Source organism: Providencia sp. PROV061, assembly GCF_011045655.1.
Classification (GTDB): Bacteria; Pseudomonadota; Gammaproteobacteria; order Enterobacterales; family Enterobacteriaceae; genus Providencia; species Providencia hangzhouensis.
On the sequence record NZ_CP042861.1, the window covers coordinates 2,998,918 to 3,056,588 of the forward strand.

Sequence of the window (57,671 nt, forward strand, 5' to 3'; positions counted from 1 at the left end):
TATTTATTTTTTATGTAAAATAGCAAAAAATTCATTTTTTTTAATAAAAAGATCAACCTACGCTAACCTATCACTTTTGTGTTAAGAGCAAAAAATGTAGGTTTCAATTAAGAACACTCCATTTTCCAAATGTTTTTTATATCATTTTTAAAATATTCAGTTGGTGCTCAAAATAAAAAGCACTAAAGGTATTATTAATTGTCTTCGTACTTATCATTTTTAGCCATTTTCACGTAACCATAATAATTTTAATAACTCAATGTTATAATAACAAATGATTACTATATACTTTTATTTTAACAAAACCCCCTAACCATCAAGTTACCTTAAGTAAAATTGCTTAATCAGATAATGAAAGATTAAAAAATAAATAACTTTTAGTTAAAATAATTCAGTGAGACATTTGCTTATAAAAGAAGCTAATTTATTAGGATTTTTATGGAAAAAAATATTTCTCAATTTGAGACAAACTTCACACTTGTTTTCTTTGTTTCTCAATAATTTCCGAATAAAGCGATTCTCACATTGCTGAATTTATGTTAGGAAAATCACATTAATTGTACTAACAACCCCCTCATAACAACATGTAGGACCAATAGATACAAAAATGAAGCAAGAAATGGCCACATAAGTTAATTGATAAGCTTGTTTTCCTCATGCTCCAGTGCAACACTGAGCACTCTGAAATATAATTTGAAGGAAAAATATGTTCAATTATCAGGCAACAATAGAATTTATTGAGGAAGAAAACGTATATGAAATCAATTTTAGTGATTTTCCTGGCCTTCAAGGAGTTAGCTATTGTAAAGAAGATGTTGAATTAGAAGCCCAAGAAATTTTGCTAGCCTCTTTTGCAGAACATATCGAACTCAGAAAACCAATTCCATTAGCAACACAACAAAAAAATGGTGAAGCATTTACGGTTTATTTACCCATAATCTGTTGCTTAAAAATTGCCTTGCATAACGCCATTCTCAACTCTGCAATGCAACGCGTCGATCTCGCTCGCAGATTGAATATCAATGCACAACAGATAGAACGCTTACTGGATATTCATTACACATCTAAAATTGACCTTTTAGAACAAGCCTTATACATATTGGGCGTCGAGCCTTCAATTACAGTGACTAAAAAAATATTTGATAACAATATAAGCTAATCATCATCCAAGGACTATATAATAAAGTTATCACTGAAATAGCCCTAAAATTCTTGATTTACTTCTTACTGATACTAAAAAGTATCATTAGATGCTTATGTAATAGCAGAGACTTGAGTTAAATTTAGCTCCCTAGCTTCTCATCCTCTGCTATTCAATTGTTTTCCCTGTACATTTCACGTGCTAAAAAACAACTGCGTTCTATTTCAAACATCCCTCCCCTAACTGGTTAAATTTCAATCAAATCATACTTTGCCCAATCAAAAATAACTCTGCTTTCAGTTACCTCTCATTTTTTAGTTCTTAGACCTAAAAGTTAGTGATTTTTATCTTGCCATTAAGTGATACAAAATTGTGCAATAAACTTATATTCAATTCCTAAATCATGTTCCCTCTTACAATAAGAATAAAATATTAACGGAAAAAGACTAATCAATATTAGACTTATTATCTCTCATTTCGTAATTACTAAAATAATTTCTTTTAAATTATAACCCCAATGAGGTACAATAAATCAATTTTTATATAGGGCATATATATGAAAAAAGAAAATCACTTAATCTTGAATATAAAAAACGTTGGCCAACCATATTGGCCAACGCTAAAATTAATATTAAGTTCATTAATTGTTTTTAATTTTTATTTAAATTTAGTTGATAAAAACAAATATTCGTTGCTTATTACTGCTTTTGACTTAACATTAATTCCTATGTTTGTATTTATAGTCGCATTTATAACAAAAAATACAACATGGAAAGAGTTAAAATCTCACCTTCTTCCTGCCCTTATAATTTATTTTACGTTTCAAACAATCGACATGGTTCCACTTTACTTCACCGGTGAGTTAACTTTAAAAAAATACTTGTTTTCTCCTCAGTACGGGGTTTGGTTCTTTTTAGCAACACCTATATGGCAAGCTGTTTTTTTATTATTACCAGAGAGCTTTAAATCAAACAAATTTAACCTATCTGCGATCTTAATCACATCACTAATAATATCCTTTATAACAAAGACTTACCTAATACCGATTTCTAGCTTTTTTTCAATTATTTTATATTTCCCATTTTTTGTCATTGCTTATTTTATTCATAATCAAAATATATTTTCGTTAAGGAAAAAGCCTATTATCACTATTTTTTGTATAGCATTTTTAGCGATTACCTTTCTTAATTATCGAAACGATTTTTATGAGATAATTTTCGGTGCAATCAAGACTAATTTAATTCTCAACTCATTCATTATCTATATTTTCGATTTTGTAATAAGCCTAATACTAGGTTCGATTATTATTTACTTTGCTTTATCAACTCAAAAATATGCAAAAATATCAAATAATGCTTTAGGTGTTTATTTAATCCATCCAATTATTTGTTTTGTAATATTACAAATATTAAGTTTTTTAGATATAGAACTAAATTTATTATTAATAATAGCATTTACTCTATCTACAATTACAATTGCACTTTTACTAGCATCAAACTCAATTATTCATTGGTTTATTGAACCAGTATTGAGATTTAATAAATTGAAAGAATAGCTTTATGAAGGATATGATAGCATAGCCTCTAAATATCAAATATATTATTGATATAAACAATGAGAACGGATGTAATGTATCAAACTTAATAACCGAACACGCCAAACAAATTGATACTGTTTTCAATGGCTGCGTCCCAAATACGTCCCATACAGTCAGTATAGGTTCCGCAGCATGCTCATAACTCATTGAAAACACTGGTGGGTTGTGTGGGGATCGAACCCACGACCGAGTGATTAAGAGTCACCTACTCTGCCAACTGAGCTAACAACCCGATACAAAATATTTAACGCCTAACAATTGCTACAGTCAATATGATTCTGCTATTTTTATTACCTAAGTTAATTTTAAGTTGCGAATGTAAAATTTAAGAAAACTAATGCTTGAATAAACATCACTTCGCTCCTAACAAGATAACTTTTCCTTACTCTAATTGAGATTTGTGTCACAATATTTCACGCAAACATAACCACAAAATTAAAAAAAAGACTGTGGCTAATTATCACAAACCACTACGGACATCTTTAGTATGGAAGAAAATGCGAATTCACTATCAACACAACCCAATGCTGATCGTAATCAGCTAAAACGCAGCCTTAGTAACCGCCATATACAACTTATTGCGATTGGTGGAGCAATTGGAACAGGCTTATTTATGGGGTCTGGCAAAACCATTTCACTCGCAGGCCCATCGATTATCTTTGTGTATATGATAATTGGTTTTGTGCTATTTTTTGTGATGCGCGCAATGGGTGAACTGCTACTTTCTAATCTGAACTACAAATCATTCAGTGATTTTTCTGCTGACCTTATCGGTCCATGGGCAGGTTTTTTTGTCGGTTGGACGTACTGGTTCTGCTGGGTTATCACCGGTATTGCCGATATCATTGCCATTACATCCTATGTGAGCTTTTGGGTGCCTGATTTTCCTGAATGGGTAACCTCATTTATTTGCGTGGTCACCTTATTAACGCTTAACCTAGTTTCTGTCAGGCTTTTCGGTGAGCTCGAATTTTGGTTCGCCATGATAAAAATTGTTGCCATTGTGGCTCTCATTGCAGTAGGTGGCACATTAATTGCCATGAATTTCCAATCCCCTACGGGTCACACGGCATCTTTAAGTAACATTTGGAATGATGGCGGAATGTTCCCTATGGGGATCAGTGGTTTCTTTGCTGGCTTTCAAATTGCTATTTTTGCGTTTGTGGGAATTGAATTGGTGGGTACGGCAGCAGCAGAAACACGCGATCCAGAAAAATCTTTGCCAAAAGCTATCAACGCGATCCCTATCCGGATTATTGCATTTTATGTCTTATCTTTAATTGTCATTATGGCTGTTACACCTTGGCGAACCATATTGGCCGATAAAAGCCCATTTGTAGAGATGTTTGTCTTGATAAGCCTACCCGCAGCGGCAAGCATTGTTAACTTTGTGGTGCTAACTTCCGCAGCCTCTTCCGCAAATAGTGGTGTATTTTCCACCAGTCGAATGCTTTTTGGGCTTTCAAAAGAAGGGGATGCGCCAAAGCAGTTCAGCCAATTATCGAAAAAAGCCGTGCCGGCTACTGGGCTAATTTTTACTTGTATCTGCCTCAGCTTTGGTATTGTTCTGATCTATTTTATTCCTGATATTATGCATGCATTTACGCTAGTCACCACCGTGTCTGCTATTCTCTTTATGTTTATTTGGAGCATGATTTTATATAGCTATTTAAATTTCCGTAAAAAACGCCCTGAAATGCACAAAACATCTCATTACAAAATGCCTGCTGGAATTGTGATGTCATGGTTAAGCCTCGCTTTTTTCGCTTTTATGGTCGTGCTATTGGCATTCCAGCACGATACAAGACAAGCCTTAATTGCCACACCAGTTTGGTTTATTTTACTATTCATTGGTTACCAGTTCGCTAAGCGCAGAAAGAACCAATAATGATGAATAATAAATAGCAAAAAGGCCGAATAACAGTATCGTTACTCGGCCTTTTTCGTTTATAAACTTGCTCGATTAGCTTGCTTTATATTCTGCCTCAGCCTCATCAAAACGAGCTTGAGCTGCTGCACTTGGTGCTTTAGTCATTAAACTCACAACAACAATAGCGATTGTTGCCAATAAGAAACCTGGGATGATTTCATACAAATCAAACCATTTGTATTTTATCCAAACTAATACTGTCACAGCACCGACTATCATTCCTGCAAGTGCACCTGTACGCGTCATTCGTTTCCACATTACAGAAATTAAAACAACAGGGCCAAATGCAGCGCCAAAGCCCGCCCATGCATTACTCACTAAAGCCAAAACTTTATTATTTGGGTCACGAGCAATGTAAATGGCAATTGCAGCGACTAATAACACCATAAAACGCCCCACCCAAACTAACTCTTTTTGGCTGGCACTTTTACGGATAAAAGGCTTATATAAATCTTCCGTTAGCGCACTCGCACAAACTAGTAATTGGCAACTTAGTGTACTCATTACCGCTGCTAATATAGCTGATAATAAAATACCGGCGATCCATGGGTTAAACAAAATTCCCGTTAGTTCCATGAATATACGCTCATTATTTTGCATTACCGAGTCCGCTAAAGCCGGGTTATTTTCAAAATAAGCGATACCAAAGAAACCAACCGCAATCGTTCCGCCTAAACATAACACCATCCATGTCATACTAATACGTCGAGCAGAACGAATAGTACGAGCAGAGTCCGCCGCCATAAAACGCGCTAAGATATGGGGTTGACCAAAATAGCCTAATCCCCAACCTAATAATGACAGAATTGCGATGATATTCATGTCTTTAAACATATCAAGATATTCAGGATTCTTAGCTTTGATCACTTCAATAGAGGTATCTATTCCCCCTAAAGAAAGGATTACAACAATAGGTGTAAGAATCAATGCGAAGATCATTAATGAAGCTTGAACAGTATCGGTCCAACTTACGGCTAAAAAGCCACCTAAAAAAGTGTAAGCAATAGTCGCTAATGCCCCTAACCACATCGCTTTCTCATAACTCATATTAAATGTGCTTTCAAATAACAAACCACCAGCGACCACACCTGATGCACAATAAATCGTAAAGAAAACTAAAATCACAACAGCAGAAATAATACGTAAAATCTTACTGTTATCTTCAAAACGGCTAGTAAAGTAGTCTGGCAATGTTAACGCATTATTATTTTTTTCTGTTTGGACACGTAAACGCCCAGCAACAAATAACCAGTTAAGATATGCACCGAGACTCAAACCGATAACAATCCAACTTTCAGAAATCCCGGCCAAGAAAATCGCACCTGGCAACCCCATGAGTAACCAACCGCTCATATCTGAAGCACCAGCAGACAATGCAGTTACAACACTGCCTAAACTTCTTCCACCCAGAATATAATCGTCAAAGTTTTTCGTTGAGCGATAGGCCATATAGCCAATTAATAACATGCCAGTAATGTATACGACGAACATAATGATCATCGGAGTGCTTACAGTCATCCTGTTTTCTCCATTGAGTAGCTTTAAAATTGTTAGTTATCTTTATAAGTTTCCGTTGATAACTTGTAACTTCATAGTGTTGCACTTTATTGCACATATTTAATTTATCTGTGCGAACACCAAATAGGTTGTGATTGTTTGTGTTGCACTAACTTAATATCTTAGCTGCCACATCCTAGACAGAGTCGTATTAAATTAACAAGAAATTAACTATTTTTTATTGCATAAATAGAATCCATATCACAAATGTTAAAATTTAAACTTAAATTCACAATCGAATGTTTAACTATTCCACCTAAAACAAAATAAATATAACTACATGTAAAATATAATAAATAAATCAAAAATGATTTACTTGAAAATATTAAAACTTAAAAAACCCGATATGTTTCACATTTTCTTCAGAAATCACGCTTAACAATGTTGCACAAAGTTGCAACATTAAGATAATGTGGTGTAACTTTTTGATTAAAATGACTCGTGACCTAGAGGAATTAAGATGAGTAGCACAACAACTATGGGTGTGAGACTTGATGAAGCAACTCGTGAACGCATTAAAAATGCCGCTCAGCGTCTTGACCGCACATCACACTGGCTTATCAAACAAGCTATTTATAATTACCTAGAACAACTCGATAATGGCCAAGCCTTTCCAGAGCTCGCACCGGGTATCGATGTAAAAGAAAATCAAACTTCTGATGAAGACACCACCGTTGAATCTAACTATCAACCATTCTTAGATTTCGCAGAGCACATTTTACCACAATCTGTAAAACGCTCTGCAATTACTTCTGCTTACCGAATTCCTGAAACACAAGCCGTGCCAATGTTGTTACAACAAGCACAGCTCCCTACAGAACAAGCTGAAGCTGCTCATAAGTTAGCTTATTCAATCGCTGAAAAACTGCGTAATCAAAAAAATGGCATCGGCCGGTCGGGTTTAGTTCAAGGCCTACTTCAAGAGTTTTCACTTTCATCTCAGGAAGGTGTCGCATTAATGTGTCTCGCAGAGGCCTTATTACGTATTCCTGATAAAGCAACTCGTGATGCACTTATCCGTGACAAAATCAGCAATGGAAACTGGCAATCACACCTCGGCCAAAGTAGCTCAATGTTTGTTAATGCTGCAACTTGGGGTCTGCTATTTACGGGGAAATTAGTTTCTACGCATAATGAAGCTAAACTCTCAACCTCACTTAATCGCATCATTAGTAAAAGTGGTGAACCACTGGTGCGTAAAGGTGTTGATATGGCGATGCGCCTTATGGGAGAGCAATTTGTTACTGGCGAAACTATCTCCCAAGCACTCGCTAACGCGCGAAAGCTCGAAGATAAAGGCTTCCGCTATTCCTACGACATGCTGGGCGAAGCCGCATTAACGGAAAAAGATGCACAAGATTACATGGTGTCTTACCAACAAGCTATCCACGCGATTGGTAAAGCATCAAATGGCCGCGGCATTTATGAAGGCCCTGGTATTTCAATTAAGCTATCTGCATTACATCCACGTTATAGTCGCGCACAATACTCTCGCGTGATGGAAGAACTTTATCCACGCCTATTATCCCTCGTATTACAAGCGCACCAATACGATGTAGGGATTAATATTGACGCAGAAGAAGCCGACCGCTTAGAAATCTCTTTAGATTTGCTAGAAAAACTCTGTTTTGAGCCACAACTCGCGGGTTGGAATGGGATTGGCTTTGTAATTCAGGCCTATCAAAAACGCTGCCCATTTGTGATTGACTCAATCATAAATTTAGCTGAACGCAGCCAACGTCGCTTAATGATCCGCCTAGTAAAAGGTGCTTATTGGGACAGTGAAATCAAGCGCGCACAAATGGATGGGCTAGAAGGTTATCCTGTTTATACGCGTAAGGTGTATACTGACGTTTCTTATATTGCCTGTGCACGAAAACTGTTGTCGGTTCCCAATTTAATTTACCCGCAGTTTGCAACACATAATGCACATACTCTCTCTGCTATCTACCAAATTGCAGGTAAAAACTACTATCCTGGTCAATACGAATTCCAATGCCTACATGGAATGGGTGAGCCACTTTATGAACAAGTGGTTGGTAAGGTTGCTGATGGCAAACTAAACCGCCCTTGCCGTATTTATGCACCAGTCGGTACTCACGAGACGCTACTTGCCTACTTGGTGCGTCGATTGTTAGAAAATGGCGCAAATACTTCATTTGTAAACCGTATCGCTGATGCCACTATTCCTCTAGATGAATTAGTTGCCGACCCAGTTAAAGATGTTTTAGAACTGTCTAAAACTGAAGGACAAATTGGCTTACCGCATCCAAAAATTCCGTTACCACGTGATTTATATGGGCAAGAGCGTGTGAATTCGATGGGGCTTGACCTATCAAACGAGCATCGACTGGCTTCGCTATCAAGTGCCCTACTGAGTGCGGCTATGCAGCAAAAAATGGCAGAACCACTGTTAGGGGGCGACTTCCAAGCTTCGCAAGCATTGCCCGATGCGACACCAATTATTAACCCTGCCTGCCACAAAGATATTGTCGGCCACGTTCGTGAAACAACAGAACAAGAAGCTGAACATGCATTAAATACCGCTAACAATGCAGGTACTATCTGGTTCGCAACGCCTCCTTCTGAACGAGCGGCCATCTTATTACGAGCCGCTGACCTCATGGAGCAACAGTTACAACCGCTGTTAGATATTTTAGTACGTGAAGCCGGTAAAACCTACAACAATGCGATTGCGGAAGTTAGGGAAGCGGTAGATTTTCTTAATTACTATGCAACCCAAGTCAAGAATGATTTTGATAACAACACACACCGTCCTTTAGGGCCTGTGGTCTGTATTAGTCCGTGGAACTTCCCGTTAGCAATATTTTCAGGCCAAATTGCTGCGGCTCTCGCAGCAGGTAACACCGTACTCGCGAAACCAGCTGAACAAACACCATTAATCGGCGCTATCGCGGTATCTATTTTGCATCAAGCGGGTATTCCTCGCGATGTACTGCAATTTTTACCGGGTAAAGGTGAAACCATTGGCGCTCAACTCGTTGGTGATACTCGTGTTCGCGGGGTCATGTTTACAGGGTCAACAGAAGTCGCAGGGTTACTTCAACGTAATATTGCAGGGCGCTTAGATGCACAAGGACGGCCTACCCCGCTGATTGCAGAAACCGGCGGATTAAATGCAATGATAGTTGATTCTTCTGCACTCACAGAACAGGTTGTCACTGATGTCGTCGCATCTGCTTTTGATAGTGCGGGTCAACGTTGTTCGGCCCTGCGCATTTTATGTATCCAAGAGGATGTCGCAGATAGAACGATTCGTATGTTAAAAGGCGCAATGGAAGAGTGCCGTATGGGGAACCCTGAGCATTTATCAACCGATATAGGCCCTGTGATTGACCATGAAGCAAAAGAGAATATCGATCAACATATTCAAAAAATGCGCAGCAAAGGGAAATCGGTCTTCCAAGCAGCATTTGAGAACCATGATGATCAGCAAGAGCAACAGGAAGGAACCTATGTTAAGCCAACATTAATAGAACTTGATGATGTTAGTGATCTGAAAAAAGAGATCTTTGGTCCTGTTCTGCACGTTGTACGTTTTAAACGAGATGAGTTAGAAGCACTTGTTGAACAAATTAATGCAGCCGGTTATGGACTGACACTTGGTGTTCACACTCGTATCGATGAAACTATCAACCAAGTTGTTTCAAAAGCTAAAGTTGGCAATCTGTACGTAAACCGCAATATGGTTGGTGCCGTTGTTGGGGTGCAACCTTTTGGTGGTGAAGGTTTATCTGGAACTGGGCCTAAAGCAGGTGGGCCATTATACCTTTACCGTTTATTAAGCGAACGTCCAGATAACGCAGTTTCAAATACCTTAGAGCGACAAGATAGCCATTTACCCATGGATGCCAGTGCTAAAACTGTTTTACTTGAACCATTTGAAGCACTTACACAATGGTCTGAAAAACAAAACTCGGTTATTTCGCCTTCCGTGATTGAGCTATTTACACGCCATAGTCAAACAGGAACCACCCGTGTATTACCGGGCCCAACAGGAGAAAGAAATACCTATACCTTGCGCCCGCGTGGTTTGATTTTATGCCTTAGCGATAATGAACAAGATTGCTTAACCCAGCTAACAGCTGTACTTTCTGCGGGTTGTCAGGTGTTATGGCCAGATAGTGAGCTCCATCAGAAGCTGTTTAAGTCACTACCTGAAAAAGTGAGAAAAACCATATCGATAACTAAAAACTGGATAGAATCGAAAGAGCCAATCGAAGGGGTTATTTATCATGGTGACAGCGATCAGTTAAAAGAAGTTTGCGCAGTGGTTGCACAACGTAAAGGGCCAATTATTTCAGTTCAAGGCTTTGAACGTGGTGAAACTAACCTGATGACTGAACGCCTACTTCATGAACGTTCATTGAGTGTCAATACCGCTGCAGCAGGTGGTAATGCTAGCTTAATGACTATTGGGTAATAAGTAAAAGGCCTGGCTTCGTTATCTACGAAGGCCAGGCCATACATGATTACATATTTATTTAAAAATACACTTATCTCATAAGAATAACCGTCAGTGTTCCTATCAGATAAGTGCTATCCCAAAGAGCTGCCCGCTAAAAACATAAAAGGTGCCCACGGGGACACCATTACTTAAAAACAACAAAGAAAATAGCAACGCTTATTTTCAATATGTTATTCTAATTATTGCATTTTTCTGATTCCCAGAATAAATATTGTTCATATTTACGTAATGCAATATTGTAATTACTAAATGCAGAATCTGTCATTTTTTCACTCAACTCTTCTTGAACTTTACTCGCAGTAAATTCTTTCATAGAAAAATTAGAGGAAGATAACAATTCATCTAAACGGCGTAAGCGAACAACATATTCACGAACCGTACTGTGGCTCATCTCAGTCTGTAAGAATAAATACTGTTTAAATGACATAATATCAAAATAATCAGTATTACTATTGCAATAAATTTCACTACAAAAACGACAAAGTGCAGTAAATTTATCTTGCAGCTCCCCCCAAGTGCCTTCATCAACCAATTCAGTCATGTCAGCGATAGCTTCTTTATTTAAGATGTCATCGTTGAAAACTAAAGAGATGCGATCAAGGGTTTTGTGACAGTGTGCACAATGAGTTTGGCTGTGTTTAAAATCTTTGATGTAACGACTCAGAGGCCGTTTCTTTACAATAGAAGCAGACATAATGGTAAAGCCCTGTGTGTAAGTCTAAATATAAAATTGTAACCAGATAAGTCAGGCTACATACATTGTATGCCCATAGCATTAATATAATATCTGCTATGTTGCATTGCGATATGGTGAACCCATATCATATATCCTTACTTTACCTTTAGAGAACTCATCATTCTAAAAATGTACAGTAAGAAAAGTTATCGCCCTTTGTTAAAAACATTCTAACCCGTCTCTCGCTCTTTGGCGAATTTCTACGGTGAGTCAATTTTGGTATGAATTTGAGTTAGCGTCAACAAAATTAACTTAATTGTCGTTAACCCTGTACACTTATCATTAACCATAAGTTAAGCGATATTTCTTCATTAGTTCGCTTAAAAACAAAGACTCTACCTGATAATTTCATCTTCGTACAAAGAAAATTTAATTTAAAAATCAAACTGGTACCTATACAAAGGTTTTATTCTTAAATTTGTGAACTAGCTCACCTTTCACATCTATAATTGCATCTTAAATGAACAGCCGTTAATTCTATAAATATTTCATAGTAAAAACTTATCATTCACCCGTAAACATTTTGTTACAAACAAACGATTTTTTAATATATTTAATCGCATATAAAAAAACGTTATAACGATATTAAAAAGGCTTATATAGGCATTTTTATAGGTAAATACACGTATGACGTATTATTCTATCTTGGTAGCTAAAACATAATTTTCGTCAAAAAATATATTTATTAAATTAACTAACCATTATCCCCTTACCCTAATAGCCCTCATACTTCTTTTATCTGCTTTCCATTTTTCTTCCACTTACCAATTACTCTAGACAAACATAGAATAGTTAAAGGAAATCTATAACATAATGATAAAAAACAACTTATTTATCTCCGTGAATTTATGTAACGGAAATGAGCTAAAACAAAATACGATAGCCCAATTAAATTGAAATTTAATTAATTAACCGATGTATTATTTTAGGATTTGTCACGTTTGATATTAAAAACATCTCTTATATACTCAATTCGCTATATAAATAATTTTAATAAGGTTGATTATGAAAAAGTTGATTTTAGCTTGTGGTATGGGTTTATTGGCACTGACAATCACTGCTTGTTCAGAAGAAGAGAAAAAAGGTGAAGTTGCTGGCGCAACTGAAACTTGTAACGCTTACTTCGCTGAAGTTGATAGCTTAATTGCTAAAGCTTCAGAAAACCCGCAAGCAAAAGCTCAGTTAGACGCAATGAAAGGTCAGCTGGAAGAGGGTAAAAAACAGGTTGCTGCACTACCTAAAGACCAGCAAGATAAAGCTTGCCAACAGGGTATTGATGCAATGAAACAGATGAAAACTGCTTTAGGCCTGCAATAAGCCCTATTCTTTTTATTCTGTAATCAAAAAGAGCCATTATTATTGTGGCTCTTTTTATTTTATGAATATTAATGAGTTACAATGAATATCAAATAACCCATACGATATAGCTACCCAAAGGTGCAAGACTCCTTTAGCCTCACACCTTTTAACATTATTTTATAACCACGTTCCAAAACGTTTAATATAAAATTGCTTCATTAGTTGAGCTACAACACAATAACTGACTAATGTGAGAGCGAGCCATGGGAAATATTCTATTGGTAACGGTTGTAACCCTATCATTTCACCAAATGAAGAAAATGGAATATATAAACCAAGAGCCATAATTAACCCTGTTGTTAACATAACAGGTAATGCGGCAGTGCTTTGTATAAACGGTATTTTTTGTGTTCTTAACATATGAACAACTAACGTCTGTGAAAGTAAACCTTCAACAAACCAACCTGATTGGAACAACGCTTCATGAGCGACACTATTCGCTTGGAATACATACCACATTAACGCAAAAGTTGTGATATCAAAGATAGATGAGGTTGGTCCAATCCAAATCATAAAGCGGCCAATATTTTTCGCATCCCATTTGCGAGGACGTTTTAAAAACTCTTTATCCATTTTATCCCAGGGTAATGCAAGCTGGGAAATATCATACAGTAAGTTTTGAACGAGCAAATGAATGGCTAGCATCGGTAAGAAGGGAATAAATGCACTGGCAATTAATACAGAAAATACGTTACCAAAGTTAGAGCTCGCGGTCATATTTAAGTATTTAATAATATTACCAAAAGTTTCACGCCCTTTAATTACCCCCTGCTCTAATACCATTAAGTCTTTTTCAAGTAGGATAATATCCGCAGATTCCTTAGCAATATCCGTCCCTGTGTCAACTGAAATTCCTACATCAGCATCACGTAATGCGGGCGCATCGTTGATCCCATCACCGAGAAAACCAACGGTATGTCCATTTGCTTGTAACCGCTTTAAAATACGGGATTTTTGCAATGGTGTTAATTTACAAAAAACTGAAACTTGCTCAACTTTCTGGCTTAACTCTTCGTCTGTCAGTTCTTCAACTTCTAAACCCGTCATGATTTCGCTGATGTTTAAGCCAACATCATGACAGATTTTTTCGGTAATAATGGCATTATCACCCGTCAACACCTTAACCGTAACGCCATTTTCACGTAGTGCTGCAATGGCTGAAATTGCGCTTTCTTTTGCTGGGTCAAGAAAAGTTAAAATGCCTTGTAGTTCTAACTGATACTCGGCTTGAGCAGAAAGCGGTAAGCTGGCTTCTGCATCATTCAAACGACGAGTTGCAAGTAACAATACACGAAATCCTTGTCTGTTGTAATCACTCACTAGCTCAGTAATTTTTACCCTTGCTTGGTCGTCAAGTAAATGCAGCTCACCATCTTGTTGGTAACTTTGGCAGACAGCTAACATTTCCTCCGCGGCACCTTTACAAATAAGTAGGGCTTCGCCTTTCGGTGTTCGTACTGTCACTGACAATTTGCGTCGAATAAAATCAAAGGGTAACTCATCAATTTTTTGGAATGCTTTTAGCTGCTCAACTTCACTGTTCCCTCTACCACGACGAATAATTGCCTGATCCATCATATTTTTAGCCCCACTTTGGTGGAAGCTGTTTAGCCAAGCTAGTTGCAAAATTTTACTATTTTTTTGCCCATTGCTGTCCAAATAATGTTCTAAAATAATACGATCTTGCGTCAATGTTCCCGTTTTATCCGTACACAGCACATCCATTGCGCCAAAGTTTTGGATAGCATTTAACCTTTTAACAATCACCTTGTGCTTTGACATGGCAATTGCACCTTTGGCTAAATTCGAGCTAACAATCATCGGTAACATTTCCGGTGTTAAACCCACGGCAACCGCCAGTGAAAATAGTGTTGCTTCGAACCAATCTCCTTTTGTAAACCCATTGATAAGTAAGACGATTGGTACCATGACTAACATAAAGCGAATCAATAACCAGCTTACGCTATTCACACCACGATCAAACGAAGTTTGCGCACGACTCCCCACAATAGATTTGGCCAACGAGCCTAGATAGGTTTTCCCGCCTGTTGCCACCACAATTCCACGCGCCGTCCCGCTGGTAACATTGGTTCCCATTAAACAAATATTTGAAATTTCTAACAATTCATTTTCAGTTGGCGATACCGGATCTAAATTTTTGGCTGAAACATCACCTAATGTGTCGTATTTTTCTACGGGTATTGATTCCCCTGTTAGAATGGCTTGGCTGATAAACAAATCTCTTGATTCGACTAGCTTTAAATCAGCAGGAACCATATCTCCAGCGGATAACAACACAATATCCCCAGGTACTAAGCATTTGATCGGTACCTCTTTTCTAACAGAACGCCCCGTTTTATTATCACGACGAAATACAGTAGCCGTCGTACGAACTAAGGATTTCAATGCTTCCGCAGCTTTATTGGTACGATACTCTTGCCAAAAACGTAAAAAACCACTCAATAAAACCATTGTGACAATAATAATCACGCCGGTTAAATCTGTTTCTTCGCCTTGGCGTTCAGGAATAACATAATCCGTAAAAAAGCTAACAACAGCTAATACAATCAGTACGAATATAAATGGATTTTTAAAAGAAGTGAGTAGTTGCTTCCATGCTGGAGGGGCTTTTTCATGAGCAACTTCATTTTCACCTTCAGTCACAAGACGGTCCATCGCCTCATTCTCTGATAAGCCTAATAGATTTGTTTGATATTCATTGAGCACTTGCTCAATATTTTTACTCGCTTGTTCGCCAACAATAAATTTTTGGCGTGCAGCGGCTTTGACGCTTTTGCGCGGTTGTCTTATTTCAGTCATAACGTTGTCTCGAATACAACACTCGTGATTTTAACGCTATCCAACTGAAATAAAATTATCTTATTATCAGTTAGATAGCTGCGATTTACTACTCCATGACGGAGGGTGGTCGTCCATTTCAGCTCCTATAGTGAGTTAATTTAAAGTCATCAAGCCGGTAGCTCTGATGCCACTTTCCAATTGATAGCACTAACACTTTGCTCAAGACTTATTCTGCATACCAATGCTTCAATTTCTTTTTGCTCGGCAGGTGTCGCAAGAAATTCAGCGCACACTTCTAGCTGCTCAGGCTTTAGTGTGTCTGCACTACTTAACGATTGCAGCCGAATATGCAGTCCATTAATTGCTTGTAAAATAAGAGTTCTTACTAAAATTTCATCCGTTTGATGGCACATCACGCGAATTTTATAACGTTGCTCTACATCGAGTGCTTGCTGTTGTGGTTGTTTATTAATTCGTGAAGCCGCTTCTCTTAATAAAATATTGGCGCATAAAATTAATAACGTTGCCATCAAGGCCAAAGAATACTGGCCTAATCCACATAAAACACCGATCCCCGCGGAACACCAAAGCGTTGCCGCAGTATTTAGGCCTCGGATGTTCATGCCTTCACGCATAATCACTCCCGCACCGAGAAAACCAATTCCTGACACCACTTGGGCAGCAATACGACCAGGACTATCAGGTGATGTTGTTACAGAACTTAAAATAAATACCGCCGCTCCGGTTGCAACCAGTGCATTAGTTCTCAAGCCCGCCATTCGTTGACGCCACTGGCGCTCAGCACCAATTAATGCACCAAAACACATAGCAGACAGCAAATTTAAAATATCAGGGGAAAAAAGCATGATAATCCCTCCAAAAATAACTTGGATAATGATTTATATGCTTAATAAAAAGCATATAGCCATATTTTGAGTAAAATAATTACTCAAAAACCATTAGCTATTGCCTGGAGGAAATAAAGAATAAATATAGACCAACATAATACACACTCAATACAGCTATAATACGCTATCTAATGAAATACAATTATAAGGGAGTAGTATGATGAGGAAACATCAGACACCGCCCGCCGTTGTGGCAAGCAGTGAAAAGAAAAGACGATTACTGGCTTGCCATTAAATTAAGTTTTTATTCCAACTCTGACTGTCCAAGTAATAATCTCCTAAGTAAAAGATGGAAGGAGTATAAGTGGGGAAAATTATTAAGTAAAGGACAAAGTGCCCATTAAATTGAACTTATCTTTCAATTGGCGTAACAAAAATCCCTTCATCGCCTTCTTTTTCATTAAAGAACCAAATACCTTCAGGGTAATCAGGTAATGCAATTAAATACATTACCCCTTCATTGAAGGGTTCAATAAGTAAAATAGTTCCTTCTCGACGCTCTTCTCCGTCTGTTTTTACATAAACACGGTCATTAATATTCATAACATTCTTTTCCAACAAAATATATTAACCATAAATGTAGCGCATACGAAAAAGCCCGTCATTAAAAATGACGGGCTTTAGAAAATCAGTTAAGCAATTAGCTTAGATAGCAGTTACGTTAGCAGCTGCTGGGCCTTTTGCACCGTTTTCAATGGTGAATTCAACTTGCTGACCTTCAGCCAGAGTTTTGAAACCATTGCCCTGAATGGCAGAAAAGTGGACGAAAACGTCTTTGCTACCATCAGCTGGAGTGATGAAACCGAAGCCTTTAGACTCGTTGAACCACTTAACTTGACCTTTCATTTTGTCGGACATTTGACTTTTCCTATATAACATCAAAAAAACTTGCCTTTTGGCATATACGGGCCAGAGTCAACTATTTAATCAGGGAAACACCAAGATGAAGCGTCACGGTCAAAGGCTATCTGTGATAACTTTCTTCTTTAGAACACACTAACTCAGTAATCATACATCAAATAGGACTGCTAAACAGGCCGACACTCATTAACTCATGACTTAAAGATAATAGCAACTATTTTATACGAGCAAACCTCAAAAATATGCTGTTTTTTCGATTGCGTCACTTTTATCGGCTATAACGTTAACAAAAACGCTGCATTTAGTTGATAGTTTAAAGAAAACTTTAATTTAAAAAGCCAACAACCTAATAAATGTCAGTAAGAATTATCCGATACGATGACAATCTGTGTAAATATTTTTTTTAACTGATATATAACAATCTCGACGGCTCGTGATACCCTCCTAGTATAGATATCTGACAGAGAGTTATACACATGGATATTATCAAACAAATACTCGTCGAAGATTTGGATGCCATCAATAAACGTGAAAACCGTGATGGGAAACCTTATTTTAATAGCCAATTTCTCGCCAACCACCCTTATTTATGTATTGGTATGGTTGCGGCTTATGTCCCCCTAGCCATTATTCTTTGGTACGCCCCTTATTTTGGTCCTTATTGGGCTCTGGGTATCACCATTCTTTTTATTGTATTAGCAAGTGTACTACTTTTTGACATCAAACCTGTTTATCACTTTGAAGATATTGGCGTCTTAGATTTACGTGTCTGTTATAACGGGGAATGGTTTGTTACTGAACCAGTTTCTGATAATGCGATAAGCAAAATCATTGATTCACAAGATGTTAGCTCTGCTATAAAACAAGAAATATCGCGTTTAATTGCATTAAAAGGAATGATTTCCTTTTATGATATCTATCATGTCGCTTATCCTGAAGTTTCTACGCAATTACCTGGTACACTTGCAACTCAAAATTAATTCAATATCAATTAACTAGAGTAAAACTTCGTCATAATGTGCATTGAATGAGCAGTTGGATATTTTTTCTGTTTTTATGATTGACAGCCTGAGATGATATCGTTAATATGCGCCTCGTTCTCAGGAACAAGCAATTCCTCCATAGTTCAGTCGGTAGAACGGCGGACTGTTAATCCGTATGTCGCTGGTTCAAGTCCAGCTGGAGGAGCCAAATTTAAAAAGCCCGCTCAATGCGGGCTTTTTGCTATGTGCTTGATATATATATCTCACTAATGTGTCATTTCTCTTTACTGTGAATAGTCCCCTCCCCTCCATAATCCATATGACATGCATTACCGCATCATGCATTAGGATAGATAATCACCAAATCGATTACTTAACGCCCACTTGGCTATTTTTTTCATTTTTATACTTTACAACAGTGAACAGGATGGGTAATATGCGCCTCGTTCTCAGGAACAAAGCAATTCCTCCATAGTTCAGTCGGTAGAACGGCGGACTGTTAATCCGTATGTCGCTGGTTCAAGTCCAGCTGGAGGAGCCAAATTTAAAAAGCCCGCTTAATGCGGGCTTTTTGCTATCTACCTAAAAATCACTCTTCTTAGCATTACTTTACTTACGGCAAATACAAGAGTTCCCACCATAAAATAAATTCTTACTCTTTCTCTAGAAAAAATTGTTTAATCGTCTGGCGTAACCATTGATGAGCAGGGTCCCTGTCTAACCTTGGGTGCCATGCTTGCACGATAAATATAGGCACCAATCCCAAAGGAAGTTCAATTTCAACTAATGGCAAATTAACGCTCTTTACTCCTTGCAGTACATGACGAGGGAGCGGCAAAATATAGTCAGAGTTCATGGTCAACATCATGGCTGAATGAAAACTAGGCAAAGTCAATGCAACATTACGCTGTAATTGAAGGTCGCGTAATGCGTCATCAATTGGCCCCAATGTACGCCCTCGGCGCGATACGCTAATATGTGGGTAATGTGTTAAGCTTTCAGGCGTCACCTGCCCGATAATTGGATGCTCTGGGCGAACTAATGCCTGAAAAGTACTATTAAATAAGCTCTGAGCCTTAATTTCAGGGTGCCAGTCTCGAGAGGAACCGATAACCAAATCCACCTTGCCACTGCGCAAGGAATCATCTTCAGTATCACTTTCCGCGATAAAAATTAAACTACTTTATATCCATCCATGACTTAGTAGTGATTAACTACGATTAACCTCTAAACTTGAAATAATATACCGCTCATCAACTCAGATTTGTCTCAGTCTTTTCGTTAGTGTATGGCCTTGATTAATCACCACTACTCTATTTTCGATCAAACTTCCGACAGTTCGCACAGATAACAGGCAAACAAACAATTTTTTCGATATTCTCCTTTGACAATGCGGTGAGAGAAAGCTAATATCCTCTGCGTACCAAGGAGTTCCTCCATAGTTCAGTCGGTAGAACGGCGGACTGTTAATCCGTATGTCGCTGGTTCGAGTCCAGCTGGAGGAGCCAAAATTTAGAAAAACCTGCTTAAGGAAACTTAAGCAGGTTTTTTGCTATTGAACAAACTAAATAAGCCACCTATTTACGTTATTTGCGCGATCTGCCCCTGAAATAAGCTATAATCGTGATTTCTCATAGCTATTTTTTTACTTTACCTTTATCATTCTATTCCGGCTTGAGCACTCGCTCATCATTCACTCTTCCCCTATGGAGCCGGTTTAATGTCAACTGTAACTACCCTAACGATCCGCCGCCCTGATGATTGGCATGTTCATTTTCGCGATGATGATATGTTAAAAACGGTCGTTCCCTATACCAGTGAATTTTTTGGCCGTGCGATTGTCATGCCGAATTTAGTGCCACCAGTCACAACGATTGAAGCCGCAAAAGCTTATCGTGAACGCATCCTAAAAGCGGTTCCAGAAAGGCATCAATTTACCCCTTTAATGACCTGCTACCTTACTGATAGCACAGATCCTGTTGAAGTGGTTCGTGGCTTTAACGAAGGGGTATTTACTGCCTGTAAACTCTACCCGGCTAATGCAACAACAAACTCTAGTCATGGCGTATCTGATATTAAAAAAATTTATCCCGTATTAGCTGCGATGGAACAAGCAGGAATGCCATTGCTGGTCCATGGTGAAGTCACCGCAAGCCATATCGATATTTTTGACCGCGAAGCGTTGTTTATTGAGCAAGTTATGTTGCCATTACGAGCACAGTTTCCAAAACTCAAAGTCGTTTTTGAACATATAACCACCAAAGAAGCGGCTCAATATGTCCAAGAAGCAAATGAATTCACCGCAGCAACTTTAACACCTCAACATTTGATGTTTAACCGTAACCATATGTTAGTTGGTGGTATAAGGCCGCACTTATTTTGCTTGCCTATTTTGAAACGTAATGTACACCAAGAAGCATTACGTGCAGCCGTTGCTTCAGGTTGTGACCGTTTCTTCCTTGGTACCGACACCGCACCACATATACAATCACGTAAAGAGTCTTCCTGTGGTTGTGCTGGGGTCTTTAATGCTCCCACTGCATTAGCGGCTTACGCGACTGTTTTTGAAGAGCTTGGTGCTTTGGTACATTTCGAAGCTTTTTGTTCACTAAATGGTCCTAAATTCTATAACTTACCCGTAAATGAAGGAACCATTACGCTAACTAAAGAACAAAATATTACTTGCGAATCGATTGATTGCTGTAATGATAAATTAGTTCCTTTCTTAGCAGGGGAAGATGCTCGCTGGAGTGTCGCTCTGGGTCAGTAGTTTATACACCAATGGGAAGTTCAAAATGCTTCCCATTCTATTTTTACAATCCTTATTATCTGTTTTATGCATTTTCTGCTATATAAACAAAAAAAATGTTTTATTTGCTTTCTTATTAGCGAAATCTCCTTATACTAAAAGTGGACTCATCACGAGGTCATTGCTCTTAGTCAGTTATAGATATTTATTATTTATCACGATGTTTGATTAGGAGGTTTATATGAATAAAAAAAATGATGTCATTCAAACCCACCCAGTAGTTGGCTGGGACATCAGCACAGTCGATGATTACGACGCTATGATGTTGCGTTTGCACTACCTCCCCGAGCAAGATAAACACACAGGTGATGCTATTGTGGATAAAACCATGTGGCTAACGACTGATGTGGCTAAACAACTTATTCATATTCTCCAAGCAGGCGTAGACAAGATAGAATCAGGGGAATATGTTGAGTTTGATTTTAAAACACACTAGGAAAATAAATGGATATTAGTGCCACTAATATCCATTTAATTTATTCATCTATATAGATAATTATATGTCTTTATATAATTACCTTATTAATTAATTACTAATTAGCAATTTCAAATAAGAACACTATTTATTGTTTTTATTAATCCTTGGTTGACTTCTCTATCAATTCCAATTTATTGTAAGCCATCTTCTTGAACAAGGATGTTCCAATGCGAATATTAGTTATTGATGAATGTTATTATACACGTCTTGGCATTACAGAATATTTATCTAAAAATAAAAAACTAGAATTTATTAGTACAGGATGTATAAAAGAAGCCATTGGTTTTATGAACACAAACCTACCAAGCATTATACTGGTGAATCTAACCTACTATTGTAATTACTCTGATTACTGCCCTACTCTACAGCAGTTATTAAGTAATACTAGTAATGCACGCTTTTATATTTATATTAATGCTCCTTATCCGCAAACAAACAACCCATTATTATTAAAGGATAATTACTTTATTCTATCAAAAAGCATTATTATTCAAACGCTTGATAAAGTTATTCGTGACCATGAACAAATAGAAAAAATCACCAAGCTTGCTAATAATATTGAGTCATCTATTTTCACGATTAAAGAACAAAATATTATTAATAACTGGATGAATGAGACACCCAATCATATTATTTCTCGAAAACTAGGAATTAGCAATAGTACTGTCTATTCACAGAAAAGACATATCGCATCTAAAGTTTTCGTCAAAAATAGAATTGAGTTATTTTTTATATACAATGTATTTAAATATTTATATTAAAAATGTTTTAATTTAAATCGACTAAAACAAAACTAAAAGGCCTGACTCCGTTTGAATAACGAAATCAGGCCTTACAAACCGGTCAGCAAAAGTGTCCAATTTTATAAAGTCACTCTAACTGCTGCTGACGAGTCATAAATTTTAGTTCTATGATTTTATATCTTTATTTTCAATAGCGATAACTCGAGGTTTTTCTTCATCCGGGATTTCATATTCAATATCCAGAGTTAGTAAACCACTAGATAACTCAGCACTTTCTATCTTCACATTTTTACCGAGATTAAATTCAAGGGAAAACTTATTTTGCGTTATTCCTTGATGGATCCATTTCTCAGAATCATTAACTAATTCTGCTGATTGCTCACCTTGAACATACAATTTCCCGCCTTTTAGGGATACGCTTAAGTCCTCTTCCTTATAACCTGGAACACTAACCGTTAATTGATAGCTTGTTTCATTTATTTGTTTTAAATTATACGGATGCTCTGAAGTTAAAGGCCTATTACCTGTTAGCTGGCTAAACAAACGATCCATTTGGTCAAATCTGTTAGAAAGTAAGCTATCGGATAATGTTGGGAATAATGAAAAAGATCTAATGTTAGACATAATTTCTCCTTCAATATTTTTATATCAAACTAAACACATACGACTATGCACCATTACCTGTGTACCTAGTATGGGATAATGCTCTTTCTTGGTGCAATTCTTATATAGTGCCAGTTACGCGTATTTCAAGTCTTAAATTACACTTCTTTACAAAATGGCGTTACCTGCTGTAAACCATAAACAAATACCCCATGAATTTCATACGAAATGCATGGGGTATAAGCAACGTAATGACATCGAATGAAATAAATTTTTTATTTCAATTAATTTTATCTTGCTCTAATCAGCCCTAATTACAGGGCTTTCTTATTATAGAGAACATCAATAATTAGTTATCTTTATTTAATAACCCATCGGATAAACGGTGACGTGACTTATTAAAGATTTTATTACTGACTTCGCGACCTGCACGGCGTGCGCGTTGTTCTTGCTCTGGAAGTTTCATTTCTTCAGTGCAAGACGAACTGCAGCAACCTTCGTACTTTTCTGCACAGCTAGGGCATTGGATAAACAGCAAGTGACAGCCATCGTTACGGCAATTGATGTGTGTATCACAAGGTGCACCACATTGGTGGCATTGTGCTAATGTGTCTTCTGTAATACGCTCTCCCATTCGGTTGTCAAAAACAAAGTTTTTCCCTTTAAACCTCAAAGGCAACCCTTGTTCCTTCGCCTTACGTGCGTATTCAATAATCCCACCTTCAACATGGTAAACATTTTTAAAGCCATTATGCAGCATATAAGCACTGGCTTTTTCACAACGGATCCCACCAGTACAATACATTACGACATTTTTGTCTTTTTGCTCTTGCAGCATTTCCACCGCCATTGGCAGTTGCTCTCTAAATGTATCTGAAGGTATTTCAATCGCGTTATCAAAACGCCCTACTTCGTACTCATAATGATTTCTCATATCGACGAAAACAGTATTTGGGTCATCAATCATTTCATTCACTTCGTGAGCTTTTAGATATTGACCTGTATTTGCAGGGTTAAATGTTTCGTCCTCAATACCATCAGCCACCACGCGCTCACGGACTTTCATACGCAGCACCCAGAACGATTTACCGTCATCATCAATCGCAATATTTAAACGTAAGTTATCTAATGCGGGGTCTGTTGCATAAATAAGTTCGCGCAATGCGCCCACATTAGATTCCGGCACACTGATTTGCGCGTTAATACCTTCTTTTGCAATATAAACACGTCCAAAAACGCTTAATGCTTTAAATTGTTGGTACCATTGATTACGAAATTCGTTTGGGTCTTGGATATTAAAATATTTATAAAAAGAGATAGTGGTGCGCGGCTCAACTTCTGCCAACATACGTTCTTTTAATATTTTATTTGAAATTTGGTTATGTAACACTGGCATGGTGTTCTTAATCCTATTTAACTCATTGATAATATTTTAATTTAAATAAATTCAGGCGAGCTGCCACCCTATTTAAATCTTGGTGAGTATTATCCCTCTTATTATGTTAATAAAAAACCCTTTATTTGTAGGGTTATCGTGATAAAAATATTAACCAATCGTTTTAGGTTGAATTTTAAATCACTACGAGATATTTTAGTTTGCATTTCGTTATGTTATAACATTTTTTTGATAAACCAATTTAGCTGACTGAATGATGCGATTTTTTCCTTTCTATTTTCTATTTCTGTTTATGGTTGCTCCACAAGTAGCGGCACACCCTCATAGTTTTATTGAAATGCAAATTTCCCTTGAAAGTAAACAAGATAAATACTCAGGGATTAGCTATGTTTGGAAAATGGATCCAATGACATCAGCGGATATCGCGTATGAATTAAAAGGCATTAAACCGGATGACCCGCGTTGGAAACAGCAAGAAGCTATTATTATGGCGAATGTATTGATGCAAGATTATTTCACTGATTTTTATTATCAGGGGAAGAAAGTCAGTTTTAAACGTATTCCTGATAGCTACCATTTAGAAAAAGATGGATTTTCTTTAGTTTTCTTCTTTACCGCTTCATTTATGCAACCCCTGCCTATAGCAGGTTCCCATGTGGAAATTCAAACTTACGACCCAACATTCTACGTCAGCATGACTTACCAAAATAAACAGCAAGTTAACCTACCTTTAGATATTGCAGCAAATTGCCAGATGGAACTACAAGAAGCAAATGTGACCGATTCAATGCGCGCCTACGCTTTCTCTTTAGACAAAAGTGATAGCCCAGAAGAAGATTTGGCACTTGGCAAACAATTTGCACAACGGGTTGATATTCAATGTCCATAATGCCTTTACGTACGCAAAGACTAATAATTACTGCGCTGTTTATGGGGCTTATTACCTATGCCGCTTGGCAGCTATACACCCACTGGGGATCATGGTTACAACTTAGCCTAGCTTGGCAAAAACAGTTAAACCAAGGGCTATCTTACCTATTGCAAGAAACCACCTCTCGCCCATGGTATGCAGGTGGGTTACTGGTAGTTGCCAGTTTTGCGTATGGTTTTTTGCATGCCCTTGGGCCGGGGCATGGCAAATTAATTATTACCACTTATATTGCCACCCAAGCGACTCATTTAAAACAGAGTGTTATCATTAGTTTACTTGCCTCGCTCTTACAAGGGCTTGTTGCGATTACTTTAGTTTCCTTAGTCTTAATCCTATTCCAACTCTCTACTAAGCATCTCAACCAAGCCAGTTTATATGCAGAGCAAACGAGTTATCTATTTGTCATTTTGCTGGGTAGCTATTTATGCATCAGCGCATTGCGTCGTGGCTGGTCAATCCGCAAATCAAGGCACTTGGCACCACTCAAGATAAAAAGCATTCAACCACTGAATTCATCAACGAAAGCAATAAGTAAAACAAAAGCCCATAGCCACTCGGACAACTGTGGTTGTGGGCACCAACACGTTATCCAGTCCCATCAATTACAATCCAGTTTTAAAAGTAAGCTATTGATTATCCTATCGATGGGTATCCGCCCTTGCTCCGGGGCAATTCTTGTATTGCTGTTTTCTTATGTCATTGAGGTCTATGCGTGGGGGGTTATCGCTGCCTTAGCAATGGCAATGGGGACTGCATTAACTATTTGTTTAATCGCTATTTTTGTTCATTTAATGCGTGATAATGCGGTTCGCGTATCACGCTTAAAAGGAAAGTCATTTTCCCCATATTGGGCAATCACACTGAAAATTTTGGCAGGTATTTTATTTATTTTGATGGGGGTTTTGATGCTACAAAGCATCGGCTTAGAACAGTCGGTTTCGCCACTCTTGCAATAAACCATTAAAAAAGGGAGGGCTCCCCCTCCCAGGCATTTGCCGAAGTCACGGTGTGGTAGCACACCGTTTTATGCGCAATGTCAACTGCTTACTACTTATTGCCAACTACCAGATGGCTAATGATGAAGCTATGCAGGTCCCCATCACTAGCCATCCTTACTACTTCATTTAGCCAATTAACTCAATGCGAGCAGGTAAGCCTTGGCGTACCGATGCCCCCGAAACCCAATCTAACCACGTGTTAGCAACTTCACGTGTTGGGTCAGCAAACCCAAGGTCATTTAAGTTAATTCCTGAACCATTTGCCGCATTCATTGGCATAGGTTGGCCATCCAGATAATGCTGTTTCGCTCCCATCTCGGTATGTCCATAGCCATGCTCAATCGCAAGCACTCCAGGCATTACGCCATCAAGTACGCTTACTTGGGCTTCAGCATGCCCCCCCGGTGTGGTGATCCTAATCCAATCTCCATGTTTTACCCCCATTTTCGCTGCATCATCGGGGTGGATAGCAACAAGATTCGTCGGTTTCACATGGCGGAGCCGTTCAATAACGGTGGTTGAGCTGCTCATCACATGGGATTTAAATGACATCAGCTTCAGCGGCCACTCTTTTTCTGGGAATACTGCATTCACATCATCCCCATTCGCCATACGAGGCGGGTAATACGTCGGGCAACCGCTATAACGTTCACCGGTTATGGCATGGCGATTAACGGCCACCGTTGGGTTCCAAATTTGTAAGCCTTTTTTCCATTGAGGACCTGTTGCATCGCCATCCCACGCTTTTTCATAAGGCGCAAAACGGCCACCTCGTGTGAAAATATAGGCAACACGGCGAACTTCCTCTGGTTTTAAAGTCCGTGTAATAGCCGGTAAAATACGCTCCACGCCACTGATTTGGATATCTTCTGTTGCGGCTTCAGGGACTGGTTTCTCCCCTAACCACGCCATATTTGCAGCAACTCTTAAGTAATAGTCTTCCGCTGTATTGAGTGAATGCATGTTGCCATCCATATCCTCAATCACGTTATCGCCAAAGCCGGGTAAATTAAGTTCTTTCGCTACAGCAATACAGAAACTCTCCATCGAAACTGGCTGGCCGTCCGCTGTTTTCGCAGTACGTGACTCAACAATCGGCCAACGTGCTGTGCTGGCTTTGACCTGCACGCCAGACCATGGTGCACTAAACCCCCAACTTTCGAAGTTATGGGTATCTGGCACAATGTAATCTGCCAATGCCGTGGTTTCATTCATAAAGGCATCAATACCAATAATCAGCGGCAGGTGTTTAGGGTCTTTCAGTTTTTCTTCCATCACCTGACGAATACCTGCAATACCATATACAGGGTTAGTCATATTGGTGATCCACGCTTTCAGTGCGTAGGGGTATCCCATCAAGGCAGATGCTAACTGCTCTGTTAATTGACCTTTAGCAAACGGGTACCAAGGGGCTTTTGCTGGGTATGGATTTTCACCCGCTGCCTGACGTGCTTTGAACTCATCTGATTTTTCATACACTTCATTACTGCGCGACAGCACCACACCTTTAGGTTTCACTTTGCCTTTATAGCTGGCAATTTTATAACGCGGCCCATCGTTTTCCCCATTGAATTTACCACCACCAACAGAGACTCCGCCTTTCAAGTTCAAGTTACCGATCAATGCGTTAAGCATGATAACTGACCATGCAGTGTAGAAACCATTACCGCCCATCATACCGCCATGAGAGATGACAGCGGCTTTTCTATCATAAGAAGTTAATGCTTTACCCAGCGATTCAATCGTTTTCACTGGAACATGGCAACGCTGACTGTATTCTTCCAAAGTCATACGATTTGCCGCTTCTTTTAAACACTGGAAGCTAGATTTAACGATCACTTCACTGCCATCGTGCAAGGTGACTTGGCGTGTCACAAAGAGCTCGGCTGTAGGCGTTTCATCAGCCAGTTTTAATTCACCCGCAGCATCTTGCACTAAATAAGCTTTCTCATTGTCACCTTCCCCTGTGATATAAGAAGAAATTAACAATTTACCTGCTAATGGGTGGTTATCATCCGTGATCACTAAATGTGTTGAGTTAGTCCAGCTTTTCTCCCCCACGGCTTCCATGGATTTCTCACTTGGCACACTGAGGTATTTTGCGTTGTAACGGTTATTTTCAATGATCCAGCGGATCATCCCCATCACCAATGCCGCATCCGTACCCGGTTGCACAGGAACCCAATGACCGTGGTCATTCGCTAAAGTGGTTGTTAATGGTAATGCAGGTGATACCACCACATAGTTAAATGAATCACGTAAACGCGCTGTGGCTAACTGGCGGCCTTGGCGCTTAAATGGGTTACCTGATTGTGCAGGTGATGTCCCTAGGAATAGCGCGAAACGGACATTATCCCAATCGGGTTTAACGTGGGCATTTTTGTCCAAATCATCCATTAATGCACCGGAACCCGCACGGTAAGCCAGTCCACAATAAGAACCGTGAGCACCGAAGTTTTTACTGCCAAAGGCATTTTGTGCAAAGCGACGGATAAAGCCATCACGGCCGTCATCACCTGCGTTGGTCACTAATAATTGGTTAGCTTTTGGCCCCAATTTAGGTTGAGATGGGTCTAAAGGCGTTTCTAAGTCACGGATCGCCCGTAAGCCATCCACATGCCCCTCACCAAATAAATCGCCCCCTTCAACCACTTCTTTAATCAGTTGTTCAAAACTGATGCGCTCCCATTTACCTTCGCCGCGTTTACCCACACGTTTCATCGGTTCAAGGATACGCAATGGGCTTGTTAAACCCTCCATTAACGTCGCACCACGAGCACAGGCTGTCGAACGGTGTTCAAGGCCTGATTCTCCACTCATTTTATTAAATGCCGTTTTCAGTGGCATACCATAAGGAAAGTGCTCTTCATGGGAAAGTGGATGATAAGGGTTCCCCGCGATACGCAATACTTCATTTTTTGCTGTATCGACGCGAGCACGAATACCACACTGGGTCCAACAACCAAAACACTGGGTCATCGCAACTACTTGTTCTGGGTTTTCTTGCCAGCCTTTAAGTGCCTGTCCTTCAGGGCGTAAAGAGTTGCCATTAAGCCTATCAAGAGTGACTTTACCTGACGTACCATTAACCAGACCATCGACTGCACGTTTGGCAACATCACGGTAGCTTGCACCAAATAATGCGATACCACCGACAACCAAACCACCTTTAAGCCATTGACGTCTTGAGAATTTAGCCATGTTGCACTCTCCTCGCAAACCAGCGAACACCTTCACGAACAATAATTGTTAATGCAATCCATAAACCGAATGTACCGACGATAGCCAATAATCCATCTGTTCCCAGTGGGAAATGGTATGGGTTCGCGATAATGTTATATTTTGGAACCGCTTGAACTTCCATCAGGAAAATCCAACGTAATGACCAAGCAAAAGCCATTGAAATTAAAGCTAGAACAGTAATGTATGGAACGGAACGAGTCGCTTTTAAATTACTGACGGACATTGCGAAAGTGATTAACCACAGTGCACAAACCCCCATTAGCATCCACCAGCCTGCGCTTGCAGTATCTAACTGTTGGCGTACTGCGATACCTGAAGTGGTGTCACCTGATAACCACAACGCAAAGCACACCGCAAACAATAATAATGTCACAACTTGAAAACGCGCTAAGCGATTTTGATATTGAGGTTCACGGCGAGCGCCTAAACCAACCAGTGCTGGTAATGCTTGCAGAGCACTAAGGAACATCAATACCGGTATCCACCAGCTATACCAAATTGGACGTGCGTTTAACACTGAGGCTTCACGGCCGGTATATAACAATAAACCGATAGCTGAAAGTGCGGCCAACAAGGCAACCCAACGCGTTGCTTTGAATTCTTTTTTCCAAATCAGCTTCACCACTAATGCAACAAAATATAAACCAATAAATGTGGTGAATAATGGTAGTAATACAGAGCCCCACCACATCCAAGACCATATTGTTGGATGAGCGTAAAAATGCCATACCCTTGCGGTTTGGTGTAAATCTGCGGTTAGTGCTAACGGCGCGGTGATCCCCATCGTGATAGCAATAAATACAGCGATCATTTCTAAGCGGCTGTTTTCAGGTTTGTTTCTCCAATGAAGATAGCACGCGTACAGAACCGCACAAGACGCAATCCCAATGAAGAAGAAATATTGTACCGCCCAAGGAAGCCAAAAGAATTCTTGTGGCTGAGCCATTATTTCTGAAATATAAGTCACTTGGCCATTCATCAGAACACCTCCTGCCATAATGCGGGCTGCCCTTTGCCTTGCAGCGGCTGCACGAATGCGTCATCTAAACCTATATAGAAAACTTGTGGTAATGTGCCACTTTCCGGTTTGAGTACTTTGATTTCAGCCTCGTGCTCTGTCAGCATTTTACGAATAGTACTGTTCGGGTCTTTTAAATCCCCAATAATGCGCGCACCACCGACACAGGATTCAACACAAGCAGGTAATAAACCCACTTCTAAGCGATGAGCGCAGAATGTGCATTTATCTGCAGTTTGCGTAGAGTGGTTGATAAAGCGAGCATCGTATGGGCAGGCTTGCACACAATAAGCACACCCAACACAGCGTTCGTTATCAACGACAACAATGCCGTCTTCACGTTGGAAAGTCGCTTGAACTGGACATACAGGTACACAAGGAGGGTTATCACAGTGGTTACATAAACGGGGTAACAGTACGTTGGTGAACCCTTCTTCACCTTTCACTGCGACTTGATATTGATTCACTGTCGTTCTAAATTGACCTTGTGGGGTTTGGTTTTCAACCGAGCAGCTTACCGTGCAAGATTGGCAACCGATACAACGGCGCAAATCAATCAACATTCCATAGCGTTTTTCTGGATTGCCTTCTCGACGTGTCGGGGAAAAATTGAGCCCTGCTTCTGCAATGGGAATCAACGATGCCCCCGCAGTTACGGCTCCAATTTGTTGTAGAAATTTTCGTTTACTCAGATCCATAATTGGCTCCAGTATTGACATTGCTAATGCGAAAATAAAAGTTATTAATCAATATGTTATTTGTATTACATGCGTTATTGACAATGGGTACAGTCTCGTTAAGATAACCACTGAAATTGTTATTTCTCTTTAAACCCGATGGGTTATCTTGATAAAGCTTGTAGTGCCATTGTAAGAAGAGTGGAGCCACTGCCCTATTGTGGTTTACCACATACCCGTAGCTAAATTGATCTAACGCAACGAATAACTCAAATATGTTAAAAAAATCGTCTAGACCGTTGTATCACATACTGTTAATCATGCTACTGACGTGGTCTTTGCCAGCAATTTCGGCCCAGTGGACTATCGGGGTATTGGCCTTACGTGGCCCCAGTTCAACCCAATCTCATTGGCAGCCTTTGATTGATACACTCAATGAGTCGATTCCTGGGGAGCGTTTTACGTTACAACCTCTCAATTTAGATGAGATGAAAGAGGCGATTTCCAATCGCAAGATAGATTTTTTGTTGACGAATCCTGCCCAATTTATTCAGTTAGATAACCGCTATCATTTACGTTGGTTGCTCTCCCTTCGCTCAGACGTGGAGCCCAACAGCACAACGCGTAATGTTATTGGCAGCTTGATATTAGTTCGAAAAGACAGTGATATTTCAGAAGTTAAAAACCTAATAGGCAAGAAAGTCGGAGCAATTTCACCAGATGCTTTTGGTGGCTATTTGTTAGGTTACAAAGTGTTGAGGGATATGGGCTACGACGCTGCCAAAGACTTTAAGATGCAATTTTTAGGCTTCCCTGCAGATGCATTATTATACGCATTGCGTGATGATTCATTATCCGCAGCTATAGTTCCTGTCTGTTTATTAGAAAACATGCATAGCGAAGGGTTGATTGATAAAACACAATTTCGCCCATTGATTCAACATCCAAGCTCTCTCTCTTGTTTAACTAGCACAGAACTGTATCCAAATTGGTCTTTTGCCGCCTTAAGTGAAGTACCGGACAATTTGGTCGACAAAGTCACCAAGACATTATTATCAACAGATAAAGCCGCTATGCGTTGGGGAGCTCCCGCGTCGGTGACTCAAGTCGAAACCTTACTCAGAGACGTTAACCAACATCCGCAACAGCGCCAAATCTGGCAGGATATCGTCAGTTGGACCATTCAAAACCAAATCACTATCAGCCTTGTCGCTTTATTTTTTGTGTTACTTGGAATAAATCATGTTTGGATTGCCTTTTTGGTGAGACGTCGCAGCCGCCAATTAGAAGAAGCGCATAATCGCTTGCGAGAGCAAGAAGCCAATTTACAAAAGGCACAACGGTTAAATATTTTGGGGGAAATGGCATCTGGGTTTGCCCATGAATTGAACCAACCGCTGTCTGCAATCCGCCATTATGCCCAAGGGTGTATTCTACGCCTGACTAAAGAGTCTGAAAGCCACCCATTAATTAGCGCATTAACTAAAATCGACGACCAAGCTCAACGTGGAGCCGATATCATTCGCAATTTGCGTCTCTGGGCGGGTAAACCAAGCCATGACCCCGCAATCACATTGAGCCAGCAATCGGTTAAACAGGCTATTAATCATATTTGGCAATTATTGCGTGCAGACCAGCACTATCCCAATTCGAGGTTAATTTTACCTGAAACCCCTGACGTCTCCCTGATGTTGCCAGACACGTTACTAGAACAATTACTTTCTAATTTAATCAGTAACAGTTTGCAAGCAGGGGCAACCCTACTGCGTTTCGAGTTTCATTTTTCGCAGCAACATTTTTTACTTGTTTTACAGGACAATGCTGGAGGGATGCCTGCGGGTCAATTAGAGCAAGGTATCACGCCATTTGCGACAACTAAAAAAGAAGGTTTAGGGTTAGGTTTAGTGATCTGCCAGCGTTTGATACAAAGCCAAGGCGGAGACATTCGTATCGAAAATAACCTAAGTGATGATGGGTTACATGGCTTAATGGTCACTCTTATTTTCAATTATCACAATAAAATCGTAGATTAAGCATGTTTTGCCACGTAATTGATAACATTCACATTAACTATATGTGACAATGGCTTTATTGCGATAATCAATGCTCATTATATAAAGCACCTTATTTGTCACCCTCTACACGACGAGGTATATGTATGCCAGTAATCCATCTCGTGGATGATGACCCCGATGTGACGGATGCCTGCCAATTCTTACTAGAAACATTGGGCTATAGCGTTACCGTTTGGAATGACAGTGAAACATTTATCCAAAATGCGGCATTACACCAAGAAGGTGTGGTGTTATTGGATATGCGCATGCCTAAATTAGATGGACGACAAGTTCACCAATACCTTAGGGAACAACACAGTACATTGGCTGTGATATTTTTGTCTGGCCATGGCGATATCCCGATGGCGGTGGAACAAGTGAAACTTGGCGCTGTTGATTTTCTACAAAAACCCATTGATAGCCAACAACTTGCTAAGACTCTAGAACAAGCTCAATCACAAACCACCAAAGCCACTGAAGGGCATTTAATTAAGCAGCGTTATGAAACGCTCACCCCTCGTGAAAAAGATATCTGTGGTTATGTGTTGCAAGGCTTAATTAACCGTGAAATTGCTGAGGCAACCTGTGTTTCTGTACGCACCGTTGAGGTTCATCGCTCTCGCGTCATGGAGAAAATGGCGGTTCGTAACTTAGCTGAGTTAATGAGCACCATGCAGGCAATTAACGCTTTAAACGAATAATTTGATATAGTTTAATCATGCCTTTTTATTAATTTGTGACTAATATATTCGGATAACAATGATACTAGCTCCAAAATTTCAAAAACGGTTTCTCCACCCTCGTTACTGGCTAACTTGGCTAGGCATTGGCGTGTTATATCTTCTTGTATTATTGCCTTATCCTCTCATTTATTGGATGGGAACGCGTTTAGGGTTATTTTCTAAACGCTTTTTGAAAAAGCGGGTGAAAGTCGCAGAGCGAAATTTGCAATTATGTTTTCCAGACATGAGTGAGCAAGAACGGCAACGCTGTGTTGACAAAAACTTTGAATCTGTCGGCATGGGCTTATTTGAAACGGGCATGGCTTGGTTTTGGCCTGATTGGCGCGTTCGTCGCTGGGTCAAAGTCATTGGGGAAGAAAATGCTGTTGCTGCCCGCCAAACAGGTAGAGGCATTATCGCGCTTGGTGTTCATTTTTTAACCTTGGAAATGGGTGCGCGTGCCTTTGGCATGTTAAATCCGGGCATTGGTGTATATCGCGCCAATGATAATGACCTCCTCGATTGGCTACAAACCCGTGGGCGGTTACGTTCCAACAAATATATGTTGGATCGCAAAGATATGAAAGGCATGGTTCGTGACTTAAAAAATGGGGAAATTTTATGGTATGCCCCCGACCATGATTATGGCCCTCGCAATAGTACATTTGCGCCTTTGTTCGCCGTAAAAGATGCAGCGACAACCAATGGCTCGCAAATTATTTTACGTCTGGCTTCCCCTTTAGTGGTGCCTTTTACACCAAGACGTTTACCTGCGGGTAAAGGTTATGAATTAATCATTCAACCTGCCATTGATGATTTCCCAATTGAAGATAATGTGGCTACCGCAACCATGATGAACCAAATTATTGAAAAAGAAATCCTCAGAGCACCAGAACAATATATGTGGCTACATCGTCGTTTTAAAACGCGTCCTGAAGGGGAGCCTTCGTTATACGGGGATTTAGATAAAATCCATCATTAATAATTAGCGTAAGCAGATAAATTATGGCGTGGTTTTTCAACTATTTTTTATGACGCTTTTCTTACTGTTTTTATACTGTTTTCTCTAAATATATGGCGTGGTTTTTCAACTGTTTTTTATGATGCTTTTCTTGCTGTTTTTCATACTGTTTTTCCTAAATAGTCGGGTCTACAGCTAGGCGGGAAAATGAAAACATCCCAAAGAGCGTACATTAGGCAAATGAAGCCAACAACGCTGTAGAACTGAATATAACGGGAAAATTATGACGGGAAAAACAGAGTATTGGAAACGTAACCTATACGTCGTGTGGTTCGGTTGTTTTTTAACAGGTGCCGCCTTTAGCCTGATCATGCCTTTTCTCCCCCTCTATATTGAAGAACTAGGCGTTAAAGACCATGCCTCTTTGAACCTATGGACAGGGGCAGTTTTTAGTATCACCTTCTTATTTTCCGCGATTGCTGCGCCATTTTGGGGTCGATTATCCGATCGTAAAGGCCGTAAACTCATGCTGCTGCGTTCAGCACTAGGGATGGCTATCGTGATGGTGCTTATTGGTTTTGCACAAAATATTTGGCAGCTCTTAGCCTTAAGAGCCATATTAGGTTTATTGGGTGGTTTTGTTCCCAATGCTAACGCGCTGATTGCAACTCAGGTTCCCGTGAAAAAAAGTGGTTGGGCTATGGGTGTCCTCCCTACTGGTGCAGTAAGTGGCGCACTTATTGGCCCACTCATTGGCGGTTTTCTTGCTGACCAGTATGGCTTACGTCCCGTCTTTTTTATTACCGCAACGGTGCTGTTTATCTGCTTTTTTGTCACGCTTTTTTATGTCAGAGAACGCTTCACGCCTGTTTCTCGCAAAGATGCATTAACGAGCAAACAAGTTTTTGCCTCTTTACGTAATAAAAATTTAGTTATCAGCCTCTTTTTTACCACCATGATTATTCAAGCTGCTATGGGCTCAATCAACCCTGTCATCACGCTTTATGTACGTGACTTATCTGATTCCCTTGAAAACTTGGCCTTTGTCAGTGGTGTGATAGCTTCCATTCCTGGTGTTGCGGCTTTAATCAGTGCGCCCATGTTAGGTAAACTCAGTGACCGAATAGGCCCTGAAAAAGTTTTACTCGCCGTGCTGGGCGCATCTATTTTTGTATTATTCCCAATGGGGCTGGTAAGTAGTTATTGGGAGCTAGGCTTTCTCCGATTTATGCTTGGGGCTCTGAATGCTGCGCTATTACCCGCAGTACAAACGTTAATTATCTATAATATTTCCCATCAAGTAACGGGACGTATTTTCAGCTATAACCAAGCATTGCGAGATGTTGGGAATGTGACAGGGCCATTGATGGGGTCGTTCGTCGCTGCAACTTACGGTTTCAGAGCCGTATTCTTTTTCACCGCTGCGTTAGTTCTCTTCAACTTAATTTATTCATGGTTAGTCATCAGGCGCCAATCCGATGGCCTGCGAGCCTCCCCTACCGACCAATAAGCCTCTTGCTATTTTTTGTACAAAAACCTGATGATTTATAAGCTTTATTGCCTTGCTTTCCTTAAAATCAAATTTTAGTACATATAACCGATTGATTTTAAATAACTTAATCGATTCAAAATTCTTTCTTTTATTGTCAACTAAAATCCTGTATCTTCCCCTAGCTTATCGTGAGAAATGAGAGTTATATCGACTTTTCACCTTAAAAACACACCTTTTACAATAAATTCATTCTGTATATAGGTGATTCTATAATAATGTATGTTAAAAATATGTTTCATATATTCATGTTAACATATCAATAACAATTGGCACTCAGGCGCACGGCTTGGTGTTTTATATCATGCACAACCTCTCAAGAGAGTATTTATGGGAGTTCACAGATGAATAATTCTGCGACTAAAACAAAAACTTTTTTTGGGCATCCATACCCATTGAGTTCGCTTTTCCTCACAGAAATGTGGGAACGCTTCTCTTTTTACGGAGTTAGACCGTTACTTATCTTATTTATGAGTGCGGCATTATTACAAGGCGGAATGGAATTACCTATTGAACAAGCTTCGGCTATCGTCGGTATTTTCGCTGGAGGGGTTTATATCACCTCGTTACCGGGTGGTTGGTTAGCCGATAACTGGTTAGGCCAACGCCGCGCCGTTTGGTACGGCTCATTAATCATTGCGTTTGGCCATTTATCCATCGCAATGTCTGCGTTTTTATCAAATACTTTCTTTTTCGTCGGCTTATTGCTCATTGTATTAGGTACAGGGTTATTTAAAACCTGTATTACCGTGATGGTAGGAACCCTGTATAAGAAAGAAGATACACGCCGTGATGGCGGTTTCTCCCTGTTCTATATGGGTATCAATATGGGGTCCTTTATTGCCCCGTTAATTATTGGCCCACTTCATGAAAAATATGGGTGGCATTTAGGTTTTGGCCTTGGTGGTTTAGGAATGTTAATTGCCCTGTTAATTTTCCGCTTTTACGCCATTCCTCAAATGCGCCGTTATGATAAAGAAGTTGGCCTTGATTCCACTTGGAACCGTCCAACGGTTGAGCGCAAAAACGTGGGGAAATGGGTTACCTTTGCTATGGTGCTATTAGCCATACTGGTTATCTTGATTGATAATGGTACGATCCCATTTAATGCCTCAATAATTGCGAAAAGTTCTGCTTATGTTATCTCGACCTGTGTGGGCATCTATTTCTTATTTATGTTCTTCCTTGGCGGTTTAAACAGCAGCGAACGTTCTCGTTTACTGGCATGCTTGATTTTACTGATTGCAGCCGCATTCTTCTGGTCAGCCTTTGAGCAAAAACCCACTTCATTTAATATCTTTGCTCGGGACTATACTGACCGCCAAATGGGGAGTTTTGAAATTCCAACCATTTGGTTCCAATCAATCAATGCCTTGTTCATTATATTGTTAGCCCCAGTATTTAGCTGGTTCTGGCCTTCGTTGGCTAAACGCAATATGAACCCAAGCAGTATGACCAAGTTCGTGATTGGTATCTTATTTGCTGCGGGCGGCTTTGCTATCATGATGGTGGCAGCAAACCAAGTACTCGCAACCCAAAGTGGCGTTTCACCTTTCTGGTTAGTTGGCAGTATCTTATTGCTGACGTTAGGAGAACTGTGCTTAAGCCCTATCGGGTTAGCAACCATGACCTTGCTCGCACCACAAAAAATGCGCGGCCAAGTGATGGGGTTATGGTTCTGTGCTAGCGCATTGGGTAACCTTGCAGCTGGTATCATGGGGGGTAACATTCGCAAAGACCAATTAGATTCGATGCCTGAGCTATTCTCCCACGTCTCTATTGCACTGGTGATCTGTGCGGTCGTATTAGCAGCGTTGATTATCCCTGTTAGAAAAATGCTTAAAAATGCAGACAAAAATGAAGCTAATGCTTAATAGCGCTGATTAATTGTCTTCTATCCGGTAGCAGCCCACACGCTACCGGATCCTCCGCATCATTCCCCACTTAATAGTTTGCTTATTATTTCTGATAAAATAGGCGCTATACTGCTCTCTCATCATCCCATAATGACTTTAGGAAATCATACAATGAGCCTTTCCGCCCCTATTTACTATGTTGATGCTTTTACAGATACCCTTTTTCGCGGTAACCCAGCAGCGATTGTATTACTCGATAACTGGTTACCAGATGAACAGCTCATTGCCATTGCCGCAGAGGTTAACTTGTCAGAAACCGCATTTTTAGTCGGCCATCATATTCGCTGGTTCACCCCTAAAGTTGAAGTAACACTCTGTGGCCATGCAACACTTGCCGCTGCTTTTGTGTTAAATCAAGTGCTACAGCAAGACATTCATCCTTTAACATTTAATTCTCTGTCGGGTGAGCTCGTTGTAACACAAAATGCACAAGGATTTACACTTGATTTTCCAATTCTTGAATCCGAACAAAGTCATCCAAACCATTACCCACACCTCGTCGATATTCTTGGTGTCAAAATCAAAGATCTTTGGATAGCAAAAGACCGTTATCTGTGTTTTCTTGAAAGTGCAGAGCACGTTCAAAACTGTCAGCCAGACATGTTAAAACTTGCGCAGCTTTCTCTACCCGGGTTAGCAATTACAGCAGAAAGTGCTAATAGCGATTGTGACTTTGTTTCTCGTTACTTTGCTCCCGCCAAAGGGGTTGACGAAGACCCTGTAACAGGCACCTCACATTGTGCCATTGCTCCAATATGGGCCAAACAGCTGAATAAATCGCAGTTAATAGGCCAACAGATTTCATCGCGCGGAGGGGTAGTTCAATGTGAGCTAACCTCTGACCGAGTAAAATTAACAGGTAAAGCCGTTTTATTTTTAACAGGCCAAATTCACATTTAAATCTTACAAGTCAAAGAGATAGGTGCAAAACTATTTATTTTCCTATCTGTTTCTCTATCCGAATTCTACCAGCGCCATTATTTTTCTCGAAATATTGGCGTCCATTCCTTATCTAAAAATAAATTTTTTTAACATTTAAACAAATCTTTTAATTTCAACTCAATTTGGTTTACAATTATAATTATTATTAAAGATATAATTACAATTATAAACATTTCTAATTGAAGCTTTGGTCAATTGTTAAAAACTCATTCGATATAAGGAACTTAATAAGATGGCTATAACTAGAAGAAAATTTTTGATTGGCGGTGGTGTTGTTGCCGTTGCTGCAGGGGCTGGAATTTTAACTCCAATGTTAACTCGTGAAGGTCGATTTGTTCCTGGTAAGCCACGACATGGCTTTGTTGCAGGAACTGAAGGCCCTCTACCACAGCAAGCTGACGTCGTTGTTATTGGTGCTGGAATTCTGGGGATCATGACCGCAATTGAGCTGGTTGGACGTGGTTTAGATGTTGTTATTGTTGAAAAAGGTAACATCGCAGGCGAGCAATCATCCCGCTTCTACGGCCAAGTTATCACTTATAAAATGCCAGATGAAACCTTCTTACTCCACCACTTAGGCAAACAACGTTGGAGAGAGATGAACGCGAAAGTCGGTGCAGATACAAGCTACCGTACTCAAGGCCGCGTTGAAGTGCCATTCGATGAAGAAGATCTTGTCAATGTTAGAGAGTGGATTGATACTCGCAGTAAAAATGTCGGTTCAGATATCCCATTCAAAACACGCATTATCGAAGGTGCTGAACTCAACCAACGTTTAAACGGTGCACAGTCTAAATGGACAATCGCAGGTTTTGAAGAAGACTCTGGTAGCTTAGATGCTGAAATTGCAACCTTCGTCATGGCTGATTACGCGAAAAAATTAGGAATAAAAATTTATACTAACTGTGCAGCAAGAGGTTTAGAAACTCAAGCAGGCGTAATTTCTGATGTCGTCACCGAGAAAGGGCCTATCAAGACCTCACGTGTTGTTGTGGCAGGTGGCGTCTGGTCAAGGCTGTTTATGCAAAACTTAGGTGTGGATGTCCCAACATTACCGGCTTATCAATCTCAACAACTGATCACCGGTTCACCAACTGCACCGGGGGGTAACGTTGCTTTACCGGGTAATATTTTCTTCCGTGAACAAGCAGATGGTACCTATGCAACATCTCCTCGTGTGATTGTTGCACCGGTTGTTAAAGACTCCTTCGTCTATGGCTATAAATACATTCCACTGCTATCTATGCCTGATTTCCCTGTGCATATTTCATTAAATGAACAATTAATTAATTCATTTACTGAGCCAACAAGCTGGAAACTGGATGAAGTTTCACCATTTGAAAAACACAGAAATATGACGGCATTACCTGATTTACCAGAGCTGAATGCATCATTTGAGAAATTAAAAACAGAATTCCCTGCATTTAAGGATTCTAAACTGATTGACCAATGGAGTGGTGCTATGGCCATCGCACCAGATGAGCACCCAATCATTTCTCAAGTCAATGAATATCCTGGTCTAGTTATCAATACTGCCACAGGCTGGGGGATGACCGAAAGCCCAGTTTCTTCCGAGCTCACAGCTGACTTGCTATTAGGCAAAGAACCCTCACTGAATGTGAAACCATTTAGTCTGTACAGATTTAGTTAATACATGTTTGTAAAATTTGCTCACAAAAACCCTTCTATATGAAGGGTTTTTTTATTGCCTATTGTGGCTCTATTGCTTAGTATTCGAAACTTAAATCAAATGGAGTGATTATGAATAAATTACTATTAGCAATAACGATTTCACTATTAAGCGCCACTGCTTTCGCTGAAAAAACGTATACCGTAGAGCAATTAGAGGACATGATTGCTGACAACAATAAACCACAAATTGCCGTGCCGGTTTTAAATGGCTCAATAGCAAAAGACGACTTTCCAACGTGTAAATCAGGGTTAATCGAGTGGCTTGAAGGCGTTGAAAAATACCCTGTTACCATTGAAAAAGATATTGATGGCGAAGATTTTTCTGCAACTATTTGGGCTGAATCTAATGCGTTTTTAGTTTCTTGCGTTAAAAGTGGCAGCAATGCAAAAGCAGTTCGCATGAGCGCCGAATATTTAGATAATTAACCCCCATCTTTTTTCAGCAATTTAAAGGCTCATTGTCTAGTTTTGAGTCTTTAATATTTCCCCCTATTTTTCCTAAATACGAAAATATGAAAAAACTTTTCAACTGGAACGATTCACTTCACATTTATTGCTGAATTAAATTGAGAGGAGTATTACACTTGGTCTTTAACATTTCTAATACACCCAGTAACAATTGTAAGGCAGACCATGAGCTCCATCGCTGACGATGTCATCGCACAAAAAATTGAGCAATCCATTTCTCGCGTCTCTAAAGTCGTATTTCCAACAACGACTAACCACCACAGTACTTTGTTTGGTGGTACCGCCCTAGCTTGGATGGATGAAGTTTCTTTTATTACCGCAACACGGTTTAGCCGTAAACGCCTCGTTACGGTATCAACTGAGAAAATTAACTTTACCCACCCAATCCCTTCAGGGACCATTGTTGAGTTAGTAGGTAAAGTTATTCGAGTCGGAAGAACCAGTTTAACGGTCAACGTATCGATTTTTCTAGAAGATATGTATTCAGATGGTCGTGAAGAAGTAATACATGGCCAGTTTAATTTTGTTGCAATTGATGACAACGGAAAACCCACGCCATTATTTGAGTCATAAGCTTTCTTAAGCCGTTAAAGTAAAAATTTTTCGCATATTGCTGAAGGTGTGAATTCTGTAAATTTCGATTCACACCTTTCTTATAGCACATACTATTTAATTTATTTTTTCACTTTTTATGTGTTTTATATCGATATTTTATTAGCATAAGATATTTTTCTAAAATAATCGCCTAAAGCTTACTTATATTACCACCTGATTTATATGATTTTTCAACCACTTTCTTTATTAAGTTCTTGTTACAATAAACACATAAAATGACTAAGAAACATTAAATTTCATACTTCAATATATTGTAATTTTTATTACATATTGATATTTTTCAATTAAAATCGTAGAGTATAGAAGTAATCAATTATCCTAAAAATGCGTAAAAAGATGAGCGTGTAGCTTATTTTACATTACGTATTTTGATGTAAATTCTCTTTGTATAATATACTTTGTTGACAGTAAATCTCATCGAGACATTTTATTAAAAAATAGAAATAAACAACGCTAATATAAGACATCAATCATGCTTAGAATTCTCTCATTTATTATTTTATGTGCTTTTTCAATTAACCTAAGTGTTGCTGCAGTTCCCAAAGAAACCATCAAACGTATCGAACAGGAGGCACAAAAAGGGGATATAAAAGCGCAAGTCATGTTGGGAATTGGCTATTACCTTGGGAATGAGCTTAAACAGGACTATGGTAAAGCAAAAAAATGGCTAACAATGGCATCAAATAAAGGTAATTCTGATGCTCAGTTATTTTTAGGTGATATGTATTTAAACGGTAATGGTGTTGAAGCCAACCTCGAAACTGCCATGGATCTGTTTGAGAAATCAGCCAATAAAGGCAATGTTGAAGCTCAGAATTATATGGGCCAATTTTACTATCAAGGTATTGGTGTAAAACAAAACTATATTACGGCTTTTGAATGGTTCAAAAAATCTGCTGATAAAAAATTCCCACCAGCGCAATATCAAGTAGGTAAAATGCTAGAAAGTGGTGAAGGAATTGAAATAAACGAAAAATCTGCAGCTGAATATCTAGCTCAAGCCTGTAAAGCTGGTTTAAAAGAAGCCTGCGTAAAAAAATAAATCTGACTTAGTATTTCCCCACCATTTGCCTGATGTCGCTCATTATAATGACATCGGGCACTTCTATTTTTTGATAAAAAATCTTATTACGGCTACTTGCTCACACCCTTTCACCAATAAATTCATTACTATTAATAATCAAATTCACAATGTATGATATTGGTCTAAGCTTATAATATAAAAGAAAAAGGGAGATATTATGTACAATACAATTTTAGTACCGATCGATGTAACCGAAGATGCTCTCACTAATTTATTAGTTCCTCATGTTAACTCACTACAAAAATTGAACGATGCAACAGTACACTTTCTTGCCGTAACCGCACCAATTTCAAATTATTTGCGCTACGGTGGCACAATCTTACCAGGGGACTTCCCTGATGATGAAAAACAAGCTGAAATCATTCTTAGCGAGTTAAAAGAAAAAATTAAATTATTTGATATCCCTGCAGATAAAGTAAAGGCAAAAGCAACCGTCGGTTCCGTTAAAGACGAAATTTTGGCAACAGCAGAAGATATTAACGCCGATATAATTTTATTAGGTTCGCGCCGCCCGAGTATGTCAACCTATTTGCTCGGTTCTAATGCCGCATCAGTAGTTCGCTATGCGAAAACTAGCGTATTAGTCGTTCGATAATAAAGGCTAAAGTGCTATTTGCTGCCAAATAAACGCATTTTACAAATAAAAGGTTTAGCCTTAATGATTGTTACAAAAAACAGCAAAGACACACACTTTATGAGGCTATTTATGCACTCATTTAGGGTAAATTAAAGACTCATAAACATTTTCGTGACTTTCACGCCCTGCTTTTTTAGCAGGGTTTTTTTATGCTATAAAACTGATGAATGTTTTAATCTAAAACGCTTAAAAGGAATACCGTCAAAATCAACGATGGCTTCCTCAATAAAACCATAACGCAAAATTGCTGATACTTTCTTACGTGTTAACGGTAAGTGTATCGTGACTGACTCAACCTTCAATGATGTAAATGCCTTATTAATTATATTATTAACAATATATTTTCCCTTTCCCCAAAACTTAGGATGTAAAACTAAAGCTAAATCCGCATCGCCCGCTTCATTTTGTAGCCCTCCCCAACCAGCAAACTGGCCATCAACTATAATGGCCCATACGCCATAGCCATATTGCTCCCAATGCTGCTCTTTTCCTATGACCCACTGACGGCAGGCCTGTTCATCGAATTGATTACTCCCTAAAGGCATATGTTCGAGTACGGCTGGATGAGTATTTAATGCGATAAGATCTGCAATACTAATTTGATTTAGCTGTAAAAACTGAATAGGCATCGTGACTGTTTTGTCCACATAAGAGATTCATAAACCGAAAATATAATTTAGCTATCATCCCAAAAAATAATGCCCCACTCAAGTTAGCGGGGCACTTAGGCTTTGTTATTACTGCTCTAGGGCTGTCGCCATGACTTTTTGGAAATCCTCCCAAGAACAATAGCCGCTTTTATCAATTGGACACCCTTTTAGCTCTAATGTGATATGTTTAGGAGGGGTCTGTAATGATAAATAGGTGTTATCCCTCAGCTGATCTGCTGTTTGATAAACATATTCTACTTTCATAAAATCTTTATTAGCTTGCTTATCCGTCCAGCGTTGGAATACTAATTTCCCCCCAATCGGGGTATGCTCATACTGCTCTGGTAATTGATATGGCTTAAAATCCATTGCTGACATCAATGACGCAATATTCGAATCATGACCGACTAAGAATATAAATTTTGCAGTTTCTCCTTTATCGGCCGAAACAAAACCTTTATCGATATAATTTAATATTGGATGTGCGACATTTTTGGCAATAATTTTTGGTGTAAATAACGTTTCTTGGTAAGCATTTTTTAACGTATTCAGTTTTTTCCATTTTTCAGGGGTATTCACAAGCCCCCAAGCGACTTCATTTGCAGGAAAACCTTCATAGTATTGAAGGTCTATTGCATCCACCGCTGAATTTGCAATTTTTAATGGACCACTGACGCCCGGTTCTTTTTCTGCTTCAATAATAAAACTGTTTTTTTGACTATTTAAATTACATAACTTATCTGTTTTACATTTTTGAGAATCTTTAATGTTCAATACACTATCTAATTCTTCATAACCCGCAGTTAGTGATAAACCTTTAAAATATTTTTCCATCTCAGCGAGTGCCTGTTGCTTAAATTCAGGAGAGGCATTCGTAATAATTGGGTTAAAAACAGGGTCCATCTTACCAATTTCAGGCTGATGATGAATATTTACTTTGCATCCAGGAAAGGCTCCTGCTGCAAAAAATTGGGCAGTTGCTATCGTCCTTTGTAGACTATTTGTATAAAGGTATATATCTTCGTTACTCGTTGGACACAGTTCATCTGCAAGTAATTTATTTTGGTCTATCCATTCCCTAAAATAATGCCCCATATAGACTTCAAGTGCGCCACCTTTCGTTGTGAGATATCCACTTTGTGCATCCCAAGCAGGCCATTTTTTATCAGTTACTTCAGTAAGAATACCGGTATTTACAATAGGTGTACGTAAATTATGGCGACTAAGGACTAAAACTTGATCCAAAACCATATCTGCTTTGGTCTCTGTATTCGCCAATGCAGGTGCAATAGGTGTTAATAATGCCGCGGATAAACAGAGAGTTAGTAATTTATATTTCATTAAGATACCCCTACGATTAAATCAACAAAGAAAAATACGTTTATCGCTATATAAAAAATTTGGCGAGAAAATTACGCCGTAACTTATCTAATAATGACGAAGTTGACTTTTTTTTCTGCGATAAATATCTCAAAAACAACCTTAAAGTAAATTTAAAACCAGCGGTTGACATAAGAAAAGCAAAAGTTAATATTTTCCAGTCAATATACGGAGACAATATAATGATAGTCCAAAGCGCTACACGTGCACACGATGATGATATTATTCGTGTTTGGGAGTCTTCAGTGAGGGCAACTCACCATTTTTTAACTGAAGAAAAAATTGCTGAACTAAAAATTGCTATCAAAGATATTTATTTACCACATTTAGCTGTTTTTGTGACATTCGATAGCGCAGGCAATATGACCGGTTTTCTAGGATGCGATAAACACCGTCTTGAAATGTTATTTATTTCTCAAGAAAATAGAGGCCAAGGCACAGGGAAGAAACTTCTTCAATATGCTATTGATACCTTAGGTATTACTGAGTTGGACGTTAACGAACAAAACCCTCAAGCTATCGGGTTTTATCAGCATATGGGTTTTAAACAATACGCACGTTCTGAATTAGATGGTGAAGGCAATCCATTCCCTATTCTGCACATGCGCCTTAATAAAGAGTCGGCATGAAAATCACTGGATTAGAAACTGCACGTTTGCGGTTACGTGGCTGGCAAGAAGAAGATAAGCAACCACTTTACCAAATGAATAGCCACCCCGATGTCATGCGCTATTTTCCTTCAGTACTAAATGAGCAGCAAAATGCACAATTTATGGAAACCATCATAGATAAATTTGCTCAACAAGGAGGATGGGGACTATGGGCTGTTGAATTGAAATCCAACAAACAATTTATTGGGTTTATTGGTTTAAATATTCCTTCTGCTAATCTGCCCTTTTCCCCTTGTGTTGAAATTGGCTGGCGTTTACTTCCCGAGTATTGGCGTCACGGCTATGCGACTGAAGGGGCTCACGCCGCGATCAAATTTGCATTTGAACAACTAAAACTAGAAGAGCTCGTTGCGTTCACCGCAGTGGTCAATTTACCATCAGAATCCGTAATGCAAAGACTTGGAATGATAAAACACCCAAATAATTTTTATCACCCTGCACTCCCTGATGGCCATTGGTTACAAGAACATGTGCTGTATCGCATCAAGGCAAGTGACTATTTAAACCCGTCTCATCAATAAAAACCAAATTCGCCAATATCCCCACAAAAAAGCCATCACAATGTGATGGCTTTAAGTTATTTAGCGTCTGCTGCGTAAATTATTTTTTACTTTCAGCTTCTGCTTTAGCTTCTTTCGCTTCGACATCACGGTACCAACGAGGGTGATGTTTTCTCGCCCAACGGCGGCTAACTTTCCCTTCGATCATTCCGTTGATTGAACCTTTAACCCAAAATGCCATGTACATATGAATTAAAATGGCATGGATCAAGACAATCGCAGCAACAGCATGGATCAACAGCCCCCAACGCACCATCCACATTGGGAATAAATGTGCGAAATAAGGGCGCCAAATAATAATACCGGTGACCAAGAGCACAAAAATCAGGCTCATGATACTCCAGAACATCATTTTTTGGCCGGCGTTATATTTACCGACATCAGCCACTTCATGTTCATTGCCCTTCAATACTTCGACAATATTTTTGATCCAAGGTAAGTCTTGCTTATCTGGAATATTGTGCTTCACAAAGCGAACAAACATAAACATCAGCACGACGAAAATGAGTACGCCAAAGAAAGGGTGTAAAATCCGCCCCATTTGTGGTGTACCAAAGGTTTCCGTCAACCATTTCAGTGTTGGGAAAAATAACGCGATCCCCGACAAAGCAACCAAGAAGAAGCTGATGACAACCGTCCAGTGACACGCGCGGTCAATAAACTTAGTCCGCACAATCATTTTGCTTTTCTTACTCATGGTCATCTTTCTCCTCTTCATCACTCACTTCTTTGTTCGGACCAATTCCCACATAGTGGAAAATCAACCCTGCAAAGGTCGCGATAAATCCAACGACAGAAAGTGGTTTCAAGATGCCCTGCCACAGATTGATTGGCGTATCAATTTGTGGGTCTTTAGGCAGGCCATGATACAGTTCAGGTTTATCAGCATGGTGAAGTACATAAACAACATGCGTACCACCAACGCCTTCAGGATCATAAATTCCCGCTTGCGCATAACCCCGATTTTGCAATTTCGTTACGCGCTCTGCACCGTATTCCAACATTTCTTTTTTCGTACCGAAACGGATAGCACCCGTTGGACAGGTTTTCACACATGCTGGCTCTTGGCCTACACTCACCCTATCAACACACAAGGTACACTTGTACACTCGATTGTCTTTCGGATTTAATCGAGGAATGTTGAATGGGCAACCTGCGATACAATAACCACAACCAATACAGTGCTCTGATTGGAAATCCACAATACCATTTGCGTACTGAATGATTGCTCCTGCTGATGGGCAAGATTTCAAACATCCAGGGTCGGTACAGTGCATACAGCCATCTTTACGGATCAACCATTCTAACTTACCCATTTCGGTGGTTTCGCTAAAACGCATCACCGTCCACGATTTTGCACTTAAATCCGTTGGGTTATCATAAACCCCAACACAGTGGCCAACTTCGTCACGGATATCATTCCACTCAGAACATGCCACCTGACAAGCTTTACAGCCGATACAAGATGACACATCAATGAGCTTACAGACTTCAAGTTTATCATCACGCGCTTGTGGCGGAGGCGTAATGCTATTGGTCGCGGAACGTTTAATAATGTCTTGAGATTGCATGGACATGTTCCCTCCCTTACGCCTTCTCAATGTTAACTAAGAATGCCTTATACTCAGGTGTCTGAGAGTTAGCATCGCCGACAGACGGCGTTAACGTATTGGTGATAAACCCTTTTTGAGTCGCGCCTTCAAAGCCCCAGTGAATCGGTAGCCCAACAGTTTCAATTGGTTTTCCATCCACCATCAGCGTTTGTAATCGAGGAGTGACAACCGCAACTGCCTTGATAAAACCACGTTTACTGCTGACTTTGACCTTATCGCCTAACGCAATTCCTTTGGCTTTCGCTAGTGTTTCGCTGATTTCAACAAATTGCTCTGGCTGAGCAATCGCGTTCAAGCGAGCATGCTTGGTCCATGTATGAAAATGCTCTGTTAGACGGTATGTGGTACCTACATAAGGGAAATCTTTGTGGTCGCCAAGACGTTTTTTGTCTTCATCAAAAATTCGCGCCGCTGGGTTAGAAACCACATTCGGGTGCAACGGGTTAGTGCCAAGTGGTGTTTCAAATGGCTCATAATGCTCAGGGAATGGCCCTTCTGCCATCTTATCGATAGCAAATAAACGACCTAAACCTTCTGGTTGCATGATGAATGGCCCTGTTCCCACTTCAGGTGCAGAAGCATTGAAGTCAGGGATATCATTACCGACCCATTTTTTACCATTCCACTCGATAAGCACGCGGTCTTTATTCCACGGTTTACCTTGGGTGTCACAAGAAGCACGGTTATAAATCACACGGCGGTTCAAAGGCCATGCCCATGCCCAACCTAATGTGTTACCGATACCGGATGGGTCGCTGTTATCACGATTAGCCATCTGGTTGCCTTTCTCGGTCCAGCTACCAGTGTAAATCCAGCAAGAAGACGCCGTTGAACCATCCGCACGTAATAAGGCAAATGAGCTGAGCAGCTCGCCTTTTTTCGCTTGTAAGTTACCGTCTGCATCATAAAGATCAACCAGTGCAACACCGTTGTTTTCTTTCGCCACTTCTTCTGATTCAGGATGGAACTGTTGTTTATAATTCCATTTCATTTGCATCAGAGGATCTTGGCCTTGGCCACCTTCTTTCTCATACAATTCCCGGATCTTATACAGAATACCGGTTAAGATTTGGCCATCGTTACGCGCTTCGCCTGGGGCATCTGCGGCTTGCCAGTGCCATTGTAACCAACGGCCTGAGTTGGCTATCGAACCATCTTCTTCTGCAAAACAAGTTGATGGTAAACGGAACACTTCGGTTTGAATCGAAGCCGTATCAACGTCATTCATCTCACCATGATTTTGCCAGAAATTCGCTGTTTCAGTGACTAATGGGTCAACGACAATCAGGTATTTCAATTTACTGAGGCAGCTAACCACTTTATTCTTATCAGGGAATGAAGCCACTGGGTTAAACCCTTGACAGATATAGCCCGTCACTTGGTCTTTGCTCATCATGTCAAAATACTTCATCACATCATAAGCTTGGTCCCATTTAGGCAACCAATCATAACCCCATTGGTTTTCTGCTTGTGCTGAATCCCCATAGAAAGACTTCATCAAACTCACGAAGAATTTAGGATAATTACTCCAGAAATTCACCTGATTTGGCAAGGTCGCTTTTGGTGTATTCGCAGACAGGTAGCTATCAATGTTCTGATGTTTTTCAGAAGGTAATGTCAGGTAACCCGGTAAACTGGTTGATAGTAACCCTAAATCGGTTAAGCCTTGAATGTTCGAGTGCCCGCGTAACGCGTTCACTCCGCCGCCAGCAACCCCCATGTTACCTAGCAGTAACTGGATCATCGCCATAGTGCGAATATTTTGTGCGCCAACAGTATGTTGTGTCCAACCTAATGCATACAGGAAAGTCCCAGCTTTATCTGCTGCACTTGTTGTTGCTAAAATTTCACAGACTTTCAAGAAATCGGCTTTTGGCGTTCCACAAATTTGCTCAACGATATCAGGCGTATAGCGTGATACATGTTTGTGAAGTAAATTCCACACACAACGCGGATCTTGTAATGTGTCATCGCGTAATGCGTGACCATTTTCATCAAACTTATAGTTCCAGCTGGTTTTGTCATAGCTACGCTTATCAGCATCATAACCACTAAATAAGCCATCGTTAAAGTCAAAATCGTCTCTAACAATCAATGACGCATTGGTATAGTTCTTAACATACTCAGCATTGATTTTTTGGTTTTCAATCAGGTACAGCAAAACGCCCGATAAAAAGGTAATATCGGTTCCTGAACGAATTGGCACATAATGATCAGCAACTGATGCAGTACGCGTAAAACGCGGGTCTATGACAATCAGTGTGGCATCATTATTATTTTTCGCTTCAATTGCCCAGCGGAACCCAACAGGGTGTGCTTCCGCAGCATTACCGCCCATTACGACGACGACATCGGCATTTTTGATATCAACCCAGTGGTTGGTCATCGCACCGCGACCAAATGTTGGAGCAAGACTTGCTACCGTTGGTCCGTGTCAGACACGCGCTTGGTTATCAACTGCTAGCATTCCTAGCGATCTAGCGAATTTTTGCGTCAACATTCCCGTTTCGTTACTGGCAGCTGATGCACAAAGCATCCCTGTTGATAACCAACGGTTTACTGTTGTTCCTTCCGCATTTTTTTCAATGAAATTTGCATCGCGGTCATCTTTCATTAAGCGTGCAATGCGTGTGAAAGCATCATCCCAACTAATGCGTTCCCATTTATCAGAGCCTGGTGCTCTATATTCAGGATAACGTAAACGATTTTCGCTTTGGATATAATCGAGTAGGCCAGCCCCTTTAGGGCATAAAGCACCACGGTTTACCGGGTGGTCTGAGTCACCTTCGACATGGAATATCGCGGACTTAGCATTCATGGCGCCATCGCCCATGCTATATATTAGTAATCCACAACCGACAGAACAGTAAGTACAGGTATTACGCGTCTCTTTAGAACGAAGTAATTTATATTCACGTACATTAGCTATTGCCATTCCAGGCATAAAACCTAACGCAGCTACAGTTGTACCTGCCATCCCGCCAGCGCAGATTTTAAAAAACTTTCTGCGACTAACGTTCATTGCTACCTCTTTATATTTTTTGTATAAATCGGTGAGAGAATAGCAGCCTAATATGATTAGATATTGCCTAAAATCAATGAAAGTGAAAATAAAAGTTTAATTAATATTAACTGAGTAGTTAAACATCAATTAAAATTACTACCAATAGAGTATTTATTGTTAAATTGATTTGGATCAAATGTTACATTTTAAAAATTTAAGTTAAACATCATTTCAATTAACATTTCGTAAAAGAAAATAATGTTATTTCTTAGAAAAGAATAACCCTTGTATTTAATTTAAAATTTAACTATGGATTTAGTAATCATTTACTGAAATCCACATAAAGAAATAATTCTGTTGTCGGCTTAAATTCCACGTCACTTTAAAATAAATAATTAATTTTTTAAGGTGACGTGATAACACTGAATTCTATTTCCAACCACTAATAATGATACCGGCTCCGATCAGTACGACTAAAGCACCAACCCAGTCAGTCACGGTAAGAGAAACACCGTCAACCACTTTTAGCCAAGCTAATGCCGTGACAATATAAATTCCACCATAAGTCGCATAAATTCGTCCGCTTGCCTCTGGGTGTAATGTGAGTAACCAGACAAATAGCATTAAACTTAAGGCTGCCGGGATCAATAGCCAAGCCCCACCTTGCTTTTTCATCCAAAGATAAGGAAAGTAACAGCCTGCAATTTCAGCCAACGCAGTGATAAAGAACAAACCAATAATTTTTATCGACATAGCAACCCATTCAAAATAATACCCATAAATTCACTATTATATTAGCAACTTTTATCAACACGGTTATGTGGTTTTCACTAACATCAATGAAATACGCCTTGCAATTGGTAAAACAAAAAATACGGTTGGGAAAGCTATCATCCAAGAAAGCATCCACGAGCTCAACCAAGGTGAAAACACGTCACTCGTGAAGCCCAAGGCTCTTATGGTACTAATCAGCGAAACAATTCCACTCATGACAAGGGATAAAAAGAAAGGAACAAGAAAAATCATCGCCCGAGCAGGTAACTTTGGGATACCTAAAATATAATTACGGTCTTGATGTGACATAAAAGACTCCAAGGTTAACAGACACACAAAGCACATAACCTATGTGTGGCCAAAAGTTATATGCGTTGGTTAACGTAAACGCTTACGAGTCCTATGACCAATTCCTTCTTATTCTATAATTTGTAAGATTTTTGTCAAAATTTAACAAAATAGAAGCATTAAAAGTTCTTTTAAGAAAAGCGATAGATCAGACTCCAATATGATTAGGTTAAAAGCCTAATAAAACTCCATCTTTTAAAACTTTTAGTTTAAATTTTAATGTCTATCTTTGTTATTATAATAACCACCTTTTCTATCATCTTATTGGCTAACAAAATTATTATGAGAGCAACATCTGAAGAAGCCCGTGTATTTATTGAAGTGGTAGAACAAAAAAGTTTTAGTAAAGCGGCTGATAAACTTAATTTAGCAAATTCCTCGGTAAGCCGAATCGTCAAAAAACTGGAAGAAAACTAGGTGTCAATTTACTTAACCGTACCACAAGGCAAATTGACCTAACTGCTGAGGAGAATGAGGTTAAAAAGTTTCTTTAGGCAGATGCGATTATTTACCAAATACCTGGCTGGTGGATGATGATGCCTTGGATGGTAAAAAAATATATGGATGACGTTTATACCCTCCGTCACGGTCATTTATATGCAAATGATGGCCGTACCCGCCAAAATCCAAGCAAGCAATATGGTACCGGGGGCCTACTTCATGGAAAAAGTATATGCTTTCAGTGGATTGGAATGCTCCTATCGATGCATTTGATGAATTTGATAATTTTTTTGACGGTCGAGGTGTAGATGGAGTCTATTTTGCCTTTCATAAATCACAACAATTTCTCGGATTGAAAAAATTCCCAACCTTTATGGTTAACGACGTGATCAAAGAACCTAATATTGAAAAATATATCAATGATTATAAAATACATCTCACTGAAATTTTTAATTAATCCATATTCAAAAAGGAATACATTTGTATTCCTTTTTATTATTATTTAGTAATCATTAATTAACATTATGCAATTTTACTTATTAATTTCACATCTAATGAATCGACTTTACCTTCTATCTTCTTAATAAAATCTTGCAAATGCTTTGTAACATTATGTTTATCTAATGACTCCTGATCCTTCCAAATTTCAAAGAAAATAAAAATATTTGGATTAGCATTATCTTGATGTAATTCATATTGAAGACAACCTTCATCCCTATTACTTGGCTCAACGATTGATTTAGTTGCTGCTTTCACAAATTCGACTTCATTATCTTTTGCAATTACTGTCGCAACAATTCTTATTTCTGGCATAAGCTCATCCTGTTATAAATAGATAATTTCAACTCATCTATTTATAACATAATTCTAAGTTAGAACTTAATCTTTATTATTCTATAAATTAGAAAATATTTTTCTAATTTCAATTATATCACCACATTGCAAAAATAGTGTAAAATCAAAATATAATATGATTGGTTTTTAATTACATTATATTTTATCCTAATAATGAGCATAGGATAAGTCTCAGTCAATCGTAATGTGGCAAATTTTAATTTATGCTCATTATTATCTGATACTAATCGGAGAAGGAAGATAAAATCCTCCTTCTCTTTCATTCTACCCTATTGATTTAATACCTTTTTAATCAATAGGGCTTTTTTTTCTTCCTCAATAAAGCTTGCCTGTAATGCATTTATATTACACTCAGTAAAATCAGCAATACCCCAACCAAATATATCATGCAATAATTGGTATTCTTTATTTAATGTTACATTCGCCACTGTTCGCGCATCAGTATTTATATTTAATTTAACGCCCTGCTTCTTCAACTCATTAATAGGATGGTTTTCAATACTGTCAAAGACATTGCACACTAAATTGCAACTTGGACAAACTTCAAGTAATACATCTAATGCTTTGAGTTTTTTAATCGTATTTGAATTTTCAATACTTCTTACCCCGTGTCCAATGCGTGACACTTTTAATTTATCCAATGTTTCAATCACACTTTCATAGCCTAAAGCCTCACCAGCATGTGCGATAATATTCCCTCCATGCTCCCTGACATACTTAAATGCCATTTCATGATTGTCTAGTGAAAAACGAGCCTCATCTGCCGCTAAATCTAGCGCTACAACACCACGATATTGATACTCCACAACTAAATTTGCCGTTTCAAGACTTTGAGAGACAGTAAAATGCCTCAAGGTACACAAAATCAAGCCAGCTTCTATTTCATACTTTTTAACTGCTGAATTAACCGCATCTAATGTTATATCAACAACTTCTCGGCTTGAAAGGCCTTGCTGAGTATGTAATAAAGGAGCAAACCGAATTTCGGCATAAATCACATTATCCATTTTTAATTGCTCAAACAAATCATCAACAGCCAATACTATTGCAGATTTTGTCTGTAATATATTAAGTTGCGGTTCAATACACCGTAGAAAATCGCCAAGATCCTCACATCTCGTTGGCGCAATAAAACCTTGTTTGAATTCATTAAACGTGAGTGTCGGAATAGCCTGTTTAACATAAGAAAAACTTAAACACGTATCCAAATGCACATGTAGTTCCACTTTTGGCATAACGTTAATTGCTGTTTTTATACTTTGAGTAAATCCGCTTAAAGGTTTTAAAGGCGTTTTCATGTTAATATCCTGAGAGTTATTTTTGAATAAGCTTGCAGAGTTATTGCCATTTTTAAAAGGACATATGTCCTTTATTACACACGCCAATTTATGTCATACTGTTATCCGAAAGTACCTGTACTGAGAGAATGAATTGTGAAAAAAATTACCTCTTCTGAAAAAATTGAAGAATATTTTACTCTCTATCAGCTTGATAAAATTCTATCTGAGGAAACAATAAAGTCAGTAAAACTGCTTAGAATAGATACGTCTGAATACTTAATATCACAAAATGACAAAATTAATTTTATTTACTTTCTTGTTGTGGGGAAACTACAGGTTGAACGTTATGAAATAAACGGTAAGCATGTTATTTTTTCATTTGAAAATGCCTTTTCAGTTATTGGTGATTTAGAGTTATTTCAGAATAATAACAGCAAAAACAACCATATATATAGCACAATACAGGCAATTACAGAGTGTTATTTGCTGGCATTTCCGTTACAGGTTATTCAGAAAAAAGAGCTTAACTCCCCTATTTTTTTACAGTTTATCTGTCAACATCTTAGCAAAAAGCTTTTTAATGCATCACAGCTACACTCTTCCTCTTCATTCTCTGCTGAATATAAATTGAGGCGCTATTTAATTTTTGCCGAAAGCCAGTATGGTTCTGAATTTAAATTGGAAAATCGCGATTCATTAGCTGCTATGCTTGGTATATCTGTCAGGCAATTAAACCGTACACTAGTGAAATTAATTGAAAGGAAACTTATTGAACTTAAAGGTAAACACATTAAAATTATTGACCTAGAAAGCGCGTCATGATTACAAACGAATTACAAAAGGCTGCCATGACAGCCCTTAAATATTTTGCACTACTTCTTAGTTGCCAAAATAACACTGGAAGCTTTGATAATCGCAGTCACTTTACTTTTAACATTTAACCCCAACTCTACGGTACTATTATTTGTCACCACCGCAGATAACAAAGTTCCTGCAGTGGTTTTTAAATTTACCACAGAATTAACGCTTCCTTTTTCAATGGATTCAATTACACCATTAAATTGATTACGAGCAGAGAAATTATACTCTTCAGCGTTAGATACTAATACAACCCAAGGCGCTTTTATTACTGCTGTCGCCAGTTTACCTTTTTCTAAACCGAGTTGTTTAGTACTATTTTTGGTAATCACTGCCGCAATGCTTTCACCATGACCTAAATCGAGTATAACTTCATCATTTACCGCTCCCATTACAATTGAATCAACAACACCTGACAATTGGTTTCTTGCAGAAATAGCCATTGAATATCTCCTATACTTAATAAAAGTCGACTTCAGTAGTACTGTTTTTTAGTAGTTTAATCTCATTACCATTAGAATTAAGACTTAAAATAAAGTCACATTTATAGGCAATATTCTTAGCGTTATAATCACACTTAGAATTGACGAGTAATATTGTTTGCCCCAACGCGCGTATGTCCATCATGTGATCAAACGGCTTACTCATATCTTTCCCATAAGTTACTATAGTCTCTGATATGATTGCATTATCTTTAAAATATTTTATCGTTGTTGGAAGTTTAAATTCATTATAATCATTTTTGCTATATTGTTTTTTCGTGTCAGCAAGCAGTGAGCCAGCAATAATGCCATCTTGGTTATATTGGTAGATTAATTCACCATTCGAATCTTTTTTAGACATTATTTGACAGTTATCACCTATCACCATTTCGACAGGCCCACTAACGTCTCGACCAATCAATTTATTTTTAACTCGCTTTACAAAAAGATAGTTATGAGCACCATTTAAATACTCATCTTTCTTTTGATCAAAAGAAAAACTTTCCACACAACCATCATGACCAATTTTTAACATTGATTCATAATTAATTGATTTATCCTCATTATAAACAACTGATTTTATTTGCTTAACAGCACCTCTAACAGGATTGAAATCATAAAGCTGAGCCAGATTAAACACCACTGGGTTATATTGCTGTTCTTGAAACGCTAATGATGCAAAAGAAACAGGGAATAAACTTAAATAAATGATTCCCAATAGGTATTTTTTACTCATTTTTATCGTCTACCTCTAACGGCTACGGCTTGTTTTGACTTAAAAATAGCCTTTTGTATACATATTATCAGTTTTTCGATAAAAGTCAGGTTATGAACTCATAAACTTAGTACTAAAAAC

General features: G+C 39.0%; 48 protein-coding genes, 4 tRNA genes and 2 pseudogenes. 30 read left to right on the forward strand and 24 right to left on the reverse strand.

Annotated features, from left to right (window positions below):
* Positions 1–706: 706 nt before the first annotated feature.
* Together FVA72_RS13710 and FVA72_RS13715 are read left to right on the forward strand one after the other, a co-directional pair.
* Positions 707–1,159 carry a hypothetical protein gene (locus FVA72_RS13710; RefSeq protein WP_110591508.1) on the forward strand — a complete coding sequence of 151 codons (453 nt, stop codon included), beginning with the start codon at positions 707–709 and terminating at the stop codon, positions 1,157–1,159.
* Between the two features lie 538 nt (positions 1,160–1,697).
* Positions 1,698–2,696 (forward strand): acetyltransferase, encoded by a 999-nt coding sequence (locus tag FVA72_RS13715; protein WP_110591507.1) that lies wholly within the window; start codon positions 1,698–1,700, stop codon positions 2,694–2,696.
* 198 nt (positions 2,697–2,894) lie between these two features.
* Here FVA72_RS13715 and FVA72_RS13720 read toward each other — a convergent pair.
* Positions 2,895–2,970: transfer RNA gene (locus FVA72_RS13720), tRNA-Lys, on the reverse strand.
* A gap of 255 nt (positions 2,971–3,225) precedes the next feature.
* Between FVA72_RS13720 and cycA the strand changes: the two genes are divergently transcribed.
* The gene (gene cycA / locus FVA72_RS13725; RefSeq protein WP_004255748.1) at positions 3,226–4,626 is read left to right on the forward strand and encodes a D-serine/D-alanine/glycine transporter; all 1,401 of its coding nucleotides are present in this window, start codon (positions 3,226–3,228) and stop codon (positions 4,624–4,626) included.
* Between the two features lie 75 nt (positions 4,627–4,701).
* Here the strand turns inward: cycA and putP are convergent, their stop codons facing one another.
* On the reverse strand, positions 4,702–6,186 hold the full coding sequence (gene putP, locus FVA72_RS13730; RefSeq protein WP_110591506.1) for a sodium/proline symporter PutP: 1,485 nt from the start codon (positions 6,184–6,186) through the stop codon (positions 4,702–4,704).
* 499 nt (positions 6,187–6,685) lie between these two features.
* Between putP and putA the strand changes: the two genes are divergently transcribed.
* On the forward strand, positions 6,686–10,669 hold the full coding sequence (putA, locus tag FVA72_RS13735; RefSeq protein WP_110591505.1) for a trifunctional transcriptional regulator/proline dehydrogenase/L-glutamate gamma-semialdehyde dehydrogenase: 3,984 nt from the start codon (positions 6,686–6,688) through the stop codon (positions 10,667–10,669).
* Between the two features lie 220 nt (positions 10,670–10,889).
* Here putA and fliZ read toward each other — a convergent pair whose 3' ends face one another.
* Positions 10,890–11,408: a flagella biosynthesis regulatory protein FliZ gene (fliZ, locus tag FVA72_RS13740; protein WP_004255757.1), complete on the reverse strand. Its 519-nt coding sequence runs from the start codon at positions 11,406–11,408 to the stop codon at positions 10,890–10,892.
* A 1,047-nt stretch (positions 11,409–12,455) separates the two neighbouring features.
* Between fliZ and FVA72_RS13745 the strand changes: the two genes are divergently transcribed.
* Positions 12,456–12,767 (forward strand): DUF5339 domain-containing protein, encoded by a 312-nt coding sequence (locus tag FVA72_RS13745; RefSeq protein ID WP_004255760.1) that lies wholly within the window; start codon positions 12,456–12,458, stop codon positions 12,765–12,767.
* A gap of 159 nt (positions 12,768–12,926) precedes the next feature.
* Here FVA72_RS13745 and mgtA read toward each other — a convergent pair whose 3' ends face one another.
* From mgtA to cspE, 4 genes are all read right to left on the reverse strand, one after another.
* Entirely contained in the window at positions 12,927–15,629 is a 2,703-nt protein-coding gene (gene mgtA, locus FVA72_RS13750) for a magnesium-translocating P-type ATPase (RefSeq protein WP_110591504.1), read from the reverse strand.
* 149 nt (positions 15,630–15,778) lie between these two features.
* Positions 15,779–16,477, reverse strand: coding sequence for an MgtC family protein (locus tag FVA72_RS13755; protein ID WP_004255789.1), 699 nt, complete (start codon positions 16,475–16,477; stop codon positions 15,779–15,781).
* Between the two features lie 393 nt (positions 16,478–16,870).
* Positions 16,871–17,062, reverse strand: a complete 192-nt coding sequence (dsrB, locus tag FVA72_RS13760; protein ID WP_004255792.1) for a protein DsrB — start codon at positions 17,060–17,062, stop codon at positions 16,871–16,873.
* A 102-nt stretch (positions 17,063–17,164) separates the two neighbouring features.
* The gene (cspE, locus tag FVA72_RS13765) at positions 17,165–17,377 is read right to left on the reverse strand and encodes a transcription antiterminator/RNA stability regulator CspE (RefSeq protein WP_004909801.1); all 213 of its coding nucleotides are present in this window, start codon (positions 17,375–17,377) and stop codon (positions 17,165–17,167) included.
* 479 nt (positions 17,378–17,856) lie between these two features.
* On the opposite strand from cspE, the gene FVA72_RS13770 reads away from it, so the two are divergent.
* From FVA72_RS13770 to FVA72_RS13780, 3 genes are all read left to right on the forward strand, one after another.
* Complete coding sequence (locus FVA72_RS13770; RefSeq protein ID WP_004265669.1) at positions 17,857–18,360, forward strand: YlaC family protein; 504 nt, start codon at positions 17,857–17,859, stop codon at positions 18,358–18,360.
* A gap of 135 nt (positions 18,361–18,495) precedes the next feature.
* A tRNA-Asn gene (locus tag FVA72_RS13775) sits at positions 18,496–18,571 on the forward strand.
* A 257-nt stretch (positions 18,572–18,828) separates the two neighbouring features.
* Positions 18,829–18,904, forward strand: a tRNA-Asn gene (locus FVA72_RS13780).
* A 111-nt stretch (positions 18,905–19,015) separates the two neighbouring features.
* On the opposite strand, the gene FVA72_RS13785 is transcribed toward FVA72_RS13780, so the two are convergent.
* Positions 19,016–19,501 carry a LysR substrate-binding domain-containing protein gene (locus FVA72_RS13785; RefSeq protein WP_226617105.1) on the reverse strand — a complete coding sequence of 162 codons (486 nt, stop codon included), beginning with the start codon at positions 19,499–19,501 and terminating at the stop codon, positions 19,016–19,018.
* Positions 19,502–19,795: 294 nt separating this feature from the next.
* Between FVA72_RS13785 and FVA72_RS13790 the strand changes: the two genes are divergently transcribed.
* The 4 genes from FVA72_RS13790 to FVA72_RS21580 all read left to right on the forward strand — a co-directional run bounded on the left by FVA72_RS13790 (position 19,796) and on the right by FVA72_RS21580 (position 22,411).
* Positions 19,796–19,871, forward strand: a tRNA-Asn gene (locus FVA72_RS13790).
* Between the two features lie 212 nt (positions 19,872–20,083).
* On the forward strand, positions 20,084–21,133 hold the full coding sequence (pyrC, locus tag FVA72_RS13795; protein ID WP_110591503.1) for a dihydroorotase: 1,050 nt from the start codon (positions 20,084–20,086) through the stop codon (positions 21,131–21,133).
* Positions 21,134–21,353: 220 nt separating this feature from the next.
* Positions 21,354–21,608, forward strand: coding sequence for a biofilm formation regulator BssS (bssS, locus tag FVA72_RS13800; protein ID WP_004255804.1), 255 nt, complete (start codon positions 21,354–21,356; stop codon positions 21,606–21,608).
* 209 nt (positions 21,609–21,817) lie between these two features.
* Positions 21,818–22,411 (forward strand): LuxR C-terminal-related transcriptional regulator, encoded by a 594-nt coding sequence (locus FVA72_RS21580; RefSeq protein WP_175427124.1) that lies wholly within the window; start codon positions 21,818–21,820, stop codon positions 22,409–22,411.
* Between the two features lie 147 nt (positions 22,412–22,558).
* Here the strand turns inward: FVA72_RS21580 and FVA72_RS13810 are convergent, their stop codons facing one another.
* Positions 22,559–23,017, reverse strand: coding sequence for an Hsp20 family protein (locus FVA72_RS13810; RefSeq protein WP_036957864.1), 459 nt, complete (start codon positions 23,015–23,017; stop codon positions 22,559–22,561).
* A 328-nt stretch (positions 23,018–23,345) separates the two neighbouring features.
* Entirely contained in the window at positions 23,346–24,392 is a 1,047-nt protein-coding gene (locus FVA72_RS13815) for a rhodanese-related sulfurtransferase (protein WP_110591502.1), read from the reverse strand.
* Positions 24,393–24,645: 253 nt separating this feature from the next.
* Here FVA72_RS13815 and FVA72_RS13820 point away from each other — a divergent pair, with 253 nt between their 5' ends.
* Complete coding sequence (locus tag FVA72_RS13820; protein ID WP_094960764.1) at positions 24,646–25,281, forward strand: DUF1007 family protein; 636 nt, start codon at positions 24,646–24,648, stop codon at positions 25,279–25,281.
* Entirely contained in the window at positions 25,272–26,279 is a 1,008-nt protein-coding gene (locus FVA72_RS13825; RefSeq protein WP_243154707.1) for a nickel/cobalt transporter, read from the forward strand. Before FVA72_RS13820 ends, FVA72_RS13825 begins: the two co-directional genes overlap by 10 nt.
* A gap of 168 nt (positions 26,280–26,447) precedes the next feature.
* On the opposite strand, the gene ttrA is transcribed toward FVA72_RS13825, so the two are convergent.
* From ttrA to ttrB, 3 genes are read right to left on the reverse strand one after another with little or no spacing between them, the layout of a single operon-like run.
* The gene (gene ttrA / locus FVA72_RS13830; protein WP_110591501.1) at positions 26,448–29,522 is read right to left on the reverse strand and encodes a tetrathionate reductase subunit TtrA; all 3,075 of its coding nucleotides are present in this window, start codon (positions 29,520–29,522) and stop codon (positions 26,448–26,450) included.
* Positions 29,515–30,561 (reverse strand): tetrathionate reductase subunit TtrC, encoded by a 1,047-nt coding sequence (ttrC, locus tag FVA72_RS13835; RefSeq protein WP_110591500.1) that lies wholly within the window; start codon positions 30,559–30,561, stop codon positions 29,515–29,517. The genes ttrA and ttrC overlap by 8 nt, the downstream gene beginning before the upstream one ends.
* On the reverse strand, positions 30,543–31,280 hold the full coding sequence (gene ttrB, locus FVA72_RS13840) for a tetrathionate reductase subunit TtrB (RefSeq protein WP_036957869.1): 738 nt from the start codon (positions 31,278–31,280) through the stop codon (positions 30,543–30,545). The genes ttrC and ttrB overlap by 19 nt, the downstream gene beginning before the upstream one ends.
* A 254-nt stretch (positions 31,281–31,534) precedes the next feature.
* Here ttrB and ttrS point away from each other — a divergent pair, with 254 nt between their 5' ends.
* From ttrS to FVA72_RS13895, 11 genes are all read left to right on the forward strand, one after another.
* Positions 31,535–33,292: a tetrathionate respiration histidine kinase TtrS gene (ttrS, locus tag FVA72_RS13845; RefSeq protein WP_036957871.1), complete on the forward strand. Its 1,758-nt coding sequence runs from the start codon at positions 31,535–31,537 to the stop codon at positions 33,290–33,292.
* 125 nt (positions 33,293–33,417) lie between these two features.
* Positions 33,418–34,014 (forward strand): tetrathionate respiration response regulator TtrR, encoded by a 597-nt coding sequence (gene ttrR / locus FVA72_RS13850; RefSeq protein WP_004255863.1) that lies wholly within the window; start codon positions 33,418–33,420, stop codon positions 34,012–34,014.
* Between the two features lie 58 nt (positions 34,015–34,072).
* Positions 34,073–35,017, forward strand: coding sequence for a Kdo(2)-lipid IV(A) acyltransferase (locus FVA72_RS13855; RefSeq protein ID WP_096864193.1), 945 nt, complete (start codon positions 34,073–34,075; stop codon positions 35,015–35,017).
* 262 nt (positions 35,018–35,279) lie between these two features.
* On the forward strand, positions 35,280–36,506 hold the full coding sequence (mdtG, locus tag FVA72_RS13860) for a multidrug efflux MFS transporter MdtG (protein WP_110591499.1): 1,227 nt from the start codon (positions 35,280–35,282) through the stop codon (positions 36,504–36,506).
* Between the two features lie 383 nt (positions 36,507–36,889).
* A complete protein-coding gene (locus FVA72_RS13865) occupies positions 36,890–38,419 on the forward strand; it encodes a peptide MFS transporter (protein WP_004255871.1) in 1,530 nt (509 codons plus the stop codon).
* 153 nt (positions 38,420–38,572) lie between these two features.
* On the forward strand, positions 38,573–39,361 hold the full coding sequence (locus FVA72_RS13870; protein WP_110591498.1) for a PhzF family phenazine biosynthesis protein: 789 nt from the start codon (positions 38,573–38,575) through the stop codon (positions 39,359–39,361).
* Positions 39,362–39,635: 274 nt separating this feature from the next.
* Positions 39,636–41,054 (forward strand): NAD(P)/FAD-dependent oxidoreductase, encoded by a 1,419-nt coding sequence (locus tag FVA72_RS13875; protein ID WP_004255876.1) that lies wholly within the window; start codon positions 39,636–39,638, stop codon positions 41,052–41,054.
* A 110-nt stretch (positions 41,055–41,164) separates the two neighbouring features.
* Positions 41,165–41,521 carry a hypothetical protein gene (locus tag FVA72_RS13880; protein ID WP_094960759.1) on the forward strand — a complete coding sequence of 119 codons (357 nt, stop codon included), beginning with the start codon at positions 41,165–41,167 and terminating at the stop codon, positions 41,519–41,521.
* 207 nt (positions 41,522–41,728) lie between these two features.
* On the forward strand, positions 41,729–42,136 hold the full coding sequence (locus tag FVA72_RS13885; RefSeq protein ID WP_004255881.1) for an acyl-CoA thioesterase: 408 nt from the start codon (positions 41,729–41,731) through the stop codon (positions 42,134–42,136).
* 514 nt (positions 42,137–42,650) lie between these two features.
* Positions 42,651–43,220, forward strand: a complete 570-nt coding sequence (locus FVA72_RS13890) for a tetratricopeptide repeat protein (protein WP_004255883.1) — start codon at positions 42,651–42,653, stop codon at positions 43,218–43,220.
* 199 nt (positions 43,221–43,419) lie between these two features.
* Positions 43,420–43,857 carry a universal stress protein gene (locus FVA72_RS13895; protein ID WP_004255887.1) on the forward strand — a complete coding sequence of 146 codons (438 nt, stop codon included), beginning with the start codon at positions 43,420–43,422 and terminating at the stop codon, positions 43,855–43,857.
* A 194-nt stretch (positions 43,858–44,051) separates the two neighbouring features.
* Here FVA72_RS13895 and FVA72_RS13900 read toward each other — a convergent pair whose 3' ends face one another.
* Positions 44,052–44,546, reverse strand: a complete 495-nt coding sequence (locus tag FVA72_RS13900; RefSeq protein ID WP_226617109.1) for a GNAT family N-acetyltransferase — start codon at positions 44,544–44,546, stop codon at positions 44,052–44,054.
* 90 nt (positions 44,547–44,636) lie between these two features.
* Positions 44,637–45,890 carry a bifunctional glucose-1-phosphatase/inositol phosphatase gene (gene agp / locus FVA72_RS13905; protein WP_110591497.1) on the reverse strand — a complete coding sequence of 418 codons (1,254 nt, stop codon included), beginning with the start codon at positions 45,888–45,890 and terminating at the stop codon, positions 44,637–44,639.
* A 221-nt stretch (positions 45,891–46,111) separates the two neighbouring features.
* Here agp and FVA72_RS13910 point away from each other — a divergent pair, with 221 nt between their 5' ends.
* Positions 46,112–46,558 (forward strand): GNAT family N-acetyltransferase, encoded by a 447-nt coding sequence (locus FVA72_RS13910; protein WP_036957876.1) that lies wholly within the window; start codon positions 46,112–46,114, stop codon positions 46,556–46,558.
* Complete coding sequence (locus FVA72_RS13915) at positions 46,555–47,121, forward strand: GNAT family N-acetyltransferase (protein ID WP_110591496.1); 567 nt, start codon at positions 46,555–46,557, stop codon at positions 47,119–47,121. The genes FVA72_RS13910 and FVA72_RS13915 overlap by 4 nt, the downstream gene beginning before the upstream one ends.
* A gap of 79 nt (positions 47,122–47,200) precedes the next feature.
* Here the strand turns inward: FVA72_RS13915 and fdnI are convergent, their stop codons facing one another.
* The 5 genes from fdnI to FVA72_RS13940 all read right to left on the reverse strand — a co-directional run bounded on the left by fdnI (position 47,201) and on the right by FVA72_RS13940 (position 52,860).
* Entirely contained in the window at positions 47,201–47,857 is a 657-nt protein-coding gene (gene fdnI, locus FVA72_RS13920; protein WP_004255903.1) for a formate dehydrogenase-N subunit gamma, read from the reverse strand.
* Complete coding sequence (gene fdxH / locus FVA72_RS13925; RefSeq protein WP_004909723.1) at positions 47,850–48,737, reverse strand: formate dehydrogenase subunit beta; 888 nt, start codon at positions 48,735–48,737, stop codon at positions 47,850–47,852. Before fdxH ends, fdnI begins: the two co-directional genes overlap by 8 nt.
* A 10-nt stretch (positions 48,738–48,747) precedes the next feature.
* Positions 48,748–51,795: a formate dehydrogenase-N subunit alpha gene (fdnG, locus tag FVA72_RS13930; RefSeq protein WP_137019095.1), complete on the reverse strand. Its 3,048-nt coding sequence runs from the start codon at positions 51,793–51,795 to the stop codon at positions 48,748–48,750.
* Positions 51,796–52,206: 411 nt separating this feature from the next.
* Positions 52,207–52,530, reverse strand: coding sequence for a YnfA family protein (locus FVA72_RS13935; RefSeq protein ID WP_004255956.1), 324 nt, complete (start codon positions 52,528–52,530; stop codon positions 52,207–52,209).
* A 63-nt stretch (positions 52,531–52,593) separates the two neighbouring features.
* Positions 52,594–52,860: a DUF2798 domain-containing protein gene (locus tag FVA72_RS13940; RefSeq protein ID WP_004255963.1), complete on the reverse strand. Its 267-nt coding sequence runs from the start codon at positions 52,858–52,860 to the stop codon at positions 52,594–52,596.
* A gap of 321 nt (positions 52,861–53,181) precedes the next feature.
* Between FVA72_RS13940 and FVA72_RS13945 the strand changes: the two are divergent.
* Together FVA72_RS13945 and FVA72_RS21735 are read left to right on the forward strand one after the other, a co-directional pair.
* Positions 53,182–53,366 (forward strand): annotated as a pseudogene (locus FVA72_RS13945) (LysR family transcriptional regulator); the annotation flags it as partial.
* 27 nt (positions 53,367–53,393) lie between these two features.
* Positions 53,394–53,797, forward strand: a pseudogene (locus FVA72_RS21735) (NAD(P)H-dependent oxidoreductase); the annotation flags it as partial.
* A 65-nt stretch (positions 53,798–53,862) separates the two neighbouring features.
* Here the strand turns inward: FVA72_RS21735 and FVA72_RS13960 are convergent.
* On the reverse strand, positions 53,863–54,153 hold the full coding sequence (locus FVA72_RS13960) for a putative quinol monooxygenase (RefSeq protein ID WP_004255970.1): 291 nt from the start codon (positions 54,151–54,153) through the stop codon (positions 53,863–53,865).
* 311 nt (positions 54,154–54,464) lie between these two features.
* Complete coding sequence (gene add / locus FVA72_RS13965) at positions 54,465–55,493, reverse strand: adenosine deaminase (protein ID WP_206535590.1); 1,029 nt, start codon at positions 55,491–55,493, stop codon at positions 54,465–54,467.
* A 135-nt stretch (positions 55,494–55,628) separates the two neighbouring features.
* On the opposite strand from add, the gene FVA72_RS22070 reads away from it, so the two are divergent.
* Positions 55,629–56,297 (forward strand): Crp/Fnr family transcriptional regulator, encoded by a 669-nt coding sequence (locus FVA72_RS22070; RefSeq protein WP_110591492.1) that lies wholly within the window; start codon positions 55,629–55,631, stop codon positions 56,295–56,297.
* A 50-nt stretch (positions 56,298–56,347) separates the two neighbouring features.
* On the opposite strand, the gene FVA72_RS13975 is transcribed toward FVA72_RS22070, so the two are convergent.
* A complete protein-coding gene (locus tag FVA72_RS13975) occupies positions 56,348–56,776 on the reverse strand; it encodes a TOBE domain-containing protein (RefSeq protein ID WP_004255976.1) in 429 nt (142 codons plus the stop codon).
* A gap of 16 nt (positions 56,777–56,792) precedes the next feature.
* Positions 56,793–57,551: a YnfC family lipoprotein gene (locus FVA72_RS13980; RefSeq protein ID WP_110591491.1), complete on the reverse strand. Its 759-nt coding sequence runs from the start codon at positions 57,549–57,551 to the stop codon at positions 56,793–56,795.
* Positions 57,552–57,671: the final 120 nt, after the last annotated feature.

Excerpts from the sequence above, each read along its gene's own strand:
- FVA72_RS13710 (WP_110591508.1), top strand. The coding sequence starts at position 707 with ATGTTCAATTATCAGGCAACAATAGAATTTATTGAGGAAGAAAACGTA.
- FVA72_RS13715 (WP_110591507.1), top strand. The coding sequence starts at position 1,698 with ATGAAAAAAGAAAATCACTTAATCTTGAATATAAAAAACGTTGGCCAA.
- cycA (WP_004255748.1), top strand. The coding sequence starts at position 3,226 with ATGGAAGAAAATGCGAATTCACTATCAACACAACCCAATGCTGATCGT.
- putP (WP_110591506.1), bottom strand. The coding sequence starts at position 6,186 with ATGACTGTAAGCACTCCGATGATCATTATGTTCGTCGTATACATTACT.
- putA (WP_110591505.1), top strand. The coding sequence starts at position 6,686 with ATGAGTAGCACAACAACTATGGGTGTGAGACTTGATGAAGCAACTCGT.
- fliZ (WP_004255757.1), bottom strand. The coding sequence starts at position 11,408 with ATGTCTGCTTCTATTGTAAAGAAACGGCCTCTGAGTCGTTACATCAAA.
- FVA72_RS13745 (WP_004255760.1), top strand. The coding sequence starts at position 12,456 with ATGAAAAAGTTGATTTTAGCTTGTGGTATGGGTTTATTGGCACTGACA.
- mgtA (WP_110591504.1), bottom strand. The coding sequence starts at position 15,629 with ATGACTGAAATAAGACAACCGCGCAAAAGCGTCAAAGCCGCTGCACGC.
- FVA72_RS13755 (WP_004255789.1), bottom strand. The coding sequence starts at position 16,477 with ATGCTTTTTTCCCCTGATATTTTAAATTTGCTGTCTGCTATGTGTTTT.
- dsrB (WP_004255792.1), bottom strand. The coding sequence starts at position 17,062 with ATGAATATTAATGACCGTGTTTATGTAAAAACAGACGGAGAAGAGCGT.
- cspE (WP_004909801.1), bottom strand. The coding sequence starts at position 17,377 with ATGTCCGACAAAATGAAAGGTCAAGTTAAGTGGTTCAACGAGTCTAAA.
- FVA72_RS13770 (WP_004265669.1), top strand. The coding sequence starts at position 17,857 with ATGGATATTATCAAACAAATACTCGTCGAAGATTTGGATGCCATCAAT.
- pyrC (WP_110591503.1), top strand. The coding sequence starts at position 20,084 with ATGTCAACTGTAACTACCCTAACGATCCGCCGCCCTGATGATTGGCAT.
- bssS (WP_004255804.1), top strand. The coding sequence starts at position 21,354 with ATGAATAAAAAAAATGATGTCATTCAAACCCACCCAGTAGTTGGCTGG.
- FVA72_RS21580 (WP_175427124.1), top strand. The coding sequence starts at position 21,818 with ATGCGAATATTAGTTATTGATGAATGTTATTATACACGTCTTGGCATT.
- FVA72_RS13810 (WP_036957864.1), bottom strand. The coding sequence starts at position 23,017 with ATGTCTAACATTAGATCTTTTTCATTATTCCCAACATTATCCGATAGC.
- FVA72_RS13815 (WP_110591502.1), bottom strand. The coding sequence starts at position 24,392 with ATGCCAGTGTTACATAACCAAATTTCAAATAAAATATTAAAAGAACGT.
- FVA72_RS13820 (WP_094960764.1), top strand. The coding sequence starts at position 24,646 with ATGATGCGATTTTTTCCTTTCTATTTTCTATTTCTGTTTATGGTTGCT.
- FVA72_RS13825 (WP_243154707.1), top strand. The coding sequence starts at position 25,272 with ATGTCCATAATGCCTTTACGTACGCAAAGACTAATAATTACTGCGCTG.
- ttrA (WP_110591501.1), bottom strand. The coding sequence starts at position 29,522 with ATGGCTAAATTCTCAAGACGTCAATGGCTTAAAGGTGGTTTGGTTGTC.
- ttrC (WP_110591500.1), bottom strand. The coding sequence starts at position 30,561 with ATGGCAGGAGGTGTTCTGATGAATGGCCAAGTGACTTATATTTCAGAA.
- ttrB (WP_036957869.1), bottom strand. The coding sequence starts at position 31,280 with ATGGATCTGAGTAAACGAAAATTTCTACAACAAATTGGAGCCGTAACT.
- ttrS (WP_036957871.1), top strand. The coding sequence starts at position 31,535 with ATGTTAAAAAAATCGTCTAGACCGTTGTATCACATACTGTTAATCATG.
- ttrR (WP_004255863.1), top strand. The coding sequence starts at position 33,418 with ATGCCAGTAATCCATCTCGTGGATGATGACCCCGATGTGACGGATGCC.
- FVA72_RS13855 (WP_096864193.1), top strand. The coding sequence starts at position 34,073 with ATGATACTAGCTCCAAAATTTCAAAAACGGTTTCTCCACCCTCGTTAC.
- mdtG (WP_110591499.1), top strand. The coding sequence starts at position 35,280 with ATGACGGGAAAAACAGAGTATTGGAAACGTAACCTATACGTCGTGTGG.
- FVA72_RS13865 (WP_004255871.1), top strand. The coding sequence starts at position 36,890 with ATGAATAATTCTGCGACTAAAACAAAAACTTTTTTTGGGCATCCATAC.
- FVA72_RS13870 (WP_110591498.1), top strand. The coding sequence starts at position 38,573 with ATGAGCCTTTCCGCCCCTATTTACTATGTTGATGCTTTTACAGATACC.
- FVA72_RS13875 (WP_004255876.1), top strand. The coding sequence starts at position 39,636 with ATGGCTATAACTAGAAGAAAATTTTTGATTGGCGGTGGTGTTGTTGCC.
- FVA72_RS13880 (WP_094960759.1), top strand. The coding sequence starts at position 41,165 with ATGAATAAATTACTATTAGCAATAACGATTTCACTATTAAGCGCCACT.
- FVA72_RS13885 (WP_004255881.1), top strand. The coding sequence starts at position 41,729 with ATGAGCTCCATCGCTGACGATGTCATCGCACAAAAAATTGAGCAATCC.
- FVA72_RS13890 (WP_004255883.1), top strand. The coding sequence starts at position 42,651 with ATGCTTAGAATTCTCTCATTTATTATTTTATGTGCTTTTTCAATTAAC.
- FVA72_RS13895 (WP_004255887.1), top strand. The coding sequence starts at position 43,420 with ATGTACAATACAATTTTAGTACCGATCGATGTAACCGAAGATGCTCTC.
- agp (WP_110591497.1), bottom strand. The coding sequence starts at position 45,890 with ATGAAATATAAATTACTAACTCTCTGTTTATCCGCGGCATTATTAACA.
- FVA72_RS13910 (WP_036957876.1), top strand. The coding sequence starts at position 46,112 with ATGATAGTCCAAAGCGCTACACGTGCACACGATGATGATATTATTCGT.
- FVA72_RS13915 (WP_110591496.1), top strand. The coding sequence starts at position 46,555 with ATGAAAATCACTGGATTAGAAACTGCACGTTTGCGGTTACGTGGCTGG.
- fdnI (WP_004255903.1), bottom strand. The coding sequence starts at position 47,857 with ATGAGTAAGAAAAGCAAAATGATTGTGCGGACTAAGTTTATTGACCGC.
- fdxH (WP_004909723.1), bottom strand. The coding sequence starts at position 48,737 with ATGTCCATGCAATCTCAAGACATTATTAAACGTTCCGCGACCAATAGC.
- FVA72_RS13935 (WP_004255956.1), bottom strand. The coding sequence starts at position 52,530 with ATGTCGATAAAAATTATTGGTTTGTTCTTTATCACTGCGTTGGCTGAA.
- FVA72_RS13940 (WP_004255963.1), bottom strand. The coding sequence starts at position 52,860 with ATGTCACATCAAGACCGTAATTATATTTTAGGTATCCCAAAGTTACCT.
- FVA72_RS13960 (WP_004255970.1), bottom strand. The coding sequence starts at position 54,153 with ATGCCAGAAATAAGAATTGTTGCGACAGTAATTGCAAAAGATAATGAA.
- add (WP_206535590.1), bottom strand. The coding sequence starts at position 55,493 with ATGAAAACGCCTTTAAAACCTTTAAGCGGATTTACTCAAAGTATAAAA.
- FVA72_RS13975 (WP_004255976.1), bottom strand. The coding sequence starts at position 56,776 with ATGGCTATTTCTGCAAGAAACCAATTGTCAGGTGTTGTTGATTCAATT.
- FVA72_RS13980 (WP_110591491.1), bottom strand. The coding sequence starts at position 57,551 with ATGAGTAAAAAATACCTATTGGGAATCATTTATTTAAGTTTATTCCCT.